This window comes from Streptomyces sp. NPDC043726, from assembly GCF_056436565.1.
Window position 1 is genome coordinate 228,899 of sequence record NZ_JBWKCI010000012.1, and the last position, 57,671, is coordinate 286,569.

45 protein-coding genes and 1 pseudogene (2 of these 46 running past the window's edge) are annotated in these 57,671 nt (G+C 71.5%); 36 read left to right on the plus strand and 10 right to left on the minus strand.

Going from position 1 to position 57,671, the window contains the following annotated elements; genetic code table 11:
* The 8 genes from AC068Z_RS32090 to AC068Z_RS32125 form a co-directional block, all read left to right on the plus strand.
* Positions 1 to 341, plus strand: the 3' end of a protein-coding gene (locus tag AC068Z_RS32090; RefSeq protein WP_478563518.1) for a gamma-aminobutyraldehyde dehydrogenase. The gene continues 1,195 nt to the left of window position 1, outside the view; the window shows 341 of its 1,536 coding nt (coding positions 1,196–1,536); the start codon falls outside the window, past its left edge; its stop codon occupies positions 339 to 341.
* 50 nt (positions 342 to 391) lie between these two features.
* The gene (locus tag AC068Z_RS32095) at positions 392 to 1,639 is read left to right on the plus strand and encodes a polyamine ABC transporter substrate-binding protein (protein WP_478563521.1); all 1,248 of its coding nucleotides are present in this window, start codon (positions 392 to 394) and stop codon (positions 1,637 to 1,639) included.
* Entirely contained in the window at positions 1,636 to 2,793 is a 1,158-nt protein-coding gene (locus AC068Z_RS32100; RefSeq protein WP_478563524.1) for an ABC transporter ATP-binding protein, read from the plus strand. Before AC068Z_RS32095 ends, AC068Z_RS32100 begins: the two co-directional genes overlap by 4 nt.
* Complete coding sequence (locus AC068Z_RS32105) at positions 2,793 to 3,722, plus strand: ABC transporter permease (RefSeq protein WP_478563527.1); 930 nt, start codon at positions 2,793 to 2,795, stop codon at positions 3,720 to 3,722. The genes AC068Z_RS32100 and AC068Z_RS32105 overlap by 1 nt, the downstream gene beginning before the upstream one ends.
* A complete protein-coding gene (locus AC068Z_RS32110; RefSeq protein WP_478563531.1) occupies positions 3,723 to 4,523 on the plus strand; it encodes an ABC transporter permease in 801 nt (266 codons plus the stop codon).
* A 35-nt stretch (positions 4,524 to 4,558) separates the two neighbouring features.
* Complete coding sequence (locus AC068Z_RS32115) at positions 4,559 to 5,977, plus strand: NAD(P)/FAD-dependent oxidoreductase (protein ID WP_478563534.1); 1,419 nt, start codon at positions 4,559 to 4,561, stop codon at positions 5,975 to 5,977.
* A gap of 124 nt (positions 5,978 to 6,101) precedes the next feature.
* Positions 6,102 to 6,554, plus strand: a complete 453-nt coding sequence (locus AC068Z_RS32120) for a bifunctional DNA primase/polymerase (protein WP_478563537.1) — start codon at positions 6,102 to 6,104, stop codon at positions 6,552 to 6,554.
* Between the two features lie 82 nt (positions 6,555 to 6,636).
* The gene (locus AC068Z_RS32125) at positions 6,637 to 8,430 is read left to right on the plus strand and encodes a chitinase (RefSeq protein WP_478563540.1); all 1,794 of its coding nucleotides are present in this window, start codon (positions 6,637 to 6,639) and stop codon (positions 8,428 to 8,430) included.
* On the opposite strand, the gene AC068Z_RS32130 is transcribed toward AC068Z_RS32125, so the two are convergent.
* Positions 8,369 to 8,953 carry a phosphatase PAP2 family protein gene (locus AC068Z_RS32130; protein ID WP_478563543.1) on the minus strand — a complete coding sequence of 195 codons (585 nt, stop codon included), beginning with the start codon at positions 8,951 to 8,953 and terminating at the stop codon, positions 8,369 to 8,371. The two genes, AC068Z_RS32125 and AC068Z_RS32130, sit on opposite strands and share 62 nt — an antisense overlap.
* A 435-nt stretch (positions 8,954 to 9,388) precedes the next feature.
* Positions 9,389 to 10,723 carry a 4-aminobutyrate--2-oxoglutarate transaminase gene (gene gabT / locus AC068Z_RS32135; protein WP_478563546.1) on the minus strand — a complete coding sequence of 445 codons (1,335 nt, stop codon included), beginning with the start codon at positions 10,721 to 10,723 and terminating at the stop codon, positions 9,389 to 9,391.
* 421 nt (positions 10,724 to 11,144) lie between these two features.
* Between gabT and AC068Z_RS32140 the strand changes: the two genes are divergently transcribed.
* The 3 genes from AC068Z_RS32140 (at position 11,145) to AC068Z_RS32150 (ending at position 16,705) form a co-directional block, all read left to right on the plus strand.
* A complete protein-coding gene (locus tag AC068Z_RS32140) occupies positions 11,145 to 13,241 on the plus strand; it encodes an ATP-binding protein (protein WP_478563549.1) in 2,097 nt (698 codons plus the stop codon).
* Between the two features lie 185 nt (positions 13,242 to 13,426).
* Positions 13,427 to 15,097, plus strand: a complete 1,671-nt coding sequence (locus tag AC068Z_RS32145) for a PucR family transcriptional regulator (protein ID WP_478563551.1) — start codon at positions 13,427 to 13,429, stop codon at positions 15,095 to 15,097.
* Between the two features lie 162 nt (positions 15,098 to 15,259).
* Entirely contained in the window at positions 15,260 to 16,705 is a 1,446-nt protein-coding gene (locus AC068Z_RS32150; protein WP_478563554.1) for an aldehyde dehydrogenase family protein, read from the plus strand.
* 72 nt (positions 16,706 to 16,777) lie between these two features.
* On the opposite strand, the gene AC068Z_RS32155 is transcribed toward AC068Z_RS32150, so the two are convergent.
* The gene (locus AC068Z_RS32155; protein ID WP_478563557.1) at positions 16,778 to 17,080 is read right to left on the minus strand and encodes a hypothetical protein; all 303 of its coding nucleotides are present in this window, start codon (positions 17,078 to 17,080) and stop codon (positions 16,778 to 16,780) included.
* A gap of 181 nt (positions 17,081 to 17,261) precedes the next feature.
* Positions 17,262 to 20,087 (minus strand): glycoside hydrolase family 3 C-terminal domain-containing protein, encoded by a 2,826-nt coding sequence (locus tag AC068Z_RS32160; RefSeq protein WP_478563560.1) that lies wholly within the window; start codon positions 20,085 to 20,087, stop codon positions 17,262 to 17,264.
* Positions 20,088 to 20,414: 327 nt separating this feature from the next.
* Here AC068Z_RS32160 and AC068Z_RS32165 point away from each other — a divergent pair, with 327 nt between their 5' ends.
* The 5 genes from AC068Z_RS32165 to AC068Z_RS32185 all read left to right on the plus strand — a co-directional run bounded on the left by AC068Z_RS32165 (position 20,415) and on the right by AC068Z_RS32185 (position 27,165).
* Positions 20,415 to 22,106, plus strand: coding sequence for an extracellular solute-binding protein (locus AC068Z_RS32165; protein ID WP_478563563.1), 1,692 nt, complete (start codon positions 20,415 to 20,417; stop codon positions 22,104 to 22,106).
* Positions 22,107 to 22,132: 26 nt separating this feature from the next.
* On the plus strand, positions 22,133 to 23,167 hold the full coding sequence (locus tag AC068Z_RS32170; RefSeq protein WP_478563566.1) for an ABC transporter permease: 1,035 nt from the start codon (positions 22,133 to 22,135) through the stop codon (positions 23,165 to 23,167).
* Positions 23,164 to 24,105 (plus strand): carbohydrate ABC transporter permease, encoded by a 942-nt coding sequence (locus AC068Z_RS32175; RefSeq protein ID WP_478563569.1) that lies wholly within the window; start codon positions 23,164 to 23,166, stop codon positions 24,103 to 24,105. The genes AC068Z_RS32170 and AC068Z_RS32175 overlap by 4 nt, the downstream gene beginning before the upstream one ends.
* Complete coding sequence (locus AC068Z_RS32180; RefSeq protein WP_478563572.1) at positions 24,089 to 26,281, plus strand: glycosyl hydrolase family 95 catalytic domain-containing protein; 2,193 nt, start codon at positions 24,089 to 24,091, stop codon at positions 26,279 to 26,281. The genes AC068Z_RS32175 and AC068Z_RS32180 overlap by 17 nt, the downstream gene beginning before the upstream one ends.
* Positions 26,282 to 26,448: 167 nt before the next feature.
* Entirely contained in the window at positions 26,449 to 27,165 is a 717-nt protein-coding gene (locus AC068Z_RS32185) for a glycoside hydrolase family 12 protein (RefSeq protein WP_478563575.1), read from the plus strand.
* A 48-nt stretch (positions 27,166 to 27,213) separates the two neighbouring features.
* Here AC068Z_RS32185 and AC068Z_RS32190 read toward each other — a convergent pair whose 3' ends face one another.
* Together AC068Z_RS32190 and AC068Z_RS32195 are read right to left on the minus strand one after the other, a co-directional pair.
* Entirely contained in the window at positions 27,214 to 29,256 is a 2,043-nt protein-coding gene (locus tag AC068Z_RS32190) for a glycoside hydrolase family 31 protein (RefSeq protein WP_478563578.1), read from the minus strand.
* Between the two features lie 66 nt (positions 29,257 to 29,322).
* Positions 29,323 to 30,330 (minus strand): LacI family DNA-binding transcriptional regulator, encoded by a 1,008-nt coding sequence (locus tag AC068Z_RS32195; protein WP_478563581.1) that lies wholly within the window; start codon positions 30,328 to 30,330, stop codon positions 29,323 to 29,325.
* Positions 30,331 to 30,754: 424 nt separating this feature from the next.
* Between AC068Z_RS32195 and AC068Z_RS32200 the strand changes: the two genes are divergently transcribed.
* The 7 genes from AC068Z_RS32200 to AC068Z_RS32230 all read left to right on the plus strand — a co-directional run bounded on the left by AC068Z_RS32200 (position 30,755) and on the right by AC068Z_RS32230 (position 40,130).
* Positions 30,755 to 32,686: an acyl-CoA dehydrogenase family protein gene (locus AC068Z_RS32200; RefSeq protein ID WP_478563584.1), complete on the plus strand. Its 1,932-nt coding sequence runs from the start codon at positions 30,755 to 30,757 to the stop codon at positions 32,684 to 32,686.
* A gap of 87 nt (positions 32,687 to 32,773) precedes the next feature.
* Positions 32,774 to 34,207, plus strand: coding sequence for a 1-deoxy-D-xylulose-5-phosphate reductoisomerase (dxr, locus tag AC068Z_RS32205; protein ID WP_478563587.1), 1,434 nt, complete (start codon positions 32,774 to 32,776; stop codon positions 34,205 to 34,207).
* Between the two features lie 8 nt (positions 34,208 to 34,215).
* A complete protein-coding gene (locus AC068Z_RS32210; RefSeq protein ID WP_478563679.1) occupies positions 34,216 to 35,508 on the plus strand; it encodes a M50 family metallopeptidase in 1,293 nt (430 codons plus the stop codon).
* Between the two features lie 168 nt (positions 35,509 to 35,676).
* The gene (gene ispG, locus AC068Z_RS32215; protein WP_478563590.1) at positions 35,677 to 36,834 is read left to right on the plus strand and encodes a flavodoxin-dependent (E)-4-hydroxy-3-methylbut-2-enyl-diphosphate synthase; all 1,158 of its coding nucleotides are present in this window, start codon (positions 35,677 to 35,679) and stop codon (positions 36,832 to 36,834) included.
* A 106-nt stretch (positions 36,835 to 36,940) separates the two neighbouring features.
* Positions 36,941 to 37,789: a GNAT family N-acetyltransferase gene (locus tag AC068Z_RS32220; RefSeq protein ID WP_478563593.1), complete on the plus strand. Its 849-nt coding sequence runs from the start codon at positions 36,941 to 36,943 to the stop codon at positions 37,787 to 37,789.
* Between the two features lie 34 nt (positions 37,790 to 37,823).
* Positions 37,824 to 38,354: a GNAT family N-acetyltransferase gene (locus tag AC068Z_RS32225; protein WP_478563596.1), complete on the plus strand. Its 531-nt coding sequence runs from the start codon at positions 37,824 to 37,826 to the stop codon at positions 38,352 to 38,354.
* Positions 38,355 to 38,426: 72 nt separating this feature from the next.
* Positions 38,427 to 40,130 (plus strand): proline--tRNA ligase, encoded by a 1,704-nt coding sequence (locus AC068Z_RS32230; protein ID WP_478563599.1) that lies wholly within the window; start codon positions 38,427 to 38,429, stop codon positions 40,128 to 40,130.
* A gap of 471 nt (positions 40,131 to 40,601) precedes the next feature.
* On the opposite strand, the gene AC068Z_RS32235 is transcribed toward AC068Z_RS32230, so the two are convergent.
* Positions 40,602 to 41,024 (minus strand): helix-turn-helix domain-containing protein, encoded by a 423-nt coding sequence (locus tag AC068Z_RS32235; protein WP_478563602.1) that lies wholly within the window; start codon positions 41,022 to 41,024, stop codon positions 40,602 to 40,604.
* Positions 41,025 to 41,337: 313 nt separating this feature from the next.
* Here AC068Z_RS32235 and AC068Z_RS32240 point away from each other — a divergent pair, with 313 nt between their 5' ends.
* The 4 genes and pseudogenes from AC068Z_RS32240 to AC068Z_RS32255 all read left to right on the plus strand — a co-directional run bounded on the left by AC068Z_RS32240 (position 41,338) and on the right by AC068Z_RS32255 (position 44,293).
* Entirely contained in the window at positions 41,338 to 41,931 is a 594-nt protein-coding gene (locus AC068Z_RS32240) for an RNA polymerase sigma factor (protein ID WP_478563605.1), read from the plus strand.
* A complete protein-coding gene (locus AC068Z_RS32245) occupies positions 41,928 to 42,722 on the plus strand; it encodes a BN159_2729 family protein (protein ID WP_478563608.1) in 795 nt (264 codons plus the stop codon). The genes AC068Z_RS32240 and AC068Z_RS32245 overlap by 4 nt, the downstream gene beginning before the upstream one ends.
* A pseudogene (locus AC068Z_RS32250) lies at positions 42,719 to 42,949 on the plus strand (WhiB family transcriptional regulator); the annotation flags it as partial. The gene AC068Z_RS32245 and the pseudogene AC068Z_RS32250, both read left to right, overlap by 4 nt.
* 1,050 nt (positions 42,950 to 43,999) lie before the next feature.
* On the plus strand, positions 44,000 to 44,293 hold the full coding sequence (locus AC068Z_RS32255; protein WP_478563685.1) for a hypothetical protein: 294 nt from the start codon (positions 44,000 to 44,002) through the stop codon (positions 44,291 to 44,293).
* Between the two features lie 162 nt (positions 44,294 to 44,455).
* Here the strand turns inward: AC068Z_RS32255 and AC068Z_RS32260 are convergent, their stop codons facing one another.
* The 3 genes from AC068Z_RS32260 to AC068Z_RS32270 are packed head-to-tail and all read right to left on the minus strand — an operon-like array spanning position 44,456 to position 46,367.
* The gene (locus AC068Z_RS32260) at positions 44,456 to 45,355 is read right to left on the minus strand and encodes an aminoglycoside phosphotransferase family protein (RefSeq protein WP_478563610.1); all 900 of its coding nucleotides are present in this window, start codon (positions 45,353 to 45,355) and stop codon (positions 44,456 to 44,458) included.
* A 26-nt stretch (positions 45,356 to 45,381) separates the two neighbouring features.
* The gene (locus AC068Z_RS32265; RefSeq protein ID WP_478563613.1) at positions 45,382 to 45,846 is read right to left on the minus strand and encodes a ferritin-like domain-containing protein; all 465 of its coding nucleotides are present in this window, start codon (positions 45,844 to 45,846) and stop codon (positions 45,382 to 45,384) included.
* Positions 45,843 to 46,367, minus strand: coding sequence for a hypothetical protein (locus tag AC068Z_RS32270; RefSeq protein ID WP_478563616.1), 525 nt, complete (start codon positions 46,365 to 46,367; stop codon positions 45,843 to 45,845). Before AC068Z_RS32270 ends, AC068Z_RS32265 begins: the two co-directional genes overlap by 4 nt.
* Before the next feature lie 196 nt (positions 46,368 to 46,563).
* On the opposite strand from AC068Z_RS32270, the gene rimP reads away from it, so the two are divergent.
* The 9 genes from rimP to AC068Z_RS32315 all read left to right on the plus strand — a co-directional run.
* Complete coding sequence (gene rimP, locus AC068Z_RS32275; protein ID WP_478563619.1) at positions 46,564 to 47,073, plus strand: ribosome maturation factor RimP; 510 nt, start codon at positions 46,564 to 46,566, stop codon at positions 47,071 to 47,073.
* Between the two features lie 2 nt (positions 47,074 to 47,075).
* Positions 47,076 to 48,062, plus strand: coding sequence for a transcription termination factor NusA (nusA, locus tag AC068Z_RS32280; protein WP_478563621.1), 987 nt, complete (start codon positions 47,076 to 47,078; stop codon positions 48,060 to 48,062).
* A 104-nt stretch (positions 48,063 to 48,166) separates the two neighbouring features.
* A complete protein-coding gene (locus AC068Z_RS32285; RefSeq protein WP_186287343.1) occupies positions 48,167 to 48,445 on the plus strand; it encodes a YlxR family protein in 279 nt (92 codons plus the stop codon).
* A 147-nt stretch (positions 48,446 to 48,592) separates the two neighbouring features.
* The gene (infB, locus tag AC068Z_RS32290; protein WP_478563626.1) at positions 48,593 to 51,724 is read left to right on the plus strand and encodes a translation initiation factor IF-2; all 3,132 of its coding nucleotides are present in this window, start codon (positions 48,593 to 48,595) and stop codon (positions 51,722 to 51,724) included.
* A gap of 132 nt (positions 51,725 to 51,856) precedes the next feature.
* On the plus strand, positions 51,857 to 52,150 hold the full coding sequence (locus AC068Z_RS32295; RefSeq protein WP_109495650.1) for a DUF503 domain-containing protein: 294 nt from the start codon (positions 51,857 to 51,859) through the stop codon (positions 52,148 to 52,150).
* A gap of 31 nt (positions 52,151 to 52,181) precedes the next feature.
* Entirely contained in the window at positions 52,182 to 52,622 is a 441-nt protein-coding gene (gene rbfA / locus AC068Z_RS32300) for a 30S ribosome-binding factor RbfA (protein ID WP_478563631.1), read from the plus strand.
* Positions 52,619 to 53,524 (plus strand): tRNA pseudouridine(55) synthase TruB, encoded by a 906-nt coding sequence (truB, locus tag AC068Z_RS32305; protein WP_478563634.1) that lies wholly within the window; start codon positions 52,619 to 52,621, stop codon positions 53,522 to 53,524. The genes rbfA and truB overlap by 4 nt, the downstream gene beginning before the upstream one ends.
* A gap of 257 nt (positions 53,525 to 53,781) precedes the next feature.
* Entirely contained in the window at positions 53,782 to 57,144 is a 3,363-nt protein-coding gene (locus tag AC068Z_RS32310; RefSeq protein ID WP_478563636.1) for a trypsin-like peptidase domain-containing protein, read from the plus strand.
* 126 nt (positions 57,145 to 57,270) lie between these two features.
* Positions 57,271 to 57,671, plus strand: the beginning of a protein-coding gene (locus tag AC068Z_RS32315; RefSeq protein ID WP_478563638.1) for a bifunctional riboflavin kinase/FAD synthetase. 562 nt of this gene lie beyond the right edge of the window; the window shows 401 of its 963 coding nt (coding positions 1–401); the start codon lies at positions 57,271 to 57,273; the stop codon falls past the right edge of the window.

The following is a 57,671-nucleotide window of genomic DNA, read 5'->3' on the forward strand; positions in this document are numbered from 1 at the left end:
AGATCTTCGGGCCCGTCCTCGTCGTGCTGCCCTTCGACACCGACGACGAGGGCATCGCGCTGGCCAATGACACGCCGTACGGCCTGGCCGCCTCCGCCTGGAGCCGGGACGTGTACCGGGCCAATCGCGCCACGCGCGAGATCAAGGCGGGCTGTGTGTGGGTGAACGACCACATCCCGATCATCAGCGAGATGCCCCACGGCGGCTACAAGGCGTCCGGCTTCGGCAAGGACATGTCAGCCTACTCCTTCGAGGAGTACACGCAGATCAAGCACGTCATGTTCGACAACACGGCGGTCGTCAGGAAGGACTGGCACCGCACGATCTTCGGGGACCGATAGCAGCCAGGCCGCCCGACCCGCGGCCGCCCACCCGAAAGGGCACCAAGCGCATGGAGCAGTACGAGCCCGACCGCCTCTCCGCGGCCCAAATGGCCGCCATGCGGCGCAGCTTCCGCAACGGCAGGGCCTCCCTCTCTCGCCGTTCCCTGCTGCGCGCCTCCGCCGGCGGCGCGCTCGCGGTCGGCGGTCTGGGAACGCTGAGCGCCTGCGGCATCCCCGCCGCGGGCAAGACCGAGGGCGGACAGTCCGCGGACGACCGCTCGGCCAAGGAGAAGACCGTCAGCTTCTCCAACTGGACCGAGTACATGGACGTCGACGAGAGCGAGAAGCACCACCCCACGCTCGACACGTTCACCGAGCGGACCGGCATCAAGGTCAAGTACACCGAGGACATCAACGACAACGTCGAGTTCTTCGGCAAGATCAAGCCGCAGCTGGCGGCCGGCCAGGACACCGGGCGTGACCTCATATGCGTCACCGACTGGCTCGCCGCCCGGCTGATCCGCCTGGGCTGGGTCCAGAAACTGGACCCGGCCAACCTGCCGACCGCCTACGCCAACCTCTCCGCCCAGTTCCGCTCCCCGGACTGGGACCCGGGACGCGCGTACTCGTACGTGTGGCAGGGCATCTCGACGGTCATCGCCTTCAACAAGAAGGCGCTGGACGGCGAGGAGGTCAAGTCGGTCTCGGACCTGCTCGACAACCCCAAGCTCAAGGGCCGGGTCGGCTTCCTGTCCGAGATGCGCGACAGCATCGGCATGACCCTGCTCGACATGGGCAAGGACCCGGGGAACTTCACCGCCGACGACTACGACGCGGCCATCGCCCGCATCCAGAAGGCCGTCGACAAGGGCCAGATCCGCCGCTTCACCGGCAACGACTACACCTCCGACCTGACCAGCGGCGACTTCGCCGCCTGCATTGCCTGGGCCGGAGACGTCGTGCAGCTCAAGGCGGACAGCCCGGACATCGACTTCATCATCCCGGACAGCGGATACATGACGTCGACGGACAACCTGCTGGTCCCCAACAAGGCCCGGCACAAGACGAACGCCGAGCGGCTCATCGACTACTACTACGAGCCGAAGGCGGCCGCCGAACTCGCCGCGTACATCAACTACGTCTGCCCGGTCGACGGCGTCAAGGACGAGTTGGCGAAGATCGACGAGGACGCGGCGAACAACCCGCTGATCATCCCCGACAAGGAAATGGCCGCGAAATCACGCGCCTTCCGCTCGCTGAGCTCGGAGGAAGAGACGGCCTTTGAAACGAAGTTCGCGAAGCTGACTGGGGCGTGACCGACGTGACGAACATCAACGACAACACCGGCGACGTCCGCCTCACGGGCATCAGCAAGACGTACGGCGACTTCACCGCCGTACACCCGCTGGACCTGACTGTCCCGCAGGGCTCGTTCTTCGCCCTGCTCGGTGCCTCCGGCTGCGGCAAGACCACGACCCTGCGGATGATCGCGGGCCTCGAGGAGCCGACCTCCGGCACCGTCTTCCTCGGCGACCAGGACGTGACCCGGCTGCCGCCCTACAAGCGGCCGGTGAACACGGTCTTCCAGTCCTACGCCCTCTTCCCGCACCTCGACATCTTCGAGAACGTCGCCTTCGGCCTGCGCCGACGCGGCATCAAGAGCGTGAAGAAGCAGGTCGAGGAGATGCTGGAGCTGGTCCAGCTCGGAGAGCAGGCGCGCAAGAAGCCGCACCAGCTCTCCGGCGGCCAGCAGCAGCGTGTCGCGGTCGCCCGCGCCCTGATCAACCACCCGAAGGTGCTCCTCCTCGACGAGCCGCTCGGCGCCCTCGACCTCAAGCTGCGCCGCCAGATGCAGCTGGAGCTCAAGCGCATCCAGACCGAGGTCGGCATCACCTTCGTGCACGTCACGCACGACCAGGAGGAGGCCATGACCATGGCCGACACGGTCGCCGTGATGAACGCGGGCCGCGTCGAGCAGCTCGGCGCCCCCGCCGACCTGTACGAGAACCCGAAGACGACCTTCGTCGCCAACTTCCTCGGCACCTCCAACCTCATCGAGGCCGAGGTCGACACCAGGAGCGGCGACGACATCGTCCTCAAGGCGGGCGGCGGCAAGCTCGTCCTGCCCGAGGCGCGCTGCTCGGCGCCCACCACGACCGGCGGCAAGGTGCTGGTCGGCGTGCGCCCGGAGAAGATCTCCCTCACGCACGCGGACGACGCCGGCGAGATCCCGGACGGCCGCAACCGCGTCACCGGCACGATCGCCGACGCCTCCTTCATCGGCGTCTCCACGCAGTACGTCGTCGACAGCCCGGTCTGTCCCGAGCTCGCGGTCTACGTCCAGAACGTCGACCGCGACGCCCGCCTGGTCCCCGGCGCCGAGGTCGTCCTGCACTGGAGCCCGGCGCACACCTTCGGCCTGGACGCGACGCAGGACATCGACGCGGGCATCCAGGAAGAGGCGGTCTGATGGCGACCATCACCGACGCGCCGCCGCCCTTGGCGCCCCCCGCCCCCGAGAAGAAGCCCCCGCGCAAGCGGGGCCGCTGGACGCCGTACCTCCTGCTGCTGCCCGGACTCGCCTGGCTGCTGGTGTTCTTCGCGCTGCCGATGGTCTACCAGGCCTCCACCTCGGTGCAGACCGGCTCGCTGGAGCAGGGCTACGAGGTCACCTGGCACTTCGCGACCTACTGGGACGCGCTGACCGAGTACTACCCGCAGTTCCTGCGGTCGGTGCTGTACGCCGGTTCCGCGACGGTCCTGTGTCTGCTGCTGGGCTACCCGCTGGCGTATCTGATCGCCTTCCGGGCCGGCCGCTGGCGGAACCTGATCATGATCCTGGTGATCGCGCCGTTCTTCACCAGTTTCCTGATCCGCACCCTCGCCTGGAAGACGATCCTCGCGGACGGCGGCCCGGTCGTCGGCGCGCTGAACTCGCTGCACGTCCTGGACGTCACCAGCTGGCTCGGCATGACCGCGGGGGACAGAGTGCTGGCCACCCCGCTGGCGGTCGTCTGCGGTCTGACGTACAACTTCCTGCCGTTCATGATCCTGCCGCTCTACACCTCGCTGGAGCGCATCGACGGCCGACTGCACGAGGCGGCGAACGACCTGTACGCCAAGCCGATCACGACCTTCCGCAAGGTCACCTTCCCGCTGTCGATGCCGGGTGTCGTCTCCGGCACGCTGCTCACCTTCATCCCGGCCGCCGGTGACTACGTCAACGCCGATCTGCTCGGCTCCACGGACACCCGCATGATCGGCAATGTCATCCAGTCGCAGTTCCTGCGGATCCTCGACTATCCGACGGCGGCGGCGCTCTCCTTCATCCTGATGTTCGCGATCCTCATCATGGTCACGCTCTACATCCGCAAGTCGGGGACGGAGGATCTGGTTTAAATGGCCTTCGTCAACTGGCTCAGGCGCAATTTCGTCGTCATCGCGGGCCTCATCACGCTCGGGTACCTGCTGCTGCCGAACGTCGTCGTGACGGTGTTCTCCTTCAACAACCCGAAGGGGCGCTTCAACTACGAATGGCAGGAGTTCTCCACCGCCGCCTGGACCGACCCGTGCGGGGTCTCGGGCCTGTGCGACTCGCTGACCCTCAGCCTCCAGATCGCCTTCTGGGCGACGCTGGGCGCCACGGTCCTCGGCGCGATGATCGCCTTCGCGCTCGTCCGCTACCGCTTCCGGGCGCGCGGCGCGGTGAACTCGCTGATCTTCATGCCGATGGCGATGCCCGAGGTCGTGATGGCCGCCTCGCTGCTCACCCTGTTCCTCAACATGGGTGTCCAGCTGGGCTTCTGGACGATTCTCATCGCCCACATCATGTTCTGCCTCAGCTTCGTGGTGACGGCCGTCAAGGCGCGCGTCATGTCGATGGACCCGAGGCTGGAGCAGGCCGCGCAGGACCTCTACGCCGGCCCCTTCCAGACCTTCGTCCGGGTCACCCTGCCGATCGCGGCACCCGGAATCGCCGCGGGCGCGCTGCTCGCGTTCGCGCTCTCCTTCGACGATTTCATCATCACCAATTTCAACGCGGGCTCGACCGTCACCTTCCCCATGTTCGTCTGGGGCTCGGCCCAGCGCGGAACGCCCGTTCAGATCAATGTCATCGGTACGGCCATGTTCGTCATCGCGGTACTCCTCGTCCTGACCTCTATGGTCATCACCAGCCGCCGTAACAAGCAAAAGGCCTAGGCCTTTACGAAAACCCCTCGTAGGGAGTTGAAATCATGGCCCCAAGCGCCATGAGCCGTTGGACAAAGGCACTTTCTGAAGCGCAGCCGGTCGCGTACTGGCTGGACGATCCCGGCAGGCCCCACCCCGAGCCCGCGCTCACCGGCCCCGAGACCTGCGATCTGCTGGTCGTCGGCGGCGGGTACAGCGGACTGTGGACCGCGCTCCTGGCCAAGGAGCGCGACCCCGGTCGGGATGTCGTCCTGCTGGAGGGCCGCGAGGTGGGCTGGGCCGCCTCGGGCCGCAACGGCGGCTTCTGCGCCGCCTCCCTCACGCACGGTCTGCCCAACGGGCTCACCCGCTGGCCGGACGAGATCCACAAGCTGGAGGAGCTGGGCGCCCGCAACCTCGACGAGATCGAGGCGGCGGTCGCCCGGCACGGCATCGACTGCGACTTCGAGCGCACCGGCGAGATCGACGTCGCCACCGAGACGTACCAGGCGTGGGAACTGCGCGACTGGTACGAGGAGATCGAGCGTCAGGGCCTGGCCGAGGGCGTCGAGTTCCTGGACGCCGACGCGGTACGCGCACACGTCGACTCGCCGACCTTCCAGGCGGGCCTGTACGACCGCCGGGGCGTCGCCATGCTCAACCCCGCCAAGCTGGTCTGGGGCCTGAAGGAGGCCTGCGTCCGGCTCGGCGTGCGCGTCTACGAGCACACGCCCGCGCTGACCTTGAAGCCGTACGGCGCCGGTATGGCCGTGCGCACCCCCTACGGCCAGGTCCGCGCCCGCCAGGTCGCGCTCGGCACCAACATCTTCCCGAACCTGGTCAAGCGGGTGCGCGCCTTCACCGTCCCGGTCTACGACTACGCCCTGATGACCGAGCCGCTCACCAACGACCAGCTCAAGGAGATCGGCTGGCAGGGCCGCCAGGGCCTCGGGGACAGCGCGAACCAGTTCCACTACTTCCGGCTCTCCGCCGACAACCGGATCCTGTGGGGCGGTTACGACGCCATCTATCCGTACGGCGGCCGGGTGCGCGCGGAGTACGACGACCGCCCGGAGACGTACGCCAAGCTCGCCGGGCACTTCTTCACCTGCTTCCCGCAGCTGGAGGGAGTCCGCTTCACCCACGCGTGGGGCGGCGCCATCGACACCTGCTCGCGCTTCTCGGCGTTCTTCGGCACCGCGCACCACGGGAAGGTCGCCTACGCGGCGGGCTTCACGGGGCTCGGTGTCGGCGCGACGCGCTTCGGGGCTGACGTGATGCTGGACCTGCTGTCGGGGGAGTCCACCGAGCGCACCGAGCTGGAGATGGTCCGCAAGAAGCCGCTGCCCTTCCCGCCCGAGCCGTTCGCCTGGACCGGGATCGCGCTCACCAAGTGGTCGCTGGCCCGCGCGGACGCGCACGGCGGGCGGCGCAACCTGTGGCTGAAGACCATGGACCGGCTGGGGCTCGGCTTCGACAGCTGACGCGCCCCGCGCGTGATCCAGTTCACTCCAAAAAGACGCGCGAACCCGCGTAATGCCTGCCGGGGACCTCCCTCTCCCTCGTGACGCACAAGGCGTCCACGACGGAAAGAGGGAGGTCCCCGTCATGACAGGGGCGAAGACGGCGGTCGAGTGGCTCGCGTCCGTGGCACCGGATCCCGAGGCCTGCCGCTGGGAGTGGGAGCGCAACCCGCACGGGGTCGCGCTGCTGCCCGCCGGGAAGGCCTGGGACGTGCTCATCCTGCCGGGCGAACTCGGCTATCCGACGCTCGACGTACTGACCCGCATCCTCGACCAACCGGGCCCGGTGCTCGTCGACTTCGGCGACTCCCGCATGGGTTTTCTCGTACCGCCGGGCACCGCGGCCCGCTGGCTCGGCACCGGCATCCGTACGGCGGGGGCCGGCACGTGGATCGTGGTGCCGTATCCGGGGCGTTCCACAGGAGGCGTCCGCTGGCTGGTACCGCCGGACGGCTCCGGCACCCTGACCGATCCGGCGCTGCTGGAACTGGCCATGCACGAGGCGGCGGCGGGCCTGGCCACGGACGAGGGCGACTGACCGGAGGTCTTGACAACTGAATTGGTCTGGACCAGGTTGAGCGCGTTCCACCCCTCCAATTCCCCCATGCCCGGAGGCACTTGTGGACCGCTCCAGACCTTTCGTCGCCGTGCTCACGGCCACCCTGCTGGCCGCGACCGGCATCACCGCGCTCTCGTCGGCCGCCCGTGCGGCCGACGCGGACCTCGTCAGGAACGGTGGGTTCGAGTCCGGTCTGACCAACTGGACCTGTACCGCCGGAACGACCGTCACCTCACCTGTGCGCAGCGGCGGTTCCGCGCTCCAGGCGACCCCGGCCGGCAGCGACAACGCCCGGTGCGCACAGACGGTGACCGTGAAACCGGACGCCCAGTACACGCTGTCCGGACACGTCCGGGGCTCCTACGTCCACCTCGGCGCGAGCGGCACCGGCACCACCGACGTCTCCACGTGGACCCAGTCCGCCCCGAACTGGCAGCAACTCACCACGACCTTCCGCACCGGACCCTCCACCACCAAGGTCACGGTCTACACCCACGGCTGGTACGGCACCGGCGCCTACCACGCCGACGACATCTCCCTGGTCGGCCCCAGCGTGGACCCCGGCCGGCCACCCGCGCCGCCGACCGGCCTGCGCACCGGCACGATCACCTCCTCCAGCGTCGCCCTGTCCTGGACCGCGGTGACCGGGGCGACGGGCTACGCCGTCTACCGCGACGGCGTCCGGGTCCAGACGGTGAGCGGCACGTCGGCCACGGTGACCGGCCTCGCCGCGCAGACGGCGTACGCCTTCCAGGTCGCCGCCGTGAACGACGCGGGCGAGTCCGCGAAGTCGGCCACGGTGACCGCGACGACCGGCGCGGGGGGTGGGGGCGGTCCCGGCCTCCCGCCGCACGCCCTCGTCGGCTACCTCCACGCCAGTTTCGCCAACGGCTCCGGCTACACCCGGCTGGCCGACGTCCCCGACAGCTGGGACGTCATCGACCTGGCCTTCGGCGAGCCGACCTCGGTGACCTCGGGCGACATCCGCTTCACCCGCTGCCCGGTGACCGAGTGCCCGAACGTCGAGAGCGACGCCGACTTCAAGGCCGCGATCCGCGCCAAGCAGGCGGCGGGCAAGAAGGTGCTGATCTCCATCGGCGGCCAGAACGGCCAGGTGCAGCTCGGCACGACCGCCGCGCGGGACACCTTCGTCAGCTCGGTCTCGAAGATCATCGACGAGTACGGCCTGGACGGCCTCGACATCGACTTCGAGGGCCACTCGCTGTCGCTGAACGCCGACGACACCGACTTCAAGAACCCGAAGACCCCGGTGATCGTCAACCTGATCTCGGCGCTGAAGACCCTGAAGGCCAGGTACGGCGACGACTTCGTGCTGACGATGGCCCCGGAGACCTTCTTCGTCCAGCTCGGCTACCAGTACTACGGCACGGGCAAGTGGGGCGGCCAGGACCCGCGCGCCGGTTCCTACCTCCCGGTCATCCACGCGATGCGCGACGACCTGACCCTGCTCCACGTCCAGGACTACAACTCGGGCCCGGTCATGGGCCTGGACAACCAGTACCACTCCATGGGCGGCGCCGACTTCCACATCGCCATGACCGACATGCTGCTCACCGGCTTCCCGGTCGCGGGGGACGCGAACAACGTCTTCCCGCCGCTGCGCCCGGACCAGGTGGCGATCGGCATGCCGGCGTCCGTCAACGCGGGCAACGGCCATGTCGCTCCCGCCGAGGTCGTGAAGACCCTGGACTGTCTGACGAAGAAGGCCAGCTGCGGCTCGTACGCCACCCACGGCACCTGGCCCGCGCTGCGGGGCCTGATGACGTGGTCGATCAACTGGGACCGCTACGCGAACTGGGAGTTCCAGCGGACCTTCGACGGCTACTTCGGCTGACGACCAGGACGAAGCAGGTCAGCAGCACCGTACCGAGGCACCAGCTGGCCACGACGTCCAGAGGCCAGTGGTAGCCGCGCCGGACCAGGCCGTAGGAGGCGCCGAGCACCAGGGCGCCGCCTACGGCCACTAGCGTGCGGCGGGCGGCACGGGAACGCGGCCAGGGGAGGAGGAGCAGGGTCGCGGCGCCGTACGCGATGAGGGTGGTCGCGGTGTGGCCCGACGGGAAGTAGCCGGTGGCCGGCGGGACCGCGGGGGTGCCCGGGCGGTCGGTCAGCTCCTTGACGGGGACGACCAGCGCCGGGACCAGCGCCATGAGCGGCAGGGTCCAGACGGCCGGCTGCCACCAGCGGTCTGTACCACCGCGCCGGGCCCGCCAGGCCGCGTACCCCGCTCCGGCGAGCATGACCGGGATCGCGACCTGCGCGTTGCCCAGGTCGGCGAGGAGTTCGGAGACGCGGTCGGGGTGGACGAGGGCCTTGCTCAGCCGCTCGTCCACCCTCACCAGCGGGCCGTCGGCCACGACCTGCCAGGTGATGAGCGCGAAGAGAAGGGCGGGAAGCCCGAGAAGCGCGAGAAGTCCGAGAAGGGAGGTCGGCCGCCCCGGAACAGGGGGGGTGGTTCCGAGGCGGCCGTCCGGATCGGATGGCCGCGCGCCCCGGGGGGTTTGGGGCGAGCGACTGTCCGATCGGTGAGGAGATCCGGAGCCAGAGGCCCCGTATGTGTGCGCGAGGGCACGACCAGGGCGAAGCTGGGGAGGCCCCGTCCTGATGTCGCCCACAGTCCCCTGTGGGCGGGGTGTATCTCTCATCTGGGTAGAACCTACGACAGGGGGTGCCCCCAAGACAGTCGGATTCGAGTCCCGACAGACACCCCGCACACGTTCTTCACACGCCCTGAACCCCACGGCCCCAGTCCCCCACGCGCGACACGCGTAAGGGCTGGGGCCACGGTGACGTCAGATGCGGGCGAAGGCCTGCTCGATGATGTCGAGGCCCTCGCTGAGGAGGTCCTCACCGATGACCAGCGGGGGCAGGAAGCGGAGCACGTTGCCGTAGGTGCCACAGGTCAGGACCAGCAGGCCCTCGGCGTGGCAGGCCTTGGCCAGGGCCGCGGTGGCCTCGGCGTTGGGCTCCTTGGTCGTGCGGTCCTTGACCAGCTCGATGGCGATCATGGCGCCGCGGCCCCGGATGTCGCCGATGATGTCGAACTTCTCGGCCATGGCGCCGAGGCGGGCCTTCATGACCGCCTCGATGTTCTTCGCCTTGGCGTTGAGGTCGAGCTCCTTCATCGTCTCGATGGAGCCGAGCGCACCGGCGCAGGCCACCGGGTTGCCGCCGTAGGTGCCGCCCAGGCCGCCCGCGTGCGCGGCGTCCATGATCTCGGCGCGGCCGGTGACGGCGGCGAGCGGCAGACCGCCCGCGATGCCCTTGGCGGTGGTGATCAGGTCCGGGACGATGCCCTCGTCCTCACAGGCGAACCACTGGCCGGTACGGCAGAAGCCCGACTGGATCTCGTCGGCGACGAAGACGATGCCGTGGGCGTTCGCGAACTTCACGAGCTCCGGCAGGAAGCCCTTGGCCGGCTCGATGAAGCCGCCCTCGCCGAGCACCGGCTCGATGATGATCGCGGCCACGTTCTCCGGGCCGATCTGCTTGGTGATCTGGTCGATGGCCTGCGCGGCGGCCTCCGGGCCCGCGTTCTCCGGGCCGGTCGGCCAGCGGTAGCCGTAGGCGACCGGGACGCGGTAGACCTCGGGCGCGAACGGACCGAAGCCGTGCTTGTACGGCATGTTCTTGGCGGTCAGCGCCATCGTCAGGTTGGTCCGGCCGTGGTAGCCGTGGTCGAACACGACGACGGCCTGGCGCTTGGTGTACGCGCGGGCGATCTTGACGGCGTTCTCGACGGCCTCGGCGCCCGAATTGAACAGGGCGGACTTCTTGGCGTGGTCACCCGGGGTGAGCTCGGCGAGGGCCTCGGCGACCTCGACGTAGCCCTCGTACGGCGTGACCATGAAACAGGTGTGCGTGAAGTCGGCGAGCTGCGCGGAGGCGCGGCGTACGACGGCCTCGGCGGAGGCGCCGACGGAGGTCACGGCGATGCCGGAGCCGAAGTCGATGAGGCGGTTGCCGTCGACGTCCTCGATGACGCCGCCGCCCGCGCGCGCGGTGAACACCGGCAGCACGGAGCCCACGCCCTGAGCGACGACGGCGGTGCGGCGGGCCTGAAGCTCCTGCGACTTCGGGCCGGGGATGGCGGTGACGACGCGGCGCTCCTGCGGAAGGTCGGTCATGAGGGGCTCCTGGGGGTTTTGCGGACGCTTGTCTTCTCTTTTCTCGCAGGCTAGGGCGGGGAACGGGGGGTGGGCATGCTCCATGTGGGCGTTGTCGGCGCGCCCGGTTGTCCGCGGTGGACATAGCGGGAGTTCGGCTCCCACCCGCGCGCCGGGGCCGCGCGGGCCGGTCTGACAATTCCCGTCGTCCGCCCGAAGGGCGGGGCGCGGGGCGTCTGGTGCGTGTGATCGCAAGGCGCCGGAGCGCCCGCGTGGCGGAGTCACGCGGGCGCTCCGGCAACGCGGCGAGCGCGCGTGCCAGGCGTCCCGCGGCAGGCGGGAATTGTCAGACCGGCCCGGACGGTGAACTCCCCTTGCCGGGGCGTTAGATTGGCTCCCGCTGACGACGGTGGACGGAACGGCTGGTCAGGGGGCAAGGGCGATGGACAGCGACGGGACGCAGGACGCGCGGGGCACGCATGCGACGCCTGTGCCGCGATCACGCTCCGCCGTTCCGCCGATGCCCGCGACGCCGCCCAGGCCGGACGGGTCGGCGTTCCTGACCTGGCTGCGCACCTCCCGCCCGGAGGCGCTGCCCGGGGTCTGGCGGTTCGGGCACCGGCCGCGGCCCGAGGAGGAGCCCGAGCGGATCCCCGGACGGCAGCTGCTGAGCGGGGCGCTGATCGCGTTCCTGGTGGGCTGGCTGGTCTGGTCGCTGCTGTGGAACGGCTACCTCGGCGGCTGGTGGGTGCTGCCGCTGGAGCTGTTCACCCCGGACTCCTGGCGCGAGAACAACGACCGCGTCGGCAACGCGGTCCTCTGGTACAGCTACTACACGCTGATCGCCCTCGGCATCATGATCGCGGTGGGCCGGCTCGGCCGCTGGGGTGAGGTCTGGCGCCGCTACGGCCCGCCCTCCTGGAACCGCGGGGCACCGGCCGAGCGTCTGCCCGCCCCCGAGCAGGACCCCGCCGAGTGGCCGCAGCTCCGGGCCGCCGGGGCCGTCGACGCCGCCGAGCGGCTGGCCACCGAGGCGAAGGCCGGGCTGATGAGGGACGTCGACCACGCCCGGATCACCCGCGCCTGGCAGGGCGTGCGCACCGGCCGGCACTCCCTCGCCACCTTCACCGGCGCGGTCCTCAAGGACGGCGCCGCCGCCTGTCTGCACCCCTCCGGCGAACGCGACCTGCCCGCCCGGCTGTCCCGGCACGACCTGGTCACCGGCCAGGTCCGGCTCGGCACCACCGCCGACGACACCCGCAACCCCTACGCCTACCGAGGCACCGGCCTCGCCCTCGGCCCCGACCTGCTCGGCACCTCCCTGCTCGCCGTCGGCCCGGCCGGCTCCGGCAAGACCGGCACCGTCGTCCGCCCGCTCGCCGAGTCCCTGTGCCTGCACGCCCTCGCCGGACGCGCGGCCGTCGTCGTGGTCGGCGCCGCGGGCGCCGGGCTCGGCCCGGCCGACGCCTACGACGTCGTCGTACGCATCGGGAATCCGGAGTCCGTGTACGACCTGGACCTGTACGGCGGGACCACCGACCCCGACGAGGCCGCCGCCGTCCTGGCCGAGGCGCTGGTCGGGGACCTCGCCGATCCGCACCCCGGCAGCGACAGCCGCCGCTCGACGACCGTGCTGGCGCAGTTGCTCGGCCCGTTCCGGGCGGTGCACGGGCGTTTCCCGTCCGTCCCGGAGCTGCGCCAGCTGCTCGACGGCGCGCCGGGGCCGCTCGCCGCGCTGCGTACCGCGCTGGAGGGCTCGGGGCAGGAGTCGCTGCTGCGGGAACTGGACGCGCGGGAGCGGCAGCTGGCGCATCCCGGTGATGTCGGGGGAGTGCTCGCCGACCGGGTGGCGCTGCTGGACCGGCCCGCGTTCGCCGGGTTCTTCGACACGTCGGGACAGTCTCGGCCGTTCTCCCTCAAGGCCCTCGACCATCCCGTGCGGGTGCGGATCGACCTGCCCGCGCGCGGGCACGCGGACGCCTCGCGGATGCTGGCGCGTCTGGTGCTCGCCCAGTTCACGGCGAGCGTCGCCGTGCGCGAGGACCGGTCGCTGTTCGCCTGTCTGATCCTGGACGACGCCACCGGAGTGGTCACGCCCGAGGCGGTCCGCGGCATCCAGCGGCTGCGGTCCGGGAACGCCGGGGCCGTGCTCACCCTGCGCAGCCTCGACGACGTGCCCCGGCCGCTGCGCGGGCCGCTGCTCGGGGCCGCCGGCTGCCGGATGGCGCTGTCCGGGCTCACGCCGTGGGACGGGCAGGACTTCGCCGAGGTGTGGGGCAAGGAGTGGACCGAGGCGCGGGACGTCACCGACCGGCAGATCATCGCCGAGACGCCCGCCGGGAAGGCCCTGCACGCCGTGCGCCGGGTGATCACCGGCAAGGCGCCCACCGCCCGTGCCGTCACCGTGCGGCAGGTCGAGCGGGAGCGCTGGTCGGCGTCCGAGCTGGCGCACGCGGTGCCGCCGGGGCACGCGGTGCTGTCGCTGACCAGCGTGCGGGGTGAGCACGCGCCGCCGCTGCTGGTGGATCTCCGCGACTGATTTTCGAGGCGGCGCGGCGACTCTACGGTGAGGCAGAATCGGCAGAGGCCGTTCATACGCGGCGGCCAAATGATCACCTGGATCACAGAGATCACGCCGAGTGCAGTCGACCGCGCTGACTTCATCGACTGCGCTGACTTCATCGACCGCACGGAATTCCTCGACTTCATCGACCTGAAGGTCTCATGCCCCCCACGCTCGCCTCGCTCGTCCACCACTCCGCGCTCAAACTGACCGTGCGTGCGGGCGAGGACCGCCTGGACGTGCCCGTCCGCTGGGCGCACGTCAGCGAGCTCGCCGACCCCGTCCCCTACATGGAGGGCGGGGAGCTGCTGCTGATCACCGCGCTCAAGCTGGACGCCGAGGACCCCGAGGCGATGCGCCGCTATGTGAAGCGGCTGGCCGGCGCCGGGGTCGTCGGACTCGGGTTCGCCGTCGGGGTGAACTACGAGGACATCCCGCAAGCCCTGGTCGAGGCGGCCCGGCAGGAGGGCCTTCCGCTGCTGGAGGTGCCGCGGCGCACGCCCTTCCTCGCCATCAGCAAGGCGGTGTCGGCGGCCATCGCGGCGGACCAGTACCGGGCGGTGACAGCCGGGTTCGCCGCCCAGCGCGAGCTGACCAGGCAGGCGCTGGCGGAGGGGCCCGAGGGGCTGCTCGCCGCGCTCGCCTCGCAGGTCGACGGCTGGGCCGCGCTCTACGACGCCTCCGGTGCCGTGGTCGCCACCGCCCCGGACTGGGCGGGGCGCCGGGCCGCGCGGCTCACGGCGGACGTGGAGCGGCTGCGGGAGCGGCCGGCGCCGGCCTCCTCGGTGGTCGGCGGGCCCGGCCCCGACAACGAGGACCGGGTCGAGCTGCACTCCCTGGGCACGGGACGGCGGCCCCGGGCAGCGCTCGCCGTCGGCACGGCGGCGGCCCTCGGCACCGCCGAGCGGTACGCCGTCCACTCGGCCATCGCCCTGCTCACCCTGACCACGGAACGCTCCCGCTCCCTGCACGCGGCCGAGCAGCGGATCGGCGCGGCCGTGCTGCGCATGCTGCTCGCCGGGGAGCCGGACCACGCCCGGGCCGTCGCCGGCGGCCTGTACGGCGAGCTCCTGGACGCCCCCTTCCGGATGATCGTTGCGGAGTCGGTGGCGGTGTCGGCGGCACGCGCGGCGGTGGAGCCCGCCGAGCCGCTCCAGGCCACCGCCAAGCCGTCGGCGGCGGCCCTCGCGGCGGCCTCCGACCGGACCGGCGAACCACTCGGGACGCTCGCGGAGGTCGTGGAGTCCGCCGCCGCGCGGGCCGGGGAGGCCGTGCTGGTCGTACCGGACGGCGAGCGCCTGGTGGTGCTGGCCTCCGACGGCGGGGCCGCGGTCGCCGCCTGCGCGCAGTACGCGACGGCGCTGGAGGGGGCGCGGGCGGGGGCGGCCGTACGGGAGGCGGAGGACGACGAACTCGTCGTCGGGCTCTCGGCGCCGTCCGGACCGATCGCCGCCGCCGGGGCGTACAAGCAGGCCGAGCAGGCGCTGTCGGTGGCGCGGCGGCGGGGGCGGGTCATCGTGGAGCACGAGCAGCTGGCTGCCGGATCGGTGCTGCCGCTGCTCGCGGACGACGCGGTACGGGCCTTCGCGGACGGGCTGCTGCGGGCGCTGCGCGAACACGACGCGACCGGCCGGGGCGATCTGGTCGCCTCGCTGCGGGCGTGGCTGTCCCGGCACGGCCAGTGGGACGCGGCGGCGGCGGACCTCGGCGTCCACCGGCACACCCTGCGCTACCGGATGCGCCGCGTGGAGGAGATCCTCGGCCGCTCGCTGGACGACCCGGACGTCCGGATGGAGCTGTGGCTGGCGCTGAAGGCGACGTCGGCGGAGTAGTCGGCGGAGTAGAGGTCGGCGGCGCGGCCCACTCCATTCCGTAGTGGCTCCGCGCGCCACTACTACGGCTCGGACAAACGCCCCGCGGCTCCCGCGCCCCTACCGTGGACCCCGAACCAGGAACACCACCCCCTAACCACGGAAGGGCCGGGACTCACAGACATGACTTCCACCCACGCGTTCTGGCTCGCCGGCCGCCAGGTCACCGGCGAGGACACCTTCGACGTCACCTCTCCGTGGGACGGCCGGGTCGTCGGCAAGGTCAGCGTGCCGACCGACGCCCAGGTCGAGGAGGCCGTGGCCGCCGCGTACGCCGTGCGGGACGAGTTCGCCGCCACCCCGGCGCACGTACGGGCCGCCGCCCTGGACCACGTCAGCCGCCGGCTCGTCGAGCGCACCGAGGAGATCGCCCAGCTGATCTCCGCCGAGAACGGCAAGCCGATCAAGTGGGCCCGCGGTGAGGTCGGCCGCGCGGTGTCCGTGTTCCGCTTCGCCGCCGAAGAGGCCCGCCGCTTCAACGGCGGCGAGGCCCAGCGCCTCGACACCGACCCCGGCGGCCAGGGCCGGCTGGCGCTGACCCGGCGGTTCCCGAAGGGCGTCGTGCTGGGCATCGCGCCGTTCAACTTCCCGCTGAACCTGTGCGCCCACAAGGTCGCCCCGGCCATCGCGGCGGGCGCGCCGATCATCCTGAAGCCGGCGCCCGCGACCCCGCTCTCGGGTCTGATCCTCGGCGACCTGCTCGCCGAGACGGACCTGCCCGCCGGTTCCTGGTCGATCCTGCCGGTCGCCAACGACAGGATGCCGGCCCTCGTCCAGGACGAGCGGCTGCCGGTGATCTCCTTCACCGGCTCCGAGAAGGTCGGCTACGCGATCATGGACTCGGTGCCCCGCAAGCACTGCACCCTGGAGCTGGGCGGCAACGGCGCTGCGGTCGTGCTCGGTGACTGGGCGAGCGAGGAGGACCTGGACTGGGCCGCGACCCGGATCGCGACCTTCTCCAACTACCAGGGCGGCCAGTCCTGCATCTCGGTGCAGCGCGTGATCGCCGACGCCTCCGTCTACGAGCGGCTGCTGCCGCGGATCGTCGCCGCCGTCGAGGCCCAGGTCACCGGTGACCCCTCCGACGACAAGACCGACGTCGGCCCGCTGGTCAGCGAGGACGCCGCCAAGCGCGTCGAGGCGTGGGTCCAGGAGGCCGTCGAGGCGGGCGCCACGCTGCTCGCGGGCGGCAAGCGCGACGGTGCCTCCTACGCCCCGACCGTCCTGACCGACCTGCCGGCCGGCACCACGCTGGCCTGCGAGGAGGTCTTCGGCCCGGTGCTGTCGGTGCAGAAGGTGGACGGCGAGGCCGAGGCGTTCGCCGCGGTCAACGACTCCAAGTACGGCCTCCAGGCGGGTGTGTTCACCCACGACGTCCAGGCCGCCTTCCGTGCCCACCGCGCGCTGGAGGTCGGCGGCGTGGTCGTCGGCGACGTCCCCTCCTACCGCGCGGACCAGATGCCGTACGGCGGCGCCAAGCAGTCCGGTGTGGGCCGCGAGGGCGTGAAGTTCGCGATGGACGACTACACCTACGAGCGAGTCCTGGTCCTCACCGGCCTCGCCCTCTGACCGACCTGCCACGGACAGGTCGGACGGCACGGCCGCAGCCCACTGTGCGGGGGCTGCGGCCGTCGCCGTACCTCAGCCCGGCGCCGCGTCGAAGCCCGCCCGGCAGCTCTCCACCTGTTCCGCCACGTGCTCCATGAACCAGCGCATGATCTCGTACGGGATCACGTGCTCGTCGTCGCTGTGGATGTGGACGGTCGGTTCCAGTGCCGGGTCCTCGTCCGGCACGAACGCCACCATGAAGGCGCGTCCGGGCAGCTGCCCCTGCTCGACGGGCCTGGCCTCGCTCAGCTCCACCGCCCAGGAGTCGTCGGGCAGGGCGTAGGTGAACTGGACGGCGTAGTGGCGGCCCGCGTGCTCGCGGAGTTCGGCTGGCATGGCCGCAGGCTGCCACGGCCGTGCTCCGGTGGCGCGGGATTTTCCCGCCGGAACCCCCTGGTTAATGGGAACCGTTTTCATATAAGCTGGTGATGACGCGAAATCGTCGTCGCCGAAGGGGCCCGGCACCGATGCCTTCCGGTGCCGGGCCCCTTCCTGTACGTCGGCCTGGTCCGGACCCTCAACCGGAGAAGCCGACGTGCGCGAGCCGCAGTGGGCCGCGCAGTCTGACGTGGACGTCGTGGATGCCCTCGGCCGCGAACTCCGCCGTCAGCTCGGTGTAGTCGTAGGGCCCGCCCCCGGTCTCCGCCGTCAGCGCCGCCCGCGCCGGGCCGCCGTCCAGTGACACCTCCACGCTTCCCGTGCCCGACACCGTCGCCGTCACCCGGGTGACGCCCGACCCGAAGTCACAGGTGCGATAGAGCAGTTCACCCGCTCGGTCCCCGGCCGGGGTCACCGCGTCGCCCGCCGTCCTCGCGCGGTCGACGATCGCGACGCCGCTCTGCTCGTCGAAGTCCGCCGCGTCCAGGCCGTGTTCACGGACCGCCCGCGGCGGCACCGGCTCTCCACCGAGGATCACCGTCGTCCGCAGCCGGATGTCCTCGCTGGAGCCGCCCGCCATGACGTCGTACGGTCCGGGGTCGACGTGCGGACGGCCGTGCGCCACGTCCCAGAACTCGAAGCACGACAGCGGGAGTTCGAAGGCCAGCTCGACGCGCTCGCCCGGGGCCAGCGTGACCCGGCGATGGGCCACCAGCTCACGGCGTGGGCGCGGCACCGACGGTTCCACGGCCCGGGTGTAGACCTGGGCCACCTCGTCGGCCGCCCGGTCGCCCGTGTTGGTCACCGTGAACGCCACGCGCACGCCGTCCGGCGTCACCCGCGCGGCCAGGTCGCCGTACGAGAAGGACGCGTACGACAGGCCGTGCCCGAAGGGGTACAGCGGGGTGCCCTCGAAGTACAGGTACGTCTGGCGGCCGCCGATCACGTCGTAGTCGAGGAGGTCCGGCAGGTCGCCGTCGCTCGCGTACCAGGTCTGCGGGAGGCGCCCGGCGGGGGAGACGTCGCCGGCCAGGACCCGGGCCAGCGCGGTGCCGGCGGCCTGTCCGCCGTGGGCCGTCCAGAGCAGGGCCGCCAGGGAGCCCGGTTCGACGGCGTACGGGTAGGCCGAGACCAGCGCGAGCACGGTGTGCGGGTTGGTGGCGCGGGCCGCGCGCAGCAGGCGGTCCTGGTGGGCGGGGAGCGCGAGGGTCGTACGGTCCTCGGTCTCCCGCCCGTTGATGTGCGGGTCGTTGCCCGCGACCACCAGCACCACGTCCGCGCCCGCCGCCACCCGGGCCACCGCCTCCTCGCCGCGCTCGACCACGACCAGCTCGAAGACCTCCGGATCCGCCTCGGCAACCTTCACGCCGTCGGCGGCGACCGAGACATGGCGACCCGTACCGATGTGCCGGAGGAGGTGTCCCCTGCCGTGCGGTTCCAGCCGGAACGTCTCCTGGACGACCCAGCCGCCGGGCTGGTCGGCGGAGGCGCGGACGTACCCGTCCTCGGCGACCGAGAGGTAGCGGCCGTCCGGGGCGCGCAGGGTCAGCACCCCCTCGCCCCAGTCCACCAGCGCCAGTTCGGTGCCGACGGACTCCGCGGTCAGGGGCGGCAGATCGGTGCGCCCCGCGAGCAGCGCCGGGTCCAGGGCGCCCTCCGCGCCGCGCACCTCGTCGGCGGCGTCGGCGGCCGGGGCGTACAGGAACCGGCCCGCCGAAGTCCGCAGCAGGACCCGGTCCACGCCCTCCGCGAACTCCACGCGGTCGGCGCCGAACCGCTCGTACAGGCCCTCCAGCGGGGTGGAGCGATGGATGAGGGTGCCGCTGTACCAGTCGAGCTTGCACTCGTCGGCGAGCAGGCCCACCACCGCGATCCGGCTGTCCGGGGCCAGCGGCAGCACCCCGTCGTTGCGGAGCAGCACGACCGCCTGCTCGGCCGCCTCCTGGGCGAGCGCGCGGTGTCCGGGGGTGTCGAAGGCGCCGGGCTCGTCGTACGCGCCGGAGTCGAACTCGCCGAGCCGGAACCGGACCGACAGCTGGCGCCGGACCGCCGTGTCGATGTCGGCCTCGGTCAACAGCCCCTGCTCGTAGGCCTTCCGCACCCGCCCGACGATCTTCGAGCTGTCCGTGCCGTGGTCCGTGAAGCTGTCGACGCCCGCCCGGAGCGCGGCGGCCGTCGCCTCCTCGTGGGTGTCGAAGTAGTGCTCGGAGTCGACCAGGTTGGAGGGCGCGCCGGCGTCCGAGCAGACCAGCAGGTCCTCCTCGGTCCAGGTGCGCAACTGCTCGCGCAGATACGGCGACACGTGGTTGGGGCGGCCGTTGACCAGGTTGTACGCGGGCATCACCCCGGCCACCGCGCCCGCCTCCACCGTCTCCCGGAAGGCGCGCAGGTCGTACTCGTGCAGCACCCGCGGGCGGACCGAGGAGGAAGAGGTGTCGCGGTCCGTCTCGTTGTTGTGGGCCAGCCAGTGCTTGAGCACCGGCGCGGTGCGCCAGTACGCCGGATGGTCGCCGCGCAGGCCCCAGGTGTAGGCGGTGGCGATGGCCGAGGTCAGCTTCGGGTCCTCGGAGTAGCCCTCCTCGCCCCGGCCCCACAGGGGGTGGCGCAGCAGGTTGACGGTGGGGGACCACACGTTCAGGCCGACGCGCTCGTCGCGGGCGCGCATCGCGCGGGTCTCCCGGGACACAGCCTCGCCGACTCGGCGCACCAGCTCGGGGTTCCAGGTCGCGCCGAGCCCGACCGCCTGCGGGAAGACCGTCGCCGGGCCCATCCAGGCCACGCCGTGCAGCGCCTCCTGGCCGGTGCGGAAGGCGGCCACGCCGAGCCGCTCGACGGCGGGGGCGAACTGGTGCAGGAACGCGGTCTTCTCGTCGAGGGTGAGCCGCGCCAGCAGGTCGTCGACGCGCTTCGCGAGCGGCAGTCGCGGATCACGGAACGGTGGCGCGGACGGCGTGGGTGCGGTCACGTGGGGATCCCCTTGCGATGGAGCGACGAGACGCTTTCGAAGCGCTTCGATGCTCATTCGACGCGGGCCCGGGTGTCAAGACGTGCACCGCTTCCGAGTCGACATGTTCAAGTGGCGCACGCGTCCCGGCGTCCGCGCACACCTCCGAGGAATCTTGGGAGCGACCCTTGTGCACCCCCCGGTGTTCACTTAACCTCGCAGCAACTTCGAAGCGCTTCGACACTGTGGATCGTCGAAGCCCCGCTTCAGCTCGGCCAGTTCCACTTACGACACCGCAGCCGACGGCCCACCGCCGGGTGTCCAGGTGCGCCATGAAGGGTTGACGCAATGACGCCGAACGCCTCCTCCGCAGCTTCCGCACCCAGCCGGAGAAGCTTCCTCGCCTCCTCGGCGGCAGCCGCCGCAGCGGTGGCGGGAGGAATGCCGCTGCTCGCCGCGTGCGGCGGCTCGGACAGCGGCTCGCGCGACGGCACCACCTCGGGCAAGGACGCCAAGAAGATCCTGCCGGCGTACGTCGCCAGCAATGTCGTCGTGCCGGACATCGCCGCCAAGAACGGCTCCGCGGTCGGCTTCACCGGCAAGCTGGACCTCGCCACGCTGAAGACCTCCGTGCCCAAGAAGCTCGGCAAGGGCGGCAAGGTCACCGTCATGTCGCCGTTCTGGGGGTCCCCGCCCAAGGGCGACAACGCCTACTACGTCGCGATGAACGACCTCATCGGCGTCGACGTCGTCTGGCAGAACCAGGACGGCAACACCTACGACCAGAAGCTCGGCGCGGTCCTCGCCTCCAGCGACATCCCGGACGTCGTGGTGGTCCCCGGCTGGAACATGGGCGGCAAGATACCGAGCGCCATCGTCAGCAAGTTCGCCGACCTCGGCCCCTACCTCTCCGGGGACGCCGTCAAGGAGTACCCGAACCTCGCGGCGATCCCCACGGACGCCTGGCAGCGCTCCATCTTCGGCGGCAAGCTGCGCGGCCTGCCGATGCCGTCGCCCTGGGCCCCCAGCATCGTGCCCCTGTACCGCCAGGACATCTTCGACAAGGAGGGCTACGAAGTCCCCACGTCCTGCGACGAGTTCCTGGCCATAGCCAAGGACATCACGAACGCCAAGGCCAAGCGCTGGGCCTGCCTGGACATGAAGTGGACCGCCTTCCAGGCCTTCGGGGTGCTCTCGGGCAGCGAGAAGCCGCTCGGCTGGAACATGGCCGACGGCAAGCTGATCAACCGCATCGAGACCGAGGGGTACCTCGAGGCGCTGGAGTGGTCCCGCAAGCTCTTCGCCGCCGGGGTCGTCCACCCCGACTCCGAGATGGGCAAGAACGCCCCCGACCCGGGCCCCAAGTTCGCCTCGGGCCAGTTCCTCATCTACCCCAACAACATCTCCCAGTGGTGGAGCCGTACCGCCGAACAGGCCGTCCAGAACCCGGACTTCAAGATCTGGGGCATGGACGTCTGGGGCCACGACGGCGGCAACCCCACGATGTGGGCCGAACAGCCCGCCGGGATCTTCGCCTTCGTCAACAAGAAGGCCTCCGAGTCGGTCGTCCGCGAGGTGCTCGCCGTCGCCAACGTCACCGCGGCGCCGTACGGCACCAAGGAGTACATGATGACCAACTACGGCGTGGAGGGCACCCACTACACCGTCAAGGACGGCGTCCCCACCAAGACCGACCAGGGCAACCTCGAAGTCCTGAACGCCTACGTCATGGTCGCCAGCCCCGCCGCGACCATCGCGCACCCCGACTTCCCCGAGGTCGCCAAGGGCCAGGTCGAGTGGCAGCAGCGGATGGGCGCCTTCACCAAGAAGTCCTCCTTCTACGGCATGCAGATCACCGAGCCGAGCCGCTACACCAACCTCTCCAACGACTTCGAGCAGCTGGAGGACGACATCGTCCGCGGCCGCAAGAAGGTCGCCGACATGCAGCAGGCGGTCTCCGACTGGAAGAGCAAGGGCGGCGACAAGCTGCGCGACTGGTACAAGCAGCTCCTCGACGAGAACGGCTCCGCGGCCAACTGACCGGGCACCACAGCAAGGAGACGGCCGTGTCCCACAGCACGGTGCCTCGGAGCACGGCCGAGGCCGACACGACGGAGAAGCTCCCGGTGGCGTCCGGCGACGTCACCGGGTCCGGCGGAAAGCCACCCTCGGGAAGACCGAGCCTGCGGCACAGGTTCCGACGCGACCGCGTCCTGCTGCTGATGACGGTGCCTGCCGTCGTCCTGGTCCTGCTCTTCAACTACGTGCCGATCCTCGGCAATGTGGTCGCGTTCCAGGACTACGACCCGTATATCAGCGAGAACGGCGTCGTCTCCATCCTGAACAGCCCCTGGGTGGGCCTGGAGAACTTCCAGCGGATCTTCGAGGACTCCTCCTTCTGGCAGGCGGTCGAGAACACGCTGGTGCTGTTCTTCCTCCAGCTCGTGCTGTTCTTCCCGATCCCGGTCCTGCTGGCGCTGCTCATCAACAGCGTGGTCAGGCCCCGGGTGCGGGCGATCGCGCAGGCCGTGCTCTATCTGCCGCACTTCTTCTCGTGGGTGCTGGTGATCGCGGTCTTCCAGCAACTGCTCGGCGGCGCCGGGCTGCTCTCCCAGCTGCTGCGGGACCACGGGTACGACGGGCTCGACATCATGACCGACCCGAGCACCTTCAAGTTCCTGGTGACCGCGCAGGCCGTGTGGAAGGACGCGGGCTGGGGGATCATCGTCTTCCTCGCCGCGCTGGCCGCGGTCAGCCCCGATCTGTACGAGGCCGCCGCGATGGACGGCGCCAACCGCTGGCGCCGGATGTGGCACGTCACCCTGCCCGCGCTGCGGCCGGTCATCGCACTGCTGCTGGTGCTGCGCGTCGGCGACGCGCTGACCGTCGGCTTCGAACAGATCCTGCTCCAACGCGAGGCCGTGGGGCCGGGCGCGGCGGAAGTGCTCGACACCTTCGTGTGGTGGAACGGCGTCCGCAACCAGGACTTCGGCTACGCGGCAGCCGCCGGGCTCGTCAAGGGCGTCATCAGCATCGGACTCGTCCTCGCCGCGAACAAGGTGGCCCATCTGATGGGCGAGCAGGGGGTGTACAAGAAATGACCGCGGTCATGGAGAAGCCGGCGGAGCGGCCGGTACGGCGTCCCTGGGCCGCCCCGCCCCGGCCCGTCTGGGAGGAGGAGCCGACGAAGGTCGGCCTGGCGGGCAAGGCGCTCGTGCTGGGGATCGCCTGCCTCGCGATCCTCTTCCCGCTGTGGATCGTCGTCGTCACCTCTCTCTCCTCCCGCGAGACCATCGACGAGGCCGGCGGTCTGGTGATGCTCCCCAAGGACCTCACCATCATCGCCTACCAGGAGCTGCTGAGCGGCGGGCAGGTCACCCGGGCGGCGATCATCAGCGTGCTGGTCACCCTGGTCGGTACGGCGTTCTCGATGACGGTGTCCGTGCTGTGCGCGTACGGGCTGTCCCGCAGCGGGTCGCTCGGCCACCGCTGGATCCTGATGACCCTGCTGGCGACGATGTTCTTCAGCGCCGGTCTGATCCCGACCTATCTGCTGGTGCAGACCCTCGGCCTGACCGACAGCTATCTCGCGCTGATCCTGCCGAGCGCCATCAGCGTCTTCAACATCCTGGTGCTGCGCGGGTTCTTCATGGGGATCTCGCAGGAGCTGACCGACAGCGCCCGGATCGACGGCGCGGGCGACTTCCGGATCCTGTGGCAGATCGTCATGCCGCTGTCCCGGGCGGTCATCGCGGTGATCACGCTGTTCTACGCGGTCGGCTACTGGAGTGCGTGGTTCAACGCCTCGCTCTACCTGAACGACCAGGACATGATGCCGCTGCAGAACGTCATGATCCAGCTGGTGCAGAAGCAGGAGGCGCCGGTGGGTCTCGGGCAGGCCATCAAGACGGGGCAACTGTCGGGACTCGCCGTGCAGATGGCCGTCATGGTGATGGCGTTGCTTCCGGTGGCCGTGCTGTCGCCCTTCGTCCAGCGCCACTTCAAGAAGGGCATGCTGACCGGTGCCGTCAAGGGCTGAGGGCACCTGGGAACCCGCCCCGGCCGCCCGCTGGGAGGACGCCTTTCTCAGCGGCAACGGCCACCACGGCGCCCTTGTGTTCGGCGATCCGAACGATGACCGTGTCATCGTCACCCAGCACACCCTCGTCCGCCCCAACGGCAGCGAGCACGCCCGCCCCCCGGAACTGGCCGCCCAACTCCGCGAGGTTCAGGACCGGTTGCTCGCCGGTGACGCCACCGCCGCCGAGGACTTCACCGACGGCCGCCCCCTGCAGTGGGTGCAGCCCTTCCACCCGGCCTTCCGGACCCGGCTGCGCAGGCCGCCCGGCGAGAGCCACGGCTACCGGCGCCGCGTCGACTTCACCACCGGCGAGACGACCGCCGAGTGCGCCGACTGGACCAGCCGCGTCTTCGTCTCCCGCGCGGACGACGTGATCGTCCAGCGGGTCACCACGGCGGGCCCGCGCCTCGACATCTCCCTCGACCACCGCCTCCCCGGCGCCCCCGACCGCCTGGGCGTCGGCCACAGCGCGCTGCTCACCCCCGACGGCGCCCTGCTCGGCCTGCGCGCCCGCTACCCGGACAGCGAGCGCGCGTACACCGGCGTCACCCTCGTCGTCGTCGACCAGGGCACCCCCTCGCTCGTGCCGCCCGGCCTCCGGGTCGAGGGCACCGCCTCCGTACTGCTGCTCACCCGGGTCCGACGGCACACCGGGGAGATCGACGTCCTCCAGGAGGGCCGCGCCCTGCGCGCACTGCTCCCCGACGCCGAACAGCCGTACGACGCCCTCCTGGCCCGGCACACCGACCTGCACCGGCCCGCATACGAACGCGTCACCCTCGACCTCGCCGCCGACCCGGACGAGCGCGCCCTCCCCGGCTCGGAACTGCTCGAGCGGACCCGGAGCGCGGCCCTGCTGGAGCGTCTCTTCGCGGCCGGCCGCTACCACCTGCTGTCCAGCAGCGGCCTGTGCCCGCCCCGCCTGGTGGGCCTGTGGACCGGCGACTGGGACACCGCCTGGTCCGGCGCCTTCACCACCGACGCCAACCTCAACCTCCAGACCGCCTCCGCCGTCGCCGGGGCGCTCCCCGAGGTCACCGAGGCCCAGGCGGCTCTGATCCGGCGCCAGCTGCCGCACTGGCGGGAGAACGCTCGCGCGATCTTCGGCGCCCGGGGCGTCGTCGCGCCGGCGCACACCGACGGCGAGTCCGGCCACACCTGCCACTACAGCCGCGAGTACCCCCTCCACCTGTGGACCGCGGGCGCCGACTGGCTGCTCAAGCCCCTCGTCGACCACGACGAGACACGCGGCGCGCGGGACCCCGAGACCGGCGCGTGGCTCGCCGAAGTCGCCCGGTTCTACGAGGACTTCCTCATCCGCACCGACGATCAGGGCCGGCCGGTCGTCGTCCCCTCCTACTCGCCCGAGAACCGTCCCGCCAACGCGAGCTGGGGGACCCTCAACGCCGCCATGGACCTCGACGCGGCCCGGCACGCCCTGCGCACCGCCGCCGACTACCACCCCGAGCACGCACACCGCTGGCGAGCCCTCGCCGACCGGCTTCCCCCGCACCGCGTCAACGACCAGGGCGCCCTCGCCGAATGGGCCTGGCCAGGCCTGGAGGACAGCTACGACCACCGGCACCTGAGCCACCTCTACGGCGTCTGGCCCCTCGACGCGATCAACCCCTACGACACCCCCGGACTCGCCCGCGCCGCCCACCGCGCCCTCGAACTGCGCGGCGCCGAGAACGACTCCGCCCATGGCCACCTGCACCACGCCCTGGTCGCGGCCCGCCTGCGCGACGGCGAACGCGTCGCCCACGCCCTCGGCCAGGTCCTGGACGGCGACTTCTTCCACGCCTCGCTGATGAGCGCGCACTACCCGAACCGCGACGTCTACAACGCGGACGCGGCCCACGCCCTGCCCGCGGTGCTGATCGAGACGCTGGTGCAGTCCACACCGGACCGCCTGGTCCTGCTGGCGGCGGTTCCGGCGGCGTACCCCAAGGGCGAACTACGAGGCATTCGCACCCGGTTCGGAGCGGAGCTCGACCTCACCTGGAGCCCGCAGCAGCAGACCGCCGTGCTACGCCCCACCCGTAGCCACCGCATAGAACTCCGGACTTCCTCCGGCGCCCTGTCAATCGACCTGGTCGCCGGAGAAGAGAGCGTCCTCGCTCTGGGGACATGACATCCCCGAAGGTCCCTTGCTCCATGGAAGGGACACCGTGACTCCGCTTCCCTCCGCAAGGAGGGCGCTTCCGACCCGGAGGTCGCGGTCCAGCCCGAACCGATCCCTTACGGGATGAAACGAAAGTAGCACGGGTCGGGGTACTTCCCGGCCGGAAGGGGAAAATAATGGCAACCCGCACGCTCCGCAAACTCACCATGGCCGTACTGGCCCCGGCGCTCGCCCTGGGCGCCACCGTCGGCCTCGCCTCCGCTCCCGCCCACGCCGCCGTCTGGAGCTCTTGCGACCAGTGGGGCAACACGACCCTGAACGGCTACACGCTCTACAACAACATCTGGGGCTCCGGCGCGGGCAGCCAGTGCGTCTGGGCCAACTCCGGGACCAACTGGGGCGTCTGGGCCAACCACCCCAACACCGGCGGCATCAAGTCGTACCCGAACAGCAAGAAGGTGGTCAACAAGACGATCACCTCCCTCGCCTCGCTGACCAGCAGCTACAACGTCACCGTCCCGTCGTCCGGCGCCTACAACACGTCGTACGACATCTGGGACACGGACTACGACTACGAGATCATGCTGTGGGTCAACTACAACGGCGCCGTGGGCCCGCTCGGCACCTCCCAGGGCTCGGTGACGCTCGGCGGGCACACCTGGAACGTGTACAAGGGCAACAACGGCGCCAACGAGGTCTTCTCGTTCCTGCGGACCTCGGACTCCAGCTCCGGCACGGTGAACATCAAGCCGATCCTCACCTGGATCTCGAGCACCAAGGGCTGGATGTCCAGCAGCGAGACGATCGGGGACGTCCAGTTCGGCTACGAGATCACCTCGTCCTCCGGCGGCCTGGACTTCGTCACCAACAACCTCACGGTCAGCAGCAGTTGACCGGGTGAGGTGCGGCCGGTCCCTCCCCCGCGGGACCGGCCGCACACGTCATTCCGCGATCGGCAGCCGCGCTTCGTCCCGCAGGAACAGCGGGATCCGGTCCAGCGGCGCGTCGACCGTCACGCGGGCACCGCCCTCGTACGTCTGCCCGGTCCACGCGTCCGTCCAGCGCGCGCCCGCCGGGAGATACGCCGTCCGGGCCGTGGCCCCCGCCGTCAGCACCGGCGCGACCAGCAGATCCCGGCCGAAGAGATAGGCGTCGTCGACCGACCAGCACGCCGGGTCCTCGGGGAACTCCAGGAACAGCGGCCGCATCACCGGCAGCCCCTCCTCGTGCGCCTCCCGCATAACCCCGAGCACATACGGCTTCAGCCGCTCGCGCAGCCGCAGATACCGCTCCAGGATCGCGCCGGCCTCCTCGCCGTACGACCAGACCTCGTTGGGGCCGCCGGTCATGTCCGGGCCCAGCGGCATACCGGGGTCGCGGAAGCCGTGCAGGCGCATCAAGGGGGACAGCGCGCCGAACTGGAACCAGCGGACCATGACCTCGCGGTAGGCGGGGTCCTCGGGGTCGCCGCCGTGGAAGCCGCCGATGTCGGTGTTCCACCAGGGGATGCCGGAGAGCGCGGTGTTGAGGCCCGCCGCGATCTGGCGGCGCAGGGTCGGGAAGTCGGTCCCGATGTCACCGGACCACAGGGCGGCGCCGTAGCGCTGACTGCCCGCCCACGCCGAGCGGTTCAGGGTCACGACCTCGGTCTCGCCCGCCGCGGTCAGGCCTTCGTGGAAGGTGCGGGAGTTCTCCGCCGGGTAGAGGTTGCCGACCTCCAGGCCCGGGCCCGCCCAGTACCGCAGGTTCTCCGGGAAGCCGGGCTTCAGCTCCGGCTCGCAGGCGTCCAGCCAGAAGGCGGTGATGCCGTACGGGTCCAGGTAGTTGGCCTTGATCCGGGACCACACGAACTCCCGGGCCTCGGGGTTCGTGGCGTCGTAGAAGGCGACCTGGACGGTGGAGGCGACCTCCTTGTCCGGCCAGTCGGCGTGCGCCATCGGGCCGTACTGGGTGCCGATGAAGTGGCCGCGCTGCTCCATCAGCGCGTGGTTCTCGGACAGCGGGGACACCGAGGGCCAGACGCTGACCACCAGCTTGACGCCCAGCTCGGCCAGCTCCCGGACCATCGCCGCCGGGTCGGGCCACTCCTTCGGGTCGAACTTCCACTCGCCGAGGTGCGTCCAGTGGAAGAAGTCGCAGACGATCGCGTCCAGGGGCAGTCCCCGCCGCTTGTACTCCCGGGCCACGGCGAGGAGTTCGTCCTGGGTGCGGTAGCGCAGCTTGCACTGCCAGAAGCCCGCCGCCCACGCGGGCAGCATCGGCGTACGGCCGGTCACCGCGCTGTACCGGCGCTGGGCGTCGGCCGGGTCGCCCGCGGTGATCCAGTAGTCGATCTGCCGGGCCGCGTCCGCCACCCAGCGCGTGCCGTTGTGCGCCAGCTCCACCCGGCCGATCGCCGGGTTGTTCCACAGCAGCGTGTAGCCGCGGCTGGAGACGAGCACCGGGATGCCGACCTCGGCGTTGCGCTGGACCAGGTCCAGCACCAGGCCCTTCTGGTCCAGGCGGCCGTGCTGGTGCTGGCCGAGGCCGTACAGCTTCTCGTCGTCGTAGGCGGCGAAGCGCTGCTCCAGGCGGTGGTGGCCGCCCCCGACCGCCGTATACAGCCGCGGGCCCGGCCACCAGAAGTGCGCGCGCTCCTCGGCGAGCAGTTCCCCGCCGTCCCCCGTGCGCAGGAAGCGGATCTGGCCCTCGGCATCGATGTCAACGGTCAGCGATCCGACGGTCAGCCGAGCCCGGCCGTCCTCGATCTTGACCGTGGAGGAAGTGGCGGGAGCCTCGTCCAGCAGGGCCCCCGGCAGGCCGTCGAGGACCGGACCGCCGAGCCGGGCCCGCACCCGCACCGCGTCCGGCCCCCAGGGTTCGACGCGGACGGTCTCCTGCCGCCCGCTCCACTCCAGCGCCCCGTCCCGCTCGCGGAACGTGCCGACGGTGGGGGAGGACTGCGCCAGGCTGACCTTGGGCTGGGTTTCGGCAGGCTGATTCACGAGGCGTACTCCTGAACGATGACAGGGGGAAGCCGCCCCCGCAGGGGCCGCACGGGGACGTACTGATCAGGAAGCGGCCGGTCCCGAGCTCGCCCGGACCGTCAACTCGGGTGCGATGAGCACGACGTCGGCCTCGCCCCGCCCGTCCAGCTTGGCGACCAGGTGTTCCACGGCGTGCCGTCCCATCTCCTGGGCCGGGATGGAGACGGACGTCAGCCGCACCGATGCCTGGGTGGCGACCTGGTCGGGGCAGATCGCGACCACCGACACGTCCTCGGGCACGGCACGGCCCTGCTGGCGCAGCAGCGCGAGCAGCGGCTCCACCGCCGACTCGTTCTGCACGACGAATCCGGTGGTGGCCGGGCGTTCGTCGAAGACGCGGGCCAGGGTGACGGCCATGGCGTCGTAGCCGCCCTCGCACGGCCGGTGCAGCAGCCGTACGCCCAGCTCCTGGGCGCGCGTACGCAGGCCGTCGAGGGTGCGCTCGGCGAAGCCGGTGTGCCGTTCGTAGACCGCGGGGGCCTCGCCGATGACGGCGACGTCCCGGTGCCCGAGTGTCGCCAGATGCTCCAGACACAGTGCGCCGGTGGCCCGGAAGTCAAGGTCGACGCAGGTCAGCCCGGAGGTGTCGGCGGGCAGTCCGATGAGCACGGAGGGCTGGTCGGTGTCGCGCAGCAACGGCAGCCGCTCGTCGTCGAGTTCGACGTCCATCAGGATCATCGCGTCGGCCAGCCCGCTGCCGGTGACCCGGCGCACGGCGTCGGGGCCCTCCTCGCCGGTGAGCAGCAGGACGTCGTAGCCGTGCGTGCGCGCGGTCGTGGCCACCGCGATGGCGATCTCCATCATCACCGGCACGTACATGTCGGTGCGCAGCGGGATCATCAGCGCGATGATGTTCGACCGGCTGCTGGCCAGCGCCCGGGCCCCCGCGTTCGGGTGGTAGCCGAGCACGCGGATGCTCTGCTCGACCCGCTGCCGGGTGGACTGGGAGATGGACCGCTTGCCGCTGAGGACATAGCTCACCGTGCTCGCCGAGACTCCGGCGTGCTGGGCGACCTCGGCGAGGGTGACCATCCGCTCTCCAAGCTTTGTGAAGCGCTTCGACAGAGCGCACGATGAACAGGGGCGGGTGAGGGTGGTTCGACAGTAGCTGTAGCGGGAGTGGGTGTCCATAGGCTGTCGAAGCGCTTCGACAATCAATCTCCCCGGATACGGCAACCTCCGCGCCGCCCGCGGCCACCGAAGGGACGTACCCGCACCGTCCCCCGGAAGGACCCCCGACGCAACACCGCGGGCCCCGCAGCCCCGACCGCTCGGCACCAAGTACGGCGGCGTGAGCCTCGGCTGAACGGGCGTGCCAGACGCCGCCAGGCAGACGGGAGGGTGATGCCAGGCCCCAAGGGGTGGTGGGGTCGCCCGGAATCGGGTACATACGATCGGGTAGAACCCGTCGGTAACCAAACGGCCCATGATCCCGATTCGCGGCGAGGTGGTCCTCATGTCCGCAACACCCGTCAAACCCACCGTCACCGAACGTGAGGCCCGCCAGGTGGCGGAGGCGGCCCGTGAGCAGGACTGGCGCAAGCCGAGCTTCGCCAAGGAGCTGTTCCTCGGCCGCTTCCGCCTCGACCTCATCCATCCCCACCCCATGCCGACCGACGAGGCCGCCCAGCGCGGTGAGGAGTTCCTCGCCAAACTGCGCGACTTCGTCGAGACGAAGGTCGACGGCGCCCTGATCGAGCGCGAGGCCCGCATCCCCGACGAGGTCGTGGCCGGCCTCAAGGAACTCGGCGCCTTCGGCATGAAGATCGACACCAAGTACGGCGGCCTCGGCCTCACCCAGGTGTACTACAACAAGGCGCTCTCCCTGGCCGGCTCCGCCTCGCCCGCGATCGGCGTGCTGCTCTCCGCCCATCAGTCGATCGGCGTCCCCCAGCCGCTCAAGCTGTTCGGCACCGACGAGCAGAAGGAGCGGTTCCTGCCGCGCTGCGCCCGCACCGACATCTCCGCCTTCCTGCTCACGGAGCCGGACGTCGGCTCGGACCCGGCCCGCCTCGCCGCCTCCGCGGTGCCGGACGGGGACGACTACGTCCTCGACGGAGTGAAACTGTGGACCACCAACGGAGTGGTCGCCGACCTCCTCGTCGTCATGGCCCGGGTGCCGAAGTCCGAGGGCCACAAGGGCGGCATCACGGCCTTCGTGGTGGAGACCAACTCGCCCGGCATCACCGTCGAGCACCGCAACGCCTTCATGGGCCTGCGCGGCATCGAGAACGGCGTCACCCGCTTCCACCAGGTCCGGGTCCCGGCGGCCAACCGCATCGGCCCGGAGGGCGCGGGCCTGAAGATCGCGCTCACCACGCTGAACACCGGGCGTCTGTCACTGCCCGCGTCCTGCGTGGCGGCGGGCAAGTGGTGTCTGAAGATCGCCCGTGAGTGGTCGGCGGCGCGCGAGCAGTGGGGCAAGCCGCTCGCCCGCCACGAGGCCGTCGGCTCCAAGATCTCCTTCATCGCGGCGACCACCTTCGCCCTGGAGGCCGTCCTCGACCTGTCCTCGCAGATGGCCGACGAGGACCGCAACGACATCCGGATCGAGGGCGCCCTCGCCAAGCTGTACGCCTCCGAGATGGCCTGGCTGATGGCCGACGAACTCGTCCAGATCCGCGGCGGGCGCGGCTTCGAGACGGCCGAGTCGCTCGGGGCGCGCGGCGAGAAGGCGGTCCCCGCCGAGCAGATCCTGCGCGATCTGCGCATCAACCGCATCTTCGAGGGCTCGACGGAGATCATGCATCTCCTGATCGCCCGCGAGGCCGTCGACGCCCACCTCTCGGTCGCCGGCGACCTCATCGACCCCGACAAGTCCCTCCAGGACAAGGCGAAGGCGGGCGCGAACGCGGGCGTCTTCTACGCCAAGTGGCTGCCGAAGCTGGTCGCGGGCCAGGGGCAACTGCCTTACTCGTACGGCGACTTCAAGCACGGAGTCGACCTCTCCACGCACCTCCGCTACGTCGAGCGGACCTCCCGCAAGCTCGCCCGCTCCACCTTCTACGCCATGTCCCGCTGGCAGGGCCGGATGGAGAGCAAGCAGGGCTTCCTGGGCCGGATCGTCGACATCGGCGCGGAACTGTTCGCGATGAGCGCGGTCGTCGTCCGCGCCGAGCACCTGCGCTCGCAGGGCGAGCACGGCCGCGAGGCCTACCAGCTCGCCGACGCCTTCTGCCGGCAGTCCCGGCTGCGCGTCGAGGAGCTCTTCGGCCGCCTGTGGAGCAACACCGACGAGCTCGACGGCAAGGTTGTCAAGGGCGTCATGTCCGGCACCTACACCTGGCTGGAGGAGGGCATCGTCGACCCCTCCGGCGACGGCCCCTGGATCGCCGACGCGACCCCCGGCCCGAGCGAACGGGAGAACGTCCACCGCCCGATCCGCTGACCGGCGACCGACAGGCTGTTCCCCTCGCCTCCGCCGCGAGGGGGACGCCCTGTCCTTCCCGACATCCATTGCGGCAACAATGGGGTCATGAGCGACTCTCCAGCCCCACGAGGGCGCGGGCCGGAAGCCCCGTCTGCCCCGCGACGCCATGCACGCACTCTCGCCGCACCGGGCGCTGACCCGAGTACATCCAGTACGAGGGTCAGCGCCCGGCACGCCGAGAGCACGCACCTGGCGCCGCAGGGCCCGCCCTCCGGGCGGACGACGGGGCTTCCGGCCCGCGCCCTCGCCGACCCGCACCTGGTCTACGACCCCGTCGCGGGAGACGGTCCCAAGGACGTGGTGATCCTCGGCTCCACCGGGTCGATCGGCACCCAGGCCATCGACCTCGTGCTGCGCAACCCCGGCCGTTTCCGGGTCACCGCGCTCTCCGCCAACGGCGGCCGCGTCGCCCTCCTCGCCGAGCAGGCCCACCGGCTGAAGGTCCGCACGGTCGCCGTCGCCCGCGAAGACGTCGTACCGCAGCTGCGCGAGGCGCTCGGCGGTCTGTACGGCGCGGGAGAGCCGCTGCCCGAGATCCTCGCCGGGCCCGACGCGGCCACCCAGGTCGCCGCCTCCGACTGCCACACCGTGCTGAACGGCATCACCGGCTCCATCGGCCTCGCCCCGACCCTCGCCGCCCTGGAGGCGGGCCGCACCCTCGCGCTCGCCAACAAGGAGTCGCTCATCGTGGGCGGCCCGCTGGTCAAGGCCCTCGCCAAGCCGGGCCAGATCATCCCGGTCGACTCCGAGCACGCTGCGCTGTTCCAGGCGCTGGCGGCGGGCACGCGCGCGGACGTCCGCAAACTCGTCGTGACCGCCTCCGGCGGCCCCTTCCGCGGCCGTACGAAGGAACAGCTGGCGCACGTCACCGTCGAGGACGCCCTCGCCCACCCCACCTGGGCCATGGGCCCGGTGATCACGATCAACTCCGCGACCCTCGTCAACAAGGGCCTGGAGGTCATCGAGGCGCACCTCCTCTACGACATTCCCTTCGACCGCATTGAGGTGGTCGTGCATCCCCAGTCGTATGTCCACTCGATGGTCGAGTTCACGGACGGATCCACGATGGCCCAGGCGACGCCCCCCGACATGCGCGGGCCGATCGCCATCGGTCTGGGCTGGCCCGAGCGCGTCCCGGACGCGGCGCCCGCCTTCGACTGGAGCAGGGCCTCGACGTGGGAGTTCTTCCCGCTCGACAACGAGGCGTTCCCCTCGGTGAACCTCGCGCGGCACGTGGGCGAGCTCGCGGGCACGGCCCCGGCGGTGTTCAATGCCGCCAACGAGGAGTGCGTGGAGGCCTTCCGGTCCGGCGCGCTGCCGTTCAACGGCATCATGGAGACCGTGACCCGGGTGGTCCAGGAGCACGGCACCCCGGTGACGGGAACCTCACTCACCGTCGCGGACGTCCTCGAAGCGGAGACCTGGGCGCGCACCCGGGCCCGGGAACTGGCGGCACAGACGGCGGAGGCCCGTGCATGACGACCTTGATGTTCATCCTCGGCATAGTGGTCTTCGCCGTCGGGCTGCTGTTCTCGATCGCGTGGCACGAGCTGGGGCACCTGTCCACCGCCAAGCTCTTCGGCATCCGCGTGCCCCAGTACATGGTCGGCTTCGGCCCGACCCTCTGGTCGCGCAAGAAGGGCGAGACGGAGTACGGCGTCAAGGCCATCCCCTTCGGCGGCTACATCCGCATGATCGGCATGTTCCCGCCCGGTCCCGACGGCCGGCTCGAGGCCCGCTCCACCTCGCCCTGGCGCGGCATGATCGAGGACGCCCGCGAGGCCGCGTTCGAGGAGCTCAAGCCGGGTGACGAGACCCGCCTCTTCTACACGCGCAAGCCGTGGAAGCGGGTCATCGTGATGTTCGCGGGCCCGTTCATGAACCTGGTCCTCGCCATCGGCCTGTTCCTCACCGTGCTGATGGGCTTCGGCATCTCCCAGCAGACCACCAGCGTCAGCTCGGTCTCCCAGTGCGTGATCGCGCAGAGCGAGAACCGCGACAAGTGCCAGAAGTCCGACCCCGCCTCCCCGGCCGCCGCGGCGGGCCTGAAGGCCGGCGACAAGATCGTCTCCTTCGACGGCGTCCGCACCGACGACTGGAACAAGCTCTCCGACCTGATCCGCGCCAACCCCGGCAAGCAGGTGCCGATCGTCGTCGAGCGGGGCGGCGAGCAGGTCACCCTCACGGCGAAGATCGCCACCAACCAGGTCGCCAAGAAGGACTCCAGCGGCCAGATCGTCCAGGGCGAGTACGTCACCGCCGGCTTCCTCGGCTTCAGCGCCGCCACCGGCATCGTCAAGCAGGACTTCGGGGACTCCGTGACCTGGATGGGCGACCGGGTGGGCGACGCCGTCGACTCCCTCGCGGCCCTGCCCGGCAAGATCCCGGCCCTGTGGGACGCGGCCTTCGGCGACGGGGAGCGGGAGGCGGACTCACCGATGGGCGTGGTCGGCGCTGCCCGGGTGGGCGGCGAGATCTTCACCCTCGACATCCCCGCCTCACAGCAGCTGGCGATGGCGGTGATGCTCGTCGCGGGCTTCAACCTCTCCCTGTTCCTGTTCAACATGCTCCCGCTGCTGCCGCTCGACGGCGGCCATATCGCCGGCGCGATGTGGGAGTCGCTGCGCCGGAACATCGCCAAGGTGCTGCGCCGTCCCGACCCGGGCCCGTTCGATGTGGCGAAGCTGATGCCGGTGGCCTACGTGGTGGCCGGGATCTTCGTCTGCTTCACGTTGCTGGTGCTGATCGCGGACGTGGTTAACCCGGTGAGAATCTCCTAGTCGTACGGCGTTCGCCGCGGCCGGGGACCCTGGGTTCCCGGCCGTCACGCTATTGGTGGGTTTGCCGACGGGATGTGCTTCGACGATCGCCGGTGCCGTAATCTCGAAGCCTGGAGCCCGCCGCTGACGGGACCGGACCTTGATCCACGACTTGGGGTTGCACAGCAGATGACTGCGATTTCTCTCGGCATGCCGTCCGTTCCGACCAGGGTTGCCGAGCGTCGGAAGAGCCGGCAGATCCAGGTGGGCACGGTCGCGGTGGGCGGCGACGCCCCGGTCTCCGTCCAGTCGATGACCACGACCCGTACGTCCGACATCGGCGCCACCCTCCAGCAGATCGCCGAGCTGACGGCGTCCGGCTGCCAGATCGTCCGGGTCGCCTGCCCGACGCAGGACGACGCGGACGCCCTGTCGACGATCGCCCGCAAGTCCCAGATCCCGGTGATCGCCGACATCCACTTCCAGCCCAAGTACGTCTTCGCGGCGATCGAGGCGGGCTGCGCGGCGGTCCGGGTGAACCCCGGCAACATCAAGCAGTTCGACGACAAGGTCAAGGAGATCGCGAAGGCGGCGAAGGACCACGGCACGCCGATCCGCATCGGTGTGAACGCGGGCTCGCTGGACCGGCGACTGCTCCAGAAGTACGGCAAGGCGACCCCCGAGGCGCTCGTCGAGTCGGCCCTGTGGGAAGCCTCGCTCTTCGAGGAGCACGACTTCCGGGACATCAAGATCTCGGTGAAGCACAACGACCCGGTCATCATGATCGAGGCGTACAAGCAGCTCGCCGCCCAGTGCGACTACCCCCTCCACCTCGGCGTCACGGAGGCAGGCCCGGCCTTCCAGGGCACGATCAAGAGCGCGGTGGCGTTCGGCGCCCTGCTCTCCCAGGGCATCGGCGACACGATCCGCGTCTCCCTGTCGGCGCCGCCGGCCGAGGAGGTCAAGGTCGGCATCCAGATCCTGGAGTCGCTGAACCTCAAGCAGCGCGGCCTGGAGATCGTGTCCTGCCCGTCCTGCGGCCGTGCCCAGGTGGACGTGTACAAGCTGGCGGAAGAGGTCACTGCCGGCCTCACCGGCATGGAGGTCCCGCTGCGGGTCGCGGTCATGGGCTGTGTCGTGAACGGCCCGGGCGAGGCCCGCGAGGCCGACCTCGGCGTCGCGTCCGGCAACGGCAAGGGCCAGATCTTCGTCAAGGGCGAGGTCATCAAGACGGTCCCCGAGTCCAAGATCGTCGAGACGCTCATCGAGGAGGCCATGAAGCTGGCCGAGCAGATGGAGGCGGACGGCGTGACCTCGGGCGAGCCGTCGGTCTCGGTGGCGGGCTGACCGGCCGGGGGCCGCTGTATCAGCGCACGCGTTCAGCGGGGCGGCACTTCACAACTCCGACAGGTACAGTTCGGAGATCAGCAGTCCTGAGTGTGAGGCCCCGCAGTTGTTGACCCAGACCACATCCCGGGTCCTCGAACCGAGCGACCTGGACGCAGCGCTCGTCGTGCTGGACCGCGAGCCGGTCGCGAACGCCTTCGTGACCTCTCGCGTCCAGGTGGCCGGGCTCGACCCCTGGCGCCTGGGCGGCGAGATGTGGGGCTGGTACGAGGACGGCATGCTGACGTCCCTCTGCTACGCCGGCGCCAACCTCGTCCCCATCTGCGCCGGCCCCCGAGCCGTGCGCGCCTTCGCCGACCGTGCCCGGCGGGCCGGGCGCCGGTGCTCCTCGATCGTCGGCCCCGCCGAGTCCACCGCCCAGCTGTGGCGGCTACTCGAACCCAGCTGGGGCCCGGCCCGGGACGTCCGCTCCCGTCAGCCGCTGATGGTCACCGACCGGATGCCCGAGGCCATCGCCCCCGACCCGCTGGTCCGTCGTATCCGCAAGGACGAGATGGACACGATCATGCCGGCCTGCGTGGCGATGTTCACCGAGGAGGTCGGGGTCTCCCCGATGGCCGGTGACGGCGGGCTCCTCTACCAGGCCCGGGTCGCCGAACTCGTCGGCTCCGGCCGCTCCTTCGCCCGCCTCGACGCCCATGGCAAGGTCGTCTTCAAGGCGGAGATCGGCGCCGCCACCGAACGCGCCTGCCAGATCCAGGGCGTCTGGGTCGCCCCCGAGTACCGCGGCCGGGGCATCGCCGCCCCCGCCATGGCCGCCGTACTGCGCTACGCCCTCGCCGATGTCGCCCCGGTCGTGAGCCTCTACGTCAACGACTTCAACACCGCGGCGAGAAGGACGTACACCAGGGTCGGCTTCGAAGAGGTCGGCGCCTTCATGAGCGTCCTGTTCTGAGCCCGTGGGAGGCACCCCGCTGTACCCTCCCGGCATGGATCTCGTCATCGGCCCCCTGGACCTGTCAGCCCACGTCGACGAGGCCCTGGCCGTCCAGGCCGTCGCGTTCGGACTGGGCGCCGACGAGGTCGCCGTACGCCGTCAGATCGTGCTGCGGCACATGACCTACGCCGGTGCCCGCGCTCTCGGAGCCACCGCGGAGGGACGGCTCGTCGGATTCGTCTACGGCATGCCCAACGACCGCGCCCACTGGTGGTCCACCGTCGTCGAGCCCTACCTCCGCGCCCAGGGCAACGACCTCTGGCTCGACGACTCCTTCGTCATCACCGAACTGCACGTCCACCCCGGCCACCAGAACCGCGGTATCGGCCGGGCCCTCATCACCGCCATCACCGACGGCGCCGGCGAACCCCGCTCGATCCTCTCCGCGATCGACACCGAGAGCCCCGCCCGCGGCCTCTACCGCTCCCTCGGCTACCAGGACCTCGCCCGCCAGGTCCTCTTCCCCAGCGCCCCCATGCCGTACGCCGTGATGGGCGCCCCGCTGCCGCTGCGCCGCCACTAACCGATTTCCACCGCCCGGCACCACCCGGATAACCTCCTGCCAACACCTTCACGCAGCAGGAGTACGACACCCATGGCGAACGCACCGGTCCAGCGCATGTCCCAGTTGATGGCGAAGACGCTGCGCGACGACCCGGCGGACGCCGAGGTCCTCAGCCACAAGCTGCTCGTCCGCGCCGGCTACGTCCGCCGCACGGCCGCCGGCATCTGGTCCTGGCTGCCCCTCGGCAAGCGGGTCCTCGCCAACGTCGAGCGCGTCGTCCGCGAGGAGATGGACGCCATCGGCGCCCAGGAGGTGCTGCTCCCCGCGCTGCTGCCGCGTGAGCCGTACGACGCGACGGGCCGCTGGGACGAGTACGGCCAGGAGCTGTTCCGCCTCAAGGACCGCAAGGGCGGCGACTACCTGCTCGGCCCGACCCACGAGGAGATCTTCACCCTGCTGGTGAAGGACCAGGCGTCCTCCTACAAGGACCTGCCGGTCATCCTCTACCAGATCCAGCACAAGTACCGCGACGAGGCCCGTCCGCGGGCCGGCATCCTGCGCGGCCGGGAGTTCCTGATGAAGGACTCCTACTCCTTCGACACCGAGGACGAGGGCCTCGCCCAGTCCTACGCCCTGCACCGCCAGGCCTACCAGCGGATCTTCGAGCGCCTCGGCCTCGACTACCGCATCTGCGCCGCGACCGCCGGTGCGATGGGCGGCTCGAAGTCGGAGGAGTTCCTGGCCCCGGCCGAGGCCGGCGAGGACACCTTCGCGGACTGCCCGAACTGCGACTTCGCGGCCAACACCGAGGCGATCACCTACGGGCTGAAGCCGGTGGACGCCGAGGGCGTGCCCGCGCTCGAGGAGATCCCGACCCCGGACACCCCGACCATCGAGACCCTCGCCGCCCACCTCGGCGTCCAGGCCTCCGACACCCTGAAGAACCTCCTGGTCAAGGTCGACGGAGAGATCGTGGCCGTGGGTGTCCCCGGCGACCGCGAGGTCGACATGGACAAGGTCGAGGCCCACTTCGCCCCGGCGACCGTCGAGATGGTCACCGAGGAGGACTTCGCCGAGCACCGGGACCTGGTCCGCGGCTACGTCGGCCCGCAGGGCCTGGGCGAGAAGGTCAAGTACCTCGCCGACCCGCGGGTGGCCCCCGGCACCTCCTGGATCACGGGCGCCAACAAGGAGGGCATGCACGCGAGGAACGTCGTCGCGGGCCGTGACTTCGAGGTCGAGGAGTACGTCGACGTCGTGGTCGTCCAGGAGGGCGACCCCTGCCCGAAGTGCGGCACCGGCCTCAGGCTGGACCGCGCCATCGAGATCGGCCACATCTTCCAGCTCGGCCGCAAGTACGCGGACGCCCTCAAGCTCGACGTTCTCGGCCAGAACGGCAAGCCGGTCCGCGTCACCATGGGCTCCTACGGCGTCGGTGTCTCACGCGCGGTCGCGGCCCTGGCCGAGCAGACCGCCGACGACAAGGGCCTGTGCTGGCCCGCCGAGATCGCCCCGGCCGACGTCCACGTGGTCGCCGCCGGCAAGGCCCTGCAGACCGAACTCGCGCTCGACGTCGCCGAGAAGCTCGCCGCGAAGGGCCTTCGGGTCCTGTGCGACGACCGCGCCGGGGTGTCCCCGGGCGTGAAGTTCACGGACTCGGAACTCATCGGGGTTCCGAAGATCCTGGTGGCGGGCCGCCGCGCGGCCGAGGGTGTGGTCGAGCTGAAGGACCGCCGCACGGGCGAGCGCGAGGAACTGACGGTCGAGGAGGCCATCGCGCGCCTGAGCGCGTAGCCGCGCCGGTTTCCCGGCGACTTCCGGTGATGGCCGTTCCCGCCCCGGGCGGGAACGGCCTCGCTGTTCGGCGGAGGTGCGCTGTCCCTGAAGAGTCAGCCGGCCTCTGCGGCCGGGGCACAGGGAAGCAGTTCGTCCGGCAGCTCCACCCGCATTCCGCAGAAGCAGCGGAGCTGTCCACTCCGAGAGGCGGGGGCGCCGAGGTCGATCACCAGGATGTCTCGCAACTCCCGGATCACGTCACGTACGGGAGCGTCTCTGGCGACGCGGATCCCGACTTCATCCGGGTCCCAGACGGCGGGACCAGGCAGGCCGTCCGTCAGGAAAATATGGATGCACACAACTGTCTCCCCAGGGATGCACTACGGCATGAGTGATCCGCTCCGGGAGGTCAGCGGCTGACTGATGGTACCGGTGACGGTGGGGCTCGGGGGGCGTTTCGTCATATTCGCCGGGAGGGCATGGCTGAGCTCACACGATGCGGCTGACCTGGAGCATGGCCTCGGCATCCTTGAGAAGTGCGCGCTGGCGTGCCTCCGGCAATTGCCGGTAGAGCTTCAGCAGCCTGGCCTCGCGCTCGTCCTCGCTCGGGCCCGGCACGGGCCGGCCGGCCGCCTCGAAGAACTCCTTGGGTGTCGTCCGCACGCCCCAGCGCCGGAACACCTCGACCATGGCCCGCAGCTTCTCCGGTTCGATGCGCGAGGTGCCCCGGGTCCGGTTCACCCAGGCGTTCAGCGTCGGGTAGGAGATGCCGGCCTCCATCGCCAGGTCCTTCTGGGTCCGGTCGGGGACTTGGGCCAGCAGGCGGGCGAGCAGCGTAGCCAGGTCCTCGTCCCGGCGTGGTGGATCGTGGCCGGGGTCTGGGTCTCCTGGGCGGCTCTGCGGGTTCGTCACGCATCAGAGGATCCGCCATCAATATCTACAAGCGCAAGTAGATCGCAGATCGGCGATGGAGGGTTCGGAAGCACGCGGACGCACGGGCGCGAAAGGTTCACACCGGTGTGCGCCCCTGGTGGCCGCCGAGGCCGAGTGGGTCTCAAGTCTTACGCTGCGTAGGCCTCTTGACACTGTATGCGTCTACGTGAAGACTGTAGATAGCCCCGGGCGAGTGTCGCGGCTCCTGGTGTGGGCTCTTGGCGTTTGCCCTGTGAATCTACATCTACATGAGTATCGAAGATTGCTCATTGACTCGACGGGAGGACCGATCGTGTCCCTACCGCACCATGTCTCCACCGCTCCGGCCCACGATCCGGAACCCGAGCTGATCACCCGGGCCCGCGGCGGAGACCGGGAGGCGTTCGCCGCCCTGTACTACGAGCACTACCGCCTCGTGTACGGCTTTCTGCTCGTCCGCACCCGCGACAGACACCTGGCGGAGGACCTGACCCAGGAGGCGTTCACCCGCGCTCTGCGGCGCATCGACGCCTACACCTGGCAGGGCACGGCCTTCGCCGCCTGGCTGACCACCATCGCCAAGAACCTCTACCTCGACGAGGTCGGCCGCGGCCGCAGCCGGCTGGAGACCCCGGTCGCCGAGTTCGACGAGCCGCAGGCGTCCCTGCGCAACGGGGAATCCGTCGTCCTGCGCGAGCTGGAAGCCGTGGAGGCCCAGGAGGCCGTGCACAACGCCCTGCACAGCCTCAACGCCCTGCAACGGCACTGTGTGCAGCTGCGCTTCCTCGACGAACTCACGGCGGAGGAGACGGCTCTCGCCATGGGCCGGAGCGTCGGCGCGGTGAAGACGCTGACCTACCGCGCGTTGCGGAAGATGCGCTGGACGACCGAGGCGGTGGCCGCGTGAACAGCAACCTCCCACACGCCGCGGGCGTCATCCGGGCAGTGCTGGAATCCGTCCGGCCCGAACAGGCGACCGCCGTCGCGCGGGCGCTCGACTCGGCCCGTCTGCTGGTCGACCCCGAGCGCACCTTCGGCGCGGTGCTGCACCGCACGCCGGAGGGCGGTTGGTCCCGGACCCGGCCGGCGGCCACCGAGCTGGAGCGGCAGGCGCTGGCCTGGGACGACGCGTGCGCCCGGGCCCGGTCCGTCGCCGCCGCCATCGAGCGCCACCTGACGGGGCATCGAGGACCCTCCGGTGTCCGTGTGGAAGGCAACCGGGTCCGGGTGGTGCTCCGCGTCGACGGACCAGAGCAATGGGCCGACTGGCGGGCCTCCTTGGGCATCTCGGTGGTCAGGGAGGGCGACCGTCCCCACACCGTCGTCGGCGAGGGGGAGTACGGCGGCGTCCGGGTGGCGGTGGTGGCCCGGGTCGCCGCCGCTCCACCGGGCGGCGCGACCGGGCATCAGGCGCGCCCCTTCCGGCTCGGCGGTGCCACCTACGACCTGGCGGTTCCGCACCGCGACGCGCAGGGGGACGTCTGGTACTTCCAGGGCTGCCGTACCCACGACGGTATGCCCCTGCTGTCCGTCGACGGCCGGCCCGAGCGCTGTTCCCTCGCCAATGTCGCGGCCCATCTGGGACCGCTGTCGCCGGTGCCGCAGTTCGAAGGCACGGTTCCCGCGGCGGCGCCCCCGGCCGTACCGCCCGCACCGCCCACGGCACCGGTGGGCGGCCCCATCGAGCCGGTCGGATGAGCCGCGGTGGGCCCACGGAGGAGGGATCGCGGGCCTGGGAATCGAGCGCCGCATGCGGACAACGCGACGCGGACCTCTGGTTCAACCGCCGCTCGCAGGCCGCGGCCGTGGCGATCTGCACGGCCTGCCCCGTGCTCGATTCCTGCCGGGCCGCCGTTCTGGAACGGGAGAGCGGCTTGCCGCGGTGCCGCCGCCAGGGCGTCGTCGCCGGACTGACCGGCCCCCAGCGCCATGCCCTGGACCGCCGGGCGGCCCCGCGGACCGAGCGGACGCCGGACCGGGCCGCGGGTACTCCCGCGGTGGCCGCACCGCGGCGAGCACAGCCCGCAGCCTGCGGCACCCGGGCCGCGTACCAGCGGCACCTGCGCCGACGTGAACCCGTCGACGAGGCCTGCCGCGCCGCGAACGCCCGCAGCGCGGGCCGCTACCGCCGTACCGGCTCCACACGTGACCAGCAGCGGACACCCGGCCCGGCGCCCCCGACCCGCACCGCCCGCCCTCACCGCTCACCGCAACCGGAGAACCGAATGCCCCCGCCGGCGCCCAGCCCGCTCCCGGACGACCCCCGCGCCTACGCCCCCCGCCCTGGCGACGCCCCTCTCGACGATCCTCAAGCCACAGCCCCCAGGCCCGGCGCGCCCCGCCAGGATGCCCCCGCTCCCGAGAGCCGCGGCCCCGGCGGTCCGGGGGTCGAAGGCGTGGGGCCGGGGGCTCCGGGTGCTGATGCCTCGTGTCCTGGTGTGCCTCGGTCCGGGGGGTCCGGTGCCGGTGGTCCGGTATCCGGGGGGACGTGGTGGGGCGACCCCGGGTCCAGCGGTCAGGGGGATGACGGCGTGGGGCCGGGGGCTCCACGCTTCGGCGACACCTGGCTCACTGACTCCCGGTCCGGCGACCGCGGCACCGTTGACACCCGTGTCCACGACTCCCAGCCTGGCGATCCCGGGCCGGGGGACTCCCGGTGTGGCGCCACCCCGACTGGGGATCTCGGGCTGGGGGGCCTTTGGGCCGGCGCCGGCCATTCAAGCGATGCCGGGCGCGGGGGTCCTCGGCTCGGCGCCGGCCCGTCCGGCGACCCCGGGAGCGTGGGCCCTCGGTCCCGCGCCGCCCGCCGCTCCGTCCGCCTCGGGCGTCTGGTCGGATTCGTGTGCCGGGTCCTCCGGTTGCCGGGGGCGGATCGGCGGAGGGCGGACCCGGGTCCTCGTCTTGTGCTCGAGTTGGAGAACTGTCGGCAACAGCGGGACCGTTGGCGGCGTCACGCCGACTCCTACGAAAGGGAGTTGACGCGCTTCCGGCACGAGCGGGCGCATCTCCTGGCCTGGCTGGCGGCGTTGCATCCGTCGAGCGCCGTGCTCACCGACGGCGGCGGCACCCTGTTTCTCCGGGCGGGGGAACGCGGTGTCTCCTGGCCGTTGTCGCCCGCCGAACTCCCGTTGTTCGCCCATGTCCCGTACGCGGAGCCGGCTGCCCCCACCGAGGGGGGTGAGGCGGAGCAGGCGGCGCACATCCGTGAGCACACCCGGCTGCTGGCGATCGAGGACATCCTGTCCGCGGGGTCCGGCGACCACCGCTGAAGACATGCGGGCGGCCGCCGCTGCTGCCCGCGAGACCCCGGCCGGCACGCTCGGGAGGCACGTCGGCCGGACCCACCACGCCCCCCTGCGAGGCTCCCCGCAGGGGGGCGTGGGCCGGGCGGCGGGGACCTTCCGACCTGAGTCGGACCTCGTGGCCCGCGTCTAGAGCCAGCCGGCGAACTCCAACAACAGCTCCGCATCCTTCGGACGCCCCACCCGCAGCGCCCGCACCCCCGACTCCACGGCCCGGAACAGGGTCCAGCCGCGCAGCCGTTCCTGATCCACGTCCAGGGACTCGGCGAGCCGCTTGATCCGCCGTCGAGTAGTGGCCGCCCCCGAGGGGGAGGCGATCAGGTCCTCCACCCGGTCCCGCACCAGCCGGGCCAGGTCGAACGCGCACTCGCCGACCACCGGGTCCGGCCCCACGGCCAGCCACGGCGTCCGCTCCCCGGCCAGCACCTTGCTCTGCCGGAACGTGCCGTGCAGCAGCCGTCTCTCGGGCGCCGCCGCCACCAGCTCCTCCCGAGCGGACAGCGCCGCATCCACCAGCGCCGCCACGTCCGCTGAACCGGCGGAGCCGAGCCGCATCGCCTCGGCCTGCCGTCCGGTCCGCTCGACCACCGTCTCGAACGCGTGATCCCCCGGCGGCTCCACCCACAGCCGTCGCAGCGTCCCCGCCGCCTCCAGCAGCGCCTTCGCCTCCGGCAACGACCGCACCGAGACATCGGGATGCAGCCGCTCCAGAAGCAGCACCCCCTCGGTCGTGAACGGCTCCAGCAGCTGTACGGCGCCCAGGCCGCCCCAGTGCGCCAGAGCCGCCCGCTCGCTCTCGGGACGCGCCCGCGGCGGCGCCAGCTTCAGCACGGCCGGCGTGCCGTCCGCGCGCCGGACCAGGACGACCAGGCTGCTGCGACCGCCGGGCACCTGCACCCGCTCCACGGTCAACTCGCGTAGCGCCACGGCCTGCTGGACCGCCTCGGGCAGCTTCTCCAGCCAGCCGTCCGCGTCCGTCGCCGTCTCACCGAGCGCCCTCACCAGACGCCGCGGCGGTTCGAAAGCCATACGCGAGAGTTTCCTTCCAGTACGCGTCACGCCGTGGGCGTCGCCGATGCCGAGCCGGTGCCCGCACGCTCGGCGAGCCCAGGGAAGGCTACGCTCTCGCCGCGCCAGCGCACCGCCCGCACCGCCGCCTCCCGCAGCGCCTCGGCGGCCGTACGCCGCCGTTCGCCCGTGGCGGCCCGCACCAGATCCGAGTAGACCCCGGCCACCCGGTCCTCAACCTCCGCGGCGAGCCGGACCGCCGCGGGGGAGTCAGGCACCGCGAACGGCAGCGCGTACCCGGCCTCGGCGGGCACCGGCTCGCCGCCCAGGTCCACCACCTCGCGCACCAGGGCGTCGCGCCGGGCCCGATGGGCGTCGTAGGCCCCCCGGGCGTCGGTCCGCCGCTCCTCGCCGATCCGGCCGCCGACCACGCCGTACCCGTACACCGCCGCATGCTCGGCGGCCAGCGCCGCCTGCAGGGCCGCCAGTTCCCCGGCCTTCGGCTTGCTCACGCCGCACCCTCCGTCAGCAGATACACATGGGCCGCTCCGGCGGCCGACACCGACGCCAGCAGCCGGGCCAGTTCACCGGGCAGCTCCACCAGCGCCTCGGTCCGCCGGTCCGCGAGGGTCCGTTCGGCGGCGGCGAGGGCGGCGAGGGCGCCCTTCTCGTCGGACGGCACCGCGGGCGCCGTCGCCGAGGGGGAGGCCGACGCCGACGCCGAGGGCGTGGCCGTCCTGGCCGCCGTACCGCCGAAGGCCTCCGCGTGCCGGACCACCGCCGCCCGCAGCGGTCCGAGGCGCTCCGCCAGCGCCGGATGGACCGTGAGCACGGCGTCGTAGCGCTCCACCAGCTCCGCGCTGTCCCGGGCCGCACGCGCGCGTGCCCGGTCCGCGGCCGACGGGCTGCCGCCGGTGCCGTCGGTGTCCGGACCCGGTGAACAGCCCACGAGCAGGGCCGCCCCGGCGGCCGAGGCGAGCAGGCTCCTTCTGCGCGGCCCCGAGGGCATGCGCGGCGGTGGGGGAAACGGCACGGCAGACGTCCTCGGAGTGCGTACGAAAGGGGGAGGGCAGCACGCCCGTGATCACGGTACCCGTGGACATGTCGAAGACCAGTCACCGGCACCCGTCCGCTACCCGATGGACGGCAACACACCCTGGGACCCGATACCCTTTGACCAGACACGCGACCCATCCCACAACAGCACACGCGGCCGAGGAGTCACCCGGATGAGCACCACCCAGAGCGAGAGGCTGCGGGAACTGCTGGAACCGCTCGTCACCTCCCAGGGCCTGGATCTCGAAGAGATCGAAGTGGACTCCGTCGGACGCAAGCGAGTGCTGCGCGTCGTCGTCGATTCCGACACCGGTGCCGACCTGGACCAGATCGCCGATGTGAGCCGCGCGCTCTCGGCGAAGCTCGACGAGACGAACGTGATGGGCGAGGCCGCGTACGACCTCGAGGTGGGCACCCCCGGCGCCGAGCGCGAGCTCAAGGAGCACCGGCACTACGTGCGCGCCGTCGACCGCCTGGTGAGGTTCCAGCTCACCGAGGGCGGGGAACTGGTCGCCAGGATCCTGACCGTGGACGACGAGGGCGTGGACCTCGAGGTGCCCGGTGTGAAGGGCCGCAAGGCCACCGGCCGCAGACTCGCCTTCGACGAGATCGCCAAGGCCCGGGTCCAGGTCGAGTTCAACCGCAAGGACAAGAAGGACATGAAGGAAGAGGAGGAGGCGTAGCCGTGGACATCGACATGAGCGCCCTGCGGGGCTTGGTTCGGGAGAAGGAGATCTCCTTCGACCTGCTGGTCGAGGCGATCGAATCGGCCCTCCTCATCGCCTACCACCGCACCGAGGGAAGCCGCCGTCACGCGCGCGTGGAGCTCAACCGGGAGACCGGGCATGTGACCGTGTGGGCGAAGGAGGATCCCGAGGACCTCGAGGAGGGCCAGGAGCCCCGCGAGTTCGACGACACCCCGTCCGGCTTCGGCCGTATCGCCGCCACCACCGCCAAGCAGGTCATCCTGCAGCGGCTGCGCGACGCCGAGGACGACGCCACGCTCGGCGAGTACGCGGGGCGTGAGGGCGACATCGTCACCGGAGTGGTTCAGCAGGGCCGCGATCCGAAGAACGTGCTCGTGGACATCGGCAAGCTGGAGGCCATCCTGCCGGTGCAGGAGCAGGTGCCCGGCGAGACCTATCCGCACGGCATGCGGCTGCGCTCCTACGTCGTCCGGGTCGCCAAGGGCGTCCGCGGTCCCTCCGTCACCCTTTCGCGCACGCACCCGAACCTGGTGAAGAAGCTCTTCGCCCTGGAGGTGCCGGAGATCGCCGACGGGTCCGTGGAGATCGCCGCCATCGCCCGTGAGGCCGGTCACCGCACGAAGATCGCCGTACGGTCCACCCGTTCGGGCCTGAACGCCAAGGGCGCCTGCATCGGCCCCATGGGCGGCCGGGTGCGCAATGTGATGGGCGAGCTGAACGGCGAGAAGATCGACATCGTCGACTGGTCGGACGACCCGGCCGAGATGGTGGCGAACGCGCTCTCGCCGGCCCGCGTCTCCAAGGTGGAGGTCGTGGACATGTCGGCCCGGTCCGCCCGGGTGACGGTGCCGGACTACCAGCTGTCCCTGGCGATCGGCAAGGAAGGGCAGAACGCCCGGCTCGCCGCCCGTCTGACCGGCTGGCGGATCGACATCCGGCCCGACACCGAGCAGGCCGGGGAATAGAACGGCGCCACCGGTGCTTGAGAACCGGTGGTGTGGATCACGACAACAACCGTTCGATTTTTGCCCCAAAGGGGTGAGGTCGGTGCGGGGAGGTAGACTTAAGAGTGTCTGGCCGGACGCGAGCCCCAGCATGCCCCGAGCGCACCTGCGTGGGGTGCCGGGAGCGAGCGGCCAAGAAGGACTTGCTGCGGATCGTGGCGATTAAGGACGAGTGCGTCCCGGATCATCGCGGTACGCTGCCCGGCCGGGGTGCGTATGTGCACCCCGCCCTGGTCTGTCTCGACCTGGCGGTACGCCGTCGGGCGTTCCCACGGGCGTTGCGTGCCCCGGGTCCGCTCGACACCAAGGCGTTGCGCCTCTACGTCGAGCAGGCAACACCGTAAGAAGCGTCGTGCGGAACCCCCGCGCGGCCCAGGTACCCCGCGAGTTGGAAGTAGGTCGAGATTGCGATGAGCACTCGATGAGCACGCGATGAGTACGCCCATGAAGTAGCGACGGTCCGGCCGCAACCCGGACCTAAAAGGAGCGAAGTGGCTAAGGTCCGGGTATACGAACTCGCCAAGGAGTTCGGTGTGGAGAGCAAGGTCGTCATGGCCAAGCTCCAGGAACTCGGTGAATTCGTCCGTTCGGCGTCTTCGACCATCGAAGCGCCCGTTGTCCGTAAGCTGACGGACGCCCTCCAGCAGGGCAGCGGTGGCGGCAAGCCCGCCCCCGCTCGCAAGGCTGCCCCGGCGAAGCCGGGAGCCCCCTCTCCGGCGCAGGCTGCCCGTCCGGCCGCCCCGCGCCCGCCGGCCCCCAAGCCGGCCGCCGCCGAGAAGCCCGCGGCTCCCGCCGCGCCGGCCGCTCCCGGCCCCCGTCCCACCCCGGGCCCGAAGCCCGCGCCGCGGCCCGCCCCGGCGTCCCCGGCTCCGACCACGCCCGAGTTCACGGCGCCGCCGGCGGCTCCCGCCGCTCCGGCCGCGTCCCAGGGCCAGGGTCAGGGTGGTCAGGGCTCCGGCCCGCGTCCGGGCGCCCCGCGCCCGGCCGGCCAGTCCGCGCGTCCCGGCGCCCCCCGTCCCGCGGGTGGTCCCGGTCAGGGCCGCGGTGACCGTGGCGACCGTCCCGGCGCCCCGCGTCCTGGTGGCCAGGCGCCGCGTCCCGGTGCCCGTCCGGCCGGTCCCCGTCCGGGCAACAACCCCTTCACCTCTGGTGGCTCCACCGGCATGGCGCGCCCGCAGGCGCCCCGTCCGGGCGGTGCCCCGCGTCCGGGCGGCCCCGGTGCCCCCGGCGCTCCCGGCGGCGCTCCGCGTCCGCAGGGCCAGGGCGGTCCCCGTCCCCAGGGCGCCGCGGGCGGTCCCCGTCCGCAGGCTCCGGGCGGCGGGCGTCCGACCCCGGGCGGCATGCCCCGTCCGCAGGGTCAGGGCGGTCCCCGTCCCGGCGGTGGCCCCGGTGGCCCCCGTCCGAACCCCGGCATGATGCCGCAGCGTCCGGCTGCCGGCCCGCGTCCCGGCGGTGGCCCCGGCGGCCGCGGTCCGGGCGGTGCCGGTCGTCCCGGCGGCGGTGCCGGTCGTCCCGGTGGCGGCGGCGGCTTCGCCGGTCGTCCCGGCGGTGGCGGCGGCGCCCGTCCCGGCGGTGGCGGCGGCTTCGCCGGTCGTCCCGGTGGCGGTGGCCCCGGCGGCGGTGGCGGCGGCTTCGGTGGCGGCGGTGGCCGTCCCGGCTTCGGCGGTCGTCCGGGTGGTCCCGGTGGCCGTGGTGGCACGCAGGGCGCCTTCGGCCGTCCCGGCGGTCCCGCGCGTCGTGGCCGCAAGTCGAAGCGGCAGAGGCGCCAGGAGTACGAGGCCATGCAGGCCCCGTCGGTCGGCGGTGTGATGCTGCCTCGCGGCAACGGCGAGACCGTTCGCCTGTCGCGCGGTGCCTCGCTCACCGACTTCGCGGAGAAGATCAACGCCAACCCGGCGTCGCTCGTCGCGGTCATGATGAACCTCGGCGAGATGGTCACGGCCACGCAGTCCGTCTCCGACGAGACGCTGCAGCTCCTCGCCGGCGAGATGAACTACGAGGTTCAGATCGTCAGCCCCGAGGAGGAGGACCGCGAGCTGCTCGAGTCCTTCGACATCGAGTTCGGCGAGGACGAGGGCGACGAGGAGGACCTGGTGGTCCGTCCGCCGGTCGTCACCGTCATGGGTCACGTCGACCACGGAAAGACCCGACTGCTCGACGCCATCCGCAAGACGAACGTCATCGCGGGCGAGGCCGGCGGCATCACCCAGCACATCGGTGCCTACCAGGTCGCGACCGAGGTCAACGACGAAGAGCGCAAGATCACCTTCATCGACACCCCGGGTCACGAGGCGTTCACCGCCATGCGTGCCCGTGGTGCGCGGTCGACGGACATCGCGATCCTGGTCGTCGCGGCCAACGACGGCGTCATGCCGCAGACGGTCGAGGCGCTGAACCACGCCAAGGCGGCCGACGTGCCGATCGTGGTCGCGGTCAACAAGATCGACGTCGAGGGTGCCGACCCGACCAAGGTGCGCGGTCAGCTCACCGAGTACGGGCTGGTGGCCGAGGAGTACGGCGGCGACACGATGTTCGTCGACATCTCCGCCAAGCAGGGTCTGCACATCGACTCCCTGCTGGAGGCCGTGATCCTCACCGCGGACGCCTCGCTCGACCTGCGGGCCAACCCGCACCAGGACGCGCAGGGCATCTCGATCGAGTCCCGTCTCGACCGCGGCCGCGGTGCCGTGTCGACGGTCCTCGTCCAGCGCGGCACGCTGCGGGTCGGCGACACCATGGTGGTCGGCGACGCGTACGGCCGGGTCCGGGCGATGCACGACGACAACGGCAACAGCGTGGCCGAGGCCGGCCCGTCGACGCCGGTCCAGGTCCTGGGCCTGACCAACGTCCCGGGTGCGGGCGACAACTTCCTGGTGGTGGACGAGGACCGTACGGCCCGTCAGATCGCCGAGAAGCGCGCCGCCCGTGAGCGCAACGCCGCGTTCGCCAAGCGCACGCGCCGCGTCTCGCTCGAGGACCTGGACAAGGTGCTCAAGGCCGGCGAGGTCCAGCAGCTCAACCTCATCATCAAGGGTGACGCTTCTGGTTCCGTCGAGGCCCTGGAGTCCTCCCTGCTCCAGCTGGACGTCGGCGAAGAGGTCGACATCCGCGTCCTGCACCGCGGCGTCGGTGCGGTCACGGAGTCCGACATCGACCTGGCGATGGGCTCGGACGCCATCGTGATCGGCTTCAACGTCCGTGCGGCCGGCCGTGCCGCGCAGATGGCCGAGCGCGAGGGCGTGGACGTCCGCTACTACTCGGTCATCTACCAGGCGATCGAGGAGATCGAGGCGGCCCTCAAGGGCATGCTCAAGCCGGAGTACGAAGAGGTCGAGCTCGGTACGGCGGAGATCCGCGAGGTCTTCAAGTCGTCCAAGCTGGGCAACATCGCGGGTGTTCTCATCCGCTCCGGCGAGGTCAAGCGGAACACCAAGGCGCGCCTCATCCGCGACGGCAAGGTGGTCGCGGAGAACCTCAACATCGAGGGTCTGCGTCGCTTCAAGGACGACGTCACCGAGATCCGCGAAGGGTTCGAGGGCGGTATCAACCTCGGCAACTTCAACGACATCAAGGTCGACGACGTCATCGCGACGTACGAGATGCGCGAGAAGCCGCGCGCGTGACCTGACACGCGACCGGGGCCGGTCGGCGGAAGTTATTTCCGTCGATCGGCCCCGGCCGTTGCGTGTACGGTTCCCGTATCGGCGTCGAAGCGGGGCGCCCGTACCCCGAACCGGCGGGACATCCGGACACACATGTATGTGGGGACTCTGTCCTTCGATCTGCTCCTCGGCGATGTTCACTCGCTGAAGGAGAAACGCTCTCTCGTCCGTCCGATCGTGGCCGAGCTCCAGCGCAAGTACGCGGTGAGCGCGGCGGAGACGGGCAACCAGGACCTCCATCGCAGGGCCGAGATCGGGCTCGCGATGGTCTCCGGGGACACGGGACACCTCTCCGACGTACTGGACCGCTGTGAGCGGCTGGTCGCCGGGCGGCCCGAGGTGGAACTGCTCTCGGTTCGACGCAGGCTCCACAGCGACGAAGACTGAAGCAAGAAGAAAGCATTAAGGAGACGGACCAGTGGCCGACAACGCGCGGGCGAAAAGGCTGGCGGACCTCATCCGGGAGGTGGTGGCCCAGAAGCTGCAGCGCGGGATCAAGGACCCGCGGCTCGGCTCGCACGTCACCATCACGGACACCCGGGTCACGGGTGACCTGCGGGAGGCGACCGTCTTCTACACGGTGTACGGCGACGACGAGGAGCGGGCGGCAGCTGCCGCCGGACTGGAGAGCGCCAAGGGCGTGCTCCGCTCCGCGGTGGGCCAGGCGGCGGGCGTGAAGTTCACCCCGACGCTGACCTTCGTGGCCGACGCGCTGCCCGACACCGCCCGGACCATCGAGGATCTCCTCGACAAGGCGCGCTCCTCCGACGCGAAGGTGCGCGAGGCGTCCGCCGGCGCCGCGTACGCGGGGGACGCCGATCCCTACAAGAAGCCCGACGAGGACGACGCCTCCGAATGACCCGGAAGAACACCACGCCCGACGGCCTTGTCATCGTCGACAAGCCGTCGGGCTTCACTTCGCACGACGTGGTCGCCAAGATGCGCGGGATCGCCAGGACCCGCCGCGTCGGCCACGCCGGCACCCTCGACCCCATGGCGACGGGCGTGCTCGTCCTCGGCGTCGAGAAGGCCACCAAGCTCCTCGGTCACCTCGCACTGACCGAGAAGGAGTACCTGGGCACGATCCGGCTCGGCCAGACGACCCTGACCGACGACGCCGAGGGCGAGATCACGGGGTGCGCAGACGCCTCGAAGGTCACCCGCGACGCCGTCGACGCCGGGATCGCCAAGCTGACCGGCGAGATCATGCAGGTGCCCTCCAAGGTCAGCGCCATCAAGATCGACGGGGTGCGCTCCTACAAGCGGGCCCGCGAGGGCGAGGAGTTCGAGATCCCGGCGCGCCCGGTCACCGTCTCCTCCTTCGCGGTACACGACATCCGGGACGCCACCGCCGAGGACGGCACCCCCGTCCTGGACCTGGTGGTGTCGGTGGTCTGCTCCTCCGGCACCTACATCCGGGCGCTGGCCCGGGACCTCGGCGCCGACCTGGGCGTCGGCGGCCACCTCACGGCGCTGCGCCGGACGCGGGTGGGCCCGTACAAGCTGGACGCGGCCAGGACGCTGGACCAGCTCCAGGAGGAGCTGACCGTGATGCCGATCGCCGAGGCCGCCACGGCGGCGTTCCCGCGCTGGGACGTGGACGCCAAGCGGGCCCGGCTGCTCACGAACGGCGTACGTCTGGAGATGCCCGAGGAGTACGCGGGCCGCGGGGCGGTCGCCGTGTTCGATCCGGAGGGCCGCTTCCTGGCGCTCGTGGAGGAGCACCGGGGCAAGGCCAAGAGCCTGGCCGTCTTCGGCTGACGGCATCGGTCCGCCCGTGGAGCGGCGCGCACGGGGTGTTTCTCTGCCCGCCGCTCCACGGTCCCCCCTCGGTTCCCCCACCCCTAGGGTGTATCCACCTCCCCCCGTCTGTTCACCCTTCCGTGCAGGCGCTCGGAGTGAACCGAGGGAGCGGAAGGGGGCGCGTTCGCCACGCGATCTGTCCCGCTGATCACGGCCCGCCTACCGTCGAAGACAGGTACGACGACGGTGCGGCGCTTCGGCGGGGAGGTTCGACGATGGCGGCCCGGGACGGTGAGGGGGCTTCCCTCGACGACGCCCTGGTCCGGATCCACGATCTGGCGGGGCGGCCCCGCGGCCTCGGTTTCGTGGCCGACCACCACGGCACGGTCATCACCAGCCATGAGGCGGTGGACGGACTGTCGCGACTCGTTCTGCACACAGCACGGGAGCACGGCGTCGTGGTGACCGCGGACGCCGTCACGGAACTGCCGGACCTGGACCTGGCACTGATCCGTACGGAGGGGCTCGGCGCGGAGCCGCTGCCGGTGTCGGTACGGCAGGACGCCGAGCCCGGCAGGTACGTACGGATCGCGGCGGGCGGCTGGCGCGAGGCGAGGGTACTGGCCACGACCGCGGTGACGTACACGGCCACGGACCGCTTCCACCACCTCTCCCACGCCCTGGAACTGGCCCTCGGCACGGCGGGCCGGGACGCGCTGCGCCTGGGCGGCGGCGCGGCGGGCGGTCCGGTCCTGGACGCGGAGACCGGAGCGGTGGTCGCCGTCCTGGGCACGGCACTGAGCAGCGGCCACCGGGACGAGGGGTTCGCGATCCCGCTCCGCCCATTGGCGGGCGGTCCGCTGGCCGACCTGCTCGCGGAGAACGCGGCGACGGTTGCGGCGTACGGCGCCGACCTGAACCTGGCGGGCGTGCTGGAACTGACGGCGACGACGGTCGGCCAGGACGGCCCGCCCCGCACGACCGAGCTCGAACCGGTGGAACGAGCCTGGTCGGCACGGGAGTTCGAGGCGTTCACGTCCTGCGCGGGAGCATCGGTACTGGCCCTGGTGGGCCCTCCGGGCAGCGGTCGCACGACGGAACTGGCGGCGCTGGCGGCCCGCCGCCACCGGGGTCCGGAACCGGCGCCGGCCCTGTGGCTGCGCGGCGCCGACCTCAGGGCGGACGACGAGTCGGTGGCGGACGCGGTGGGCAGGGCGGTGTCACGGGCGGCCAGGATCGTGGCGGCCTCGCGCGCGACGACCCCGGCGGACCTGGGCGACCTCACCCCGGACCGCCTCGCCCGGACCACGCCCCGCCCCCTGCTCCTCCTCCTGGACGGCCCCGAGGAAATGCCCCCACTCCTGTCCCACCGCCTCCCCGAGTGGACGACGGGTACGGCCGAATGGCTGACGAGGACGGGCGCGAGGCTGGTGGTGGCCTGCCGGGAGGAGTACTGGGAGACGGCGGGGGCGGGGTTCCCGGAGGGGATGCTGTACGGAGGGCGCGGGGAAGTCCGGCGCTTGCCCCCGTGCGTACGGCTCGCCGAACTGACACCCGCCGAAGCCCGGCAGGCCCGCGCCCGCTACGGCATCCCCGACGACGTCCTCGCCCCGCGCGACGCCCGTCACCCCCTCACCCTCCGCCTCCTCTCCGAGGTCCGCACCGCCCTCCCGGACGCCCCGCGCACCCGCCTCACCCGCGACACCGTCCTCGCCGCCCACCTCGACCTGATGTGCCTGCGCATCGCCGTCCGCCTCGCCGCCGAGAACGGCCTGCGCGGCACCGCCGTACGACGCCTGGCCGCCAAGGTCTCCGGCCAGGTCCACGAGGCAGCCCGCCGCAGCCTCGGCCCCGGCCAGGGGGAGCTGGACCGGGCATCCTTCGAGGCCGTCTTCCCCTGGGGCCCGGCGCCGGAACACCTCGCCGGCGGTACCGGCTGGGCCTCCGCCGTCCTCACCGAAGGCCTCCTCGTGCCCGCCGGCAACGGCTACCGCTTCGCCCACGAGGAGTTCGCCGACTGGATCCAGGGCACCCACCTCGACCTGGACGAGGCCCTGCGCGCCCTGGTCCACCGGGACCGCGCCGCAGACCCCCACCCCCTCCCCGTACCGCACCACCGCATCGGCCCCGTCGTGGAAGCACTGCTCCTCCTCCCGCCCCTCCAACTGACCATCCGCCTCCACGAGTTGCTGCACGCCCTCGACGCCGACCCGCACTCCTGGTGGCCCGCCCGCCTGCTCGCCCAGGCCCTGCTCCGGGTGCCCGACGCGGCCCCGTACACCGACGTACTGGGCCTGCTCGCCGAGCGGATCGTGACCTGGCGGCAGCAACAGCGGCCCGTGCCGGCCGAGTTCGGCCCGGAGTTCTGGTCCGAGCTGCCGGTGCCGGACGAGGTCCGCCTCGACCTCCTGCACCGTCTGGTGATCGCCGACACGAGGACCGGCCCCCGGTACCTCGACGCCGTCGCCCGGCTCCTCGCCGCCGACGCCACCGCCGTACAGCCGCAGCTCACCCGCTGGTTCCACGACGACCGTCCGCTGCCCGCGACCCCGCACGCCACCGTCGCCCGGGCCGCGCAGGCGCTGCTGCACACGCATCGGCACGGCGCCCTGGACGATCTGACCGAGCGGCTCGTGGAGGCCGCGCACCGGCGGGGCGACGAGCTGCTGGCCGTACTGGCCGAGGAGGAGCCGTCCGCGATCTGCCGGGCCGTGGACCGCTGGGCCCACGACGAGCGGCCCGCACGGAGGGTCGCGGCGGTGGCGTACGGACTGCGCGCCGCCCCGCACGTGAGCACCACCGCCGACCGCGAGCTGCTGCGCTACGCCGCCCTCGCCCTGCTCGCCCGTCCCGCCGACTGCACCCTGCACGGCGGCGCGCTCGCCCTCCTCGTCCGGGATCCGTACACCCGCGCCCGCCATCTCCCGCGAGCGCTGCGGCACTTCGCGTCCGGCGACCCGCAGTTCCCGCCCAGTGCCCTGGCCGGCGCCCTGACCACCCACCCCGAACCGGTCCTCGACGCCTTCCGGGAGCGGCTGCGGCGACCGGACGCGGGTCCGGCGCTGCGCACCCTCGCCGATGTCACCACCCCGTCGATGGCCCGCCGGGTCGCCGCCCTCGTCCGGGAGGCGGTGGAGCGGCACCCGGAGACCGCGGGGGACGTCGCCGCGTACGTGGACCGCCGCCTGGACCAGGGCCCGGCCGCCCGAGCCGTACTGTTCCCGCTGGTCACCGGATTGCTGGCAGGCGGACCCGAGCAGGTGCGGGCAGCCCTCGCCACGGTCCTCGCCGCCCCCGGCACCCCTGGCTCCCGCCCCCTGCGCCAGGAGCTCCTGGAGTTCCTCCTCGCCCACGAACGCGATCCCGCCGTCCTGGACGCCGTCCTGCACGCGGCCGCCCAGCACCACGGCGAGGATCTGCGCGAGCTGGTCCACCGCACCGGGCTGCTCCTCGTCCGCACCCCGGACGGCGCGTCCCGCTTCGACCGCGGACTGGTCGACCTGGGCCGCCATGTCCCCGGCTTCGCCGCCGAGGTGGCCGGCTGGCTCGTCGACGCGCCGCGGGACTGGTCGGCCGTGGTCGGCCCCAGCACCCGCCGCATGATCGAGAACCTGGCGGGAGTCCGGGTCCCCGCCTGACGGGATCACGCCACGTGCGAACTGTCACAGCCTCCATGCCGATGCGGGGCGAGAGCACCCGGCATGGCACCCTTAGACCTGCGTAGAAGGTAGTGACGGACACGGGTTCGACGAGGAGCGGTCACAGTGCAGCGCTGGCGTGGCTTGGAGGACATCCCCCAGGACTGGGGGCGCAGCGTCGTCACCATCGGGTCCTACGACGGTGTCCACCGCGGACACCAGCTCATCATCCGGCACACCGTGGACCGCGCCCGCGAACTGGGCCTGCCCGCCGTGGTCGTCACCTTCGACCCGCACCCCAAGGAGGTGCTGCGCCCCGGCACCCACCCGCCGCTGCTGGCCCCGCACCACCGGCGGGCCGCGCTCATGGCGGAACTGGGCGTGGACGCGGTGCTCGTGCTGCCGTTCACCACGGAGTTCTCCAACCTCTCCCCGGCGGACTTCATCGTCAAGGTCCTCATCGACAAGCTGCGCGCCAAGGCCGTCGTCGAGGGCCCGAACTTCCGCTTCGGCCACCGCGCCGCGGG

Coding starts and splice junctions, on each gene's coding strand:
- AC068Z_RS32095 (WP_478563521.1), top strand. CDS start 392: ATGGAGCAGTACGAGCCCGACCGCCTCTCCGCGGCCCAAATGGCCGCC.
- AC068Z_RS32105 (WP_478563527.1), top strand. CDS start 2,793: ATGGCGACCATCACCGACGCGCCGCCGCCCTTGGCGCCCCCCGCCCCC.
- AC068Z_RS32110 (WP_478563531.1), top strand. CDS start 3,723: ATGGCCTTCGTCAACTGGCTCAGGCGCAATTTCGTCGTCATCGCGGGC.
- AC068Z_RS32115 (WP_478563534.1), top strand. CDS start 4,559: ATGGCCCCAAGCGCCATGAGCCGTTGGACAAAGGCACTTTCTGAAGCG.
- AC068Z_RS32120 (WP_478563537.1), top strand. CDS start 6,102: ATGACAGGGGCGAAGACGGCGGTCGAGTGGCTCGCGTCCGTGGCACCG.
- gabT (WP_478563546.1), bottom strand. CDS start 10,723: ATGACCGACCTTCCGCAGGAGCGCCGCGTCGTCACCGCCATCCCCGGC.
- AC068Z_RS32140 (WP_478563549.1), top strand. CDS start 11,145: ATGGACAGCGACGGGACGCAGGACGCGCGGGGCACGCATGCGACGCCT.
- AC068Z_RS32145 (WP_478563551.1), top strand. CDS start 13,427: ATGCCCCCCACGCTCGCCTCGCTCGTCCACCACTCCGCGCTCAAACTG.
- AC068Z_RS32150 (WP_478563554.1), top strand. CDS start 15,260: ATGACTTCCACCCACGCGTTCTGGCTCGCCGGCCGCCAGGTCACCGGC.
- AC068Z_RS32155 (WP_478563557.1), bottom strand. CDS start 17,080: ATGCCAGCCGAACTCCGCGAGCACGCGGGCCGCCACTACGCCGTCCAG.
- AC068Z_RS32165 (WP_478563563.1), top strand. CDS start 20,415: ATGACGCCGAACGCCTCCTCCGCAGCTTCCGCACCCAGCCGGAGAAGC.
- AC068Z_RS32175 (WP_478563569.1), top strand. CDS start 23,164: ATGACCGCGGTCATGGAGAAGCCGGCGGAGCGGCCGGTACGGCGTCCC.
- AC068Z_RS32185 (WP_478563575.1), top strand. CDS start 26,449: ATGGCAACCCGCACGCTCCGCAAACTCACCATGGCCGTACTGGCCCCG.
- AC068Z_RS32195 (WP_478563581.1), bottom strand. CDS start 30,330: ATGGTCACCCTCGCCGAGGTCGCCCAGCACGCCGGAGTCTCGGCGAGC.
- AC068Z_RS32200 (WP_478563584.1), top strand. CDS start 30,755: ATGTCCGCAACACCCGTCAAACCCACCGTCACCGAACGTGAGGCCCGC.
- dxr (WP_478563587.1), top strand. CDS start 32,774: ATGAGCGACTCTCCAGCCCCACGAGGGCGCGGGCCGGAAGCCCCGTCT.
- AC068Z_RS32210 (WP_478563679.1), top strand. CDS start 34,216: ATGTTCATCCTCGGCATAGTGGTCTTCGCCGTCGGGCTGCTGTTCTCG.
- ispG (WP_478563590.1), top strand. CDS start 35,677: ATGACTGCGATTTCTCTCGGCATGCCGTCCGTTCCGACCAGGGTTGCC.
- AC068Z_RS32225 (WP_478563596.1), top strand. CDS start 37,824: ATGGATCTCGTCATCGGCCCCCTGGACCTGTCAGCCCACGTCGACGAG.
- AC068Z_RS32230 (WP_478563599.1), top strand. CDS start 38,427: ATGGCGAACGCACCGGTCCAGCGCATGTCCCAGTTGATGGCGAAGACG.
- AC068Z_RS32260 (WP_478563610.1), bottom strand. CDS start 45,355: ATGGCTTTCGAACCGCCGCGGCGTCTGGTGAGGGCGCTCGGTGAGACG.
- rimP (WP_478563619.1), top strand. CDS start 46,564: ATGAGCACCACCCAGAGCGAGAGGCTGCGGGAACTGCTGGAACCGCTC.
- AC068Z_RS32295 (WP_109495650.1), top strand. CDS start 51,857: ATGTATGTGGGGACTCTGTCCTTCGATCTGCTCCTCGGCGATGTTCAC.
- truB (WP_478563634.1), top strand. CDS start 52,619: ATGACCCGGAAGAACACCACGCCCGACGGCCTTGTCATCGTCGACAAG.
- AC068Z_RS32310 (WP_478563636.1), top strand. CDS start 53,782: ATGGCGGCCCGGGACGGTGAGGGGGCTTCCCTCGACGACGCCCTGGTC.